Consider the following 40664-nt stretch of genomic DNA (forward strand, 5'->3'; position numbering starts at 1 on the left):
GCCGGCCCTCTCTCTCAAATCTCAAATCCCAAACCCCAAATCCCCGCCTCCACCCGCCAGACGCGCAAAAAACTCTCCCCTCTGCGCAAGCGCCTCGCCGAACGCCTGGTGCAAGCCCAGAACACCGCCGCGATGCTCACTACGTTCAACGAAGTGGACATGAGCGCCGTCATCGCCCTGCGCGCCAAATACCAAGACGACTTCGTCAAAAAGAACGGCGTCAAACTCGGCTTCATGTCCTTCTTCACCAAAGCCGTTGTCCACGCCCTCCAATCCGTCCCCGGCCTCAACGCCCAACTCGACGGCGACGATGTAGTGCAAAACAATTACTACGACATCGGCGTCGCTGTTTCCACCGACAAAGGCCTCATGGTCCCCGTCCTCCGCGACTGCGACACTGCCGGCATGGCCGACATCGAAAAATCGCTTGCCGACCTCGCCAAGAAAGCGCGCGACGGCAAAATCACCCTCCCCGATCTCGAAGGCGGCGTTTTCACCATCACCAATGGAGGAATCTTCGGCTCCATGCTTTCCACGCCCATCCTCAACGCCCCTCAAAGCGGCATCCTCGGCCTGCACGCCATCAACGAACGCCCCATTGCCGTCAACGGCCAGGTCGTCATCCGGCCCATGATGTATCTGGCCCTCAGCTACGACCACCGCCTCGTGGACGGACGCGAAGCCGTGACCTTCCTGATAAAAATCAAACAAGCCATCGAAGACCCCACCCGCCTCCTCCTCAATCTCTGAGAAAAGGAGTCAGGATGGGAGTAGTCAGGAGCCAGGAGCTAAAAGAATGTTGCGAGCACAGACCTGACCACTCCCTTTTTCTACCACTGCGCATCAACGCGCGCTGACACTCTCCCTTAACTCCTCCCATTCTTTCTCTCATGCAATACGACCTCATTGTCATCGGCGCCGGACCCGGCGGATATGTCTGCGCCTTTCGCGCCGCGCAACTCGGGCTCAACGTCGCCCTCGTCGAAAAACGCCTCACCCTCGGCGGCACCTGCCTCAACGTCGGCTGCATCCCCACAAAAGCCCTCCTGTCATCCTCCGAGCACTACACCTTTGCGCAAAAGCACGCCGCCGCCCACGGCATCAAACTCGGCTCTGTCGAACTCGACCTCCCCACCCTCCTCAAAAAGAAAAACGACACCGTCCTAAAACTCACCGCCGGCGTCGCCGCCCTCGCCAAAGCCCGCAAAGTCACCGTCCACACCGGCGCCGCCACCTTTTCCTCGCCCACGGAAATCTCCGTGCAGCCCGACGCCGGCGCCGCCACCACTCTCACCGCCAAAAACATCGTCATCGCCACCGGCTCCGCCCCCGCGGAGTTGTCCTTCCTCAAATTTGACGGCCACACCATCCTCTCCAGCGATCACGCCGTAGCCCTCGACACCGTCCCACGCACCCTTGCCGTCATCGGCGGCGGAGCCATCGGACTCGAACTCGGCAGCGTCTGGTCGCGCCTCGGCTCCGACGTCACCATTGTCGAAGCCCTCCCGAAAATCGCCGCCACCGCCGACGACGATATCGTCCGCCTCTACACCCGCCTCCTCGCCAAACAGGGACTCAAGATCGAAACCACCGCCACCGTCACCGGCTACGATCCCGCCACCGCCACGCTCACCGCCACCCGCGACGGCCAGCCCCTCGCCCCCATCCCCGCCGACAAAGTTCTCGTTGCCGTCGGACGCCGCCCCTACACCGATGGACTCGGCCTCGACAAAATCGGTGTCACCCTCGACGACCGCCGCCGCGTCGCCGTTGACGCCCAACTCCGCACCAACATCCCCGGCATCTGGGCCATTGGCGACGTTGTGGCCGGCCCCATGCTCGCGCACAAAGCCGAGGAAGACGGCGTGGCCGTCGCCGAATGGATCGCAGGCAAAGCCGGTCACACCGACTGGAACCTCGTCCCAGCCATCATCTACACCGACCCCGAACTCGCCACTGTCGGCCTCGGCGAAGACGCCGCCAAAGCCCGCGGCCTTGCCGTCAACATAGGCAAATTCCCCTTCTCCGCCAACGGCCGCGCCCTCGCCTCCGACGCCGCCGACGGCCTCGTCAAAATCATTGCCGACGCCACCACCGACAAACTCCTTGGCGCGCAAATCCTCGGACGCGGCGCCGGCGAACTCATCAGCGAAGTCGTCGCGCACATGGAGTACGGCGGCAGCGCCGAGGACCTGGCCCGCACCATCCACGCCCATCCCACGATGAGCGAAGCCGTGAAAGAAGCCGCCCTCGCCGTCAGCAAATCCGCCCTCCACGCGATTTGACAGTGAACAATGAGGCAGTGAACAGTGAACAGTGAACAGTGAAGCAGTGAAGCAGTGAGGCAGTGAACAATCCTTATCTGCCTTTTCCCCATTCATCGCTTCACGACCTACTGCTTCACTGTTTCACTGATCACTGCTTCACTGTTCACTGTTCACTGTAATGCCGCTTCTCACCGTCACTGATCTCCGCACCACCTTCCACACCCGCGCCGGCATCTTCCGCGCCGTGGACGGCGTGAGCTTCACCCTCCGGCGCGGTGAAATCCTTGGCATTGTCGGCGAATCCGGTTCCGGCAAATCCGTCACCTGCCACACCCTCCTCGGCCTCGTCCCCTGCCCCCCCGGACGCATCGAAAGCGGCTCCGCCCTCCTCGCCTCCCCCCCCCCCCCCCCGCGGCAATCACGCCCCCATCGACTTGCTCCGCGCTCCCCCCGCCACCCTGCGCGCCATCCGCGGCAAACGCATCAGCATGATCTTCCAGGACCCCATGACCTCGCTCAACCCCTACATGCGCATCGGCGAGCAAATAATAGAACCCCTCCTCATTCACGAAAACATCCGCCGCGCCGACGCCCTCCGCCGTGCCGAAGCCATGCTCGACGCCGTCGGCATCACCGACGCCCCCCGCCGCCTCTGCCAGTATCCGCACGAATTTTCGGGCGGCATGCGCCAGCGCGTCATGATCGCCATGTCCCTCATCACGCACCCCGACCTCCTCATCGCCGACGAACCCACCACCGCGCTCGACGTCACCGTGCAGGCGCAAATCCTTGAACTGATAAAACAACTCCAGGCGCGGATCGGCATGGCCGTCATCTTCGTCACGCACGACCTCAGCGTTGTATCCACTTTTTGCGAACGCGTGCTCGTCATGTACAACGGACGCATTGTTGAAGAGGCCCCCGTGCGCGACCTCTTCGCGTATCCGAAGCACCCCTACACCCGCGCCCTCCTCAATTCCATCCCCGCCCTCCAGCCCAAAGGCGCCCGCCTCCGCACCATCCACGACACCCTCGACCTCCCGCCCGCCGCCGATGGAACTGAAACCTCCCGAATCAACGTTTAACATCTAACATTTAACGCTTAACATTTAATATCCAACCCACCAATGCGCCGCGACCTCCGTCATTTAATGTTATGTGTTAAACGTTAAGTGTTAAATGTTCTCCGAAAAAACGCTCTGAAACTCATTCTCCGAACACCCGCCCGTGAGCCACAACCCGACCAACGCCACACCCATCCTCGAACTCCGTGACGTTCACACCTATTTCCCCATCACACGCGGCTTCATCTTCCGGCGCACCATTGGACAAACCCGAGCCGTTGACGGCGTCTCCCTCATCCTCCACCGCGGAGAAGTCCACGGCCTCGTCGGCGAGTCCGGCTGCGGCAAATCCACCCTTGCCCGCACCATCCTGCAACTCGTCCCCACGACCAGCGGCAGCGTCTGGCTCGACGGCCGCAACCTCACCACCTCCCCCCCCGCGGAAATCCGCCGCCGCCGCCGCGACCTCCAGATGGTTTTTCAGGACCCCTTCGCCTCGCTCAACCCGCGCATGACGGTTTACGCCACCCTCGCCGAACCCCTCCGCGTCCACCGCATTTGCCCCGTATCGGAAATCCCAGCACGCGTCGCCGCCCTCATGACCCGCGTCGGCCTCTCCCCGCGCCTCCAGAAAAAATACCCCCACGAATTTTCCGGAGGACAACGCCAGCGCATCGCCATTGCCCGCGCCCTGGCGATGGAACCCCGCGTCATCATCGCCGACGAACCCGTGTCCGCCCTCGACGTCTCCATTCAGGCGCAAATCCTCAACCTCCTTGCCGACCTCGTGCGCGACATGAACCTCAGCCTCATCTTCATCTCGCACGACCTCTCCGTCGTGAAACACATCTCCGACCGCGTATCCGTGATGTATCGCGGCAAAATCGTCGAGACCGGCCCCGCGCTCGACGTCATTGGAAACCCCCAACACCCCTACACCCGCACCCTCATCGCCGCCATCCCCCGCCCCCCAAGTGGCGCGGGCGTCTCGCCCGCAACCGGGTTCCCCGTAGCGCAGGCATCTTGCCTGCCATCAAGTCGATTGCGCGAAGCGCCGCCTCCCAAATAGCCGAACCAACAGAAAACAGAAAAAGTCACCGCGCTTCGCGCAACCTATGGATGGCAGGCAGGATGCCTGCCGCTACGCTGTGCCGCGGGCGTCCCGCCCCCCGTAGCAACTATCTTGGAGAGTGATTTTTTATGAGCTTGAGAAGTATGAGGGAGAGGCAAAGCAGTGGCATCGGAGGAAGGGGAGTCCACCGAGAGAGAAGAGCCTTGAACCGTCAATCAGGACGGGAGGGCAGCGGCGTAGGCCGGACGCAGCAGAGAGTTAAGGAAGATGAGGAGTTTTCTGGCGATGGCGACATAGGCTACGGTGGGAGGTTTGCCGCGAGCGCGCAGTTGTTGGTAGTGGAGACGGGAAGGCTCATGCCAGCGAGCGGCGACCATGGCGCACTGGTAGAGGACGCGGCGAGCGGGAGCGCGGCCACCTTGGATGATGCGAAGACCCTTGAGTTTGCCGGAGTCCCAGGGAAGGGGGGCAAGGCCGGCGAGCTTGGCGATCTGTCTGCGGTTCAGGGAGCCGAGTTCGGGCAGGTAGGCGATAAGGGAAAGGGCGCTGAGGATGCCCACACCCGGAGCGAAGCACAGGGTGTGGATACGCTCGAGCCAAGGCGCCGCCTGTTCGCTGTAGAGCCAAGCCTGCAGATCAAGTTCGAGAGCGAGGCGGTGGGAGCGCAGGGCGCGCACAACGCGCTTGAGTTGAAGAGCGCTCCGAGCACTGAGCAGGTTGTTGCGCATGTCGAAGGCGCTGATCTGTTCGACGATGGCATGGCGAGCCATGAGCAGGTCGCCCAGACGCCGCAGGGCGTCCGAGGGCACGGGCGAGGGCGCGGGGTGACCTTCGATGCCCAAACGCAAGAGAACACGAGCATCGATCGGATCGGTTTTTTCGAGTGTGCCGAGCGACTTGGCGAAGGCGCGGACTTGTGCCGGGTTCAGGCAGGTCAGGGCAATGGCGTTGAGGGCGCAGCGTTGTTGCAACAAACGGTGATGACGTCCGGTGGCCTCGCAGAGCAAATGGACGCCGGCTGGCAGGCCGGCCAGCCAGGAGTCCATCGCTTGCGGGCAATTGGGGACGTTGACGACTTTGGCAGCAAGAGTGCTGCAGACCGCGAGCGAGTCTTTGGCGACATCGACACCGACGTAATCAGTTGCGGGCAGAGGATACATGCTCATCCTTGTTTTGTCGGACTCGCCGGAGCAATTGCTTCGGTGGTCCATTCAACGGTTCGAGCGATTAACCAAAAGGTCGCCTGCGGTTCATGCTACCAGCGCTCTGATCCGAACGGATCAAGCAGGGGCGTCGACGAACTCGCAGGCGGCCGAGCCGTGAGGGCCTGCAGGCCCTCACGGCTCATCCGCCCGAGGCCTCCCCCCGTCGAACCAACTTGCGGGGGCAGTCCTCGACTGAACTCCCTCATCTTACCACATCTCCAAACAACAAGGGGCGTCGCTTGCGACGCCTGCGCACGCCATTCGATGCCACCTCCTGCAAACGCGGGCTTCGCAAGCGAAGCCCCTACGCGTGGCGCGGGCGTCCCGCCCGCTCCGGGTTCCCCGTAGCGCAGGCATCTTGCCTGCCATCGAGTCGATTGCGCGAAGCGCCGCCTCCCAAATAAGCCGAACCAACAGAAAACAGAAGAAGTCACCGCGCTTCGCGCAATCTATGGATGGCAGGCAAGATGCCTGCGCTACGCGGTGCCGCGCCCCTACCGCACCTCCGGCACAATCAACACGCGCAATATCCCCTCGCGCACGGGCTCTGCAAAATCGATTCCCACGCGAGTCCCCGCCGGAGCCTGCCCGGGCACGATTCCCATGATCGGCTCCTCGCGGACAACCAAACCCACGTGCCTCCCTCCCCCCCCTGCCTCCTCCGCCGCATACGAAATCACCACGCCCTCGCGTCCCTCGCGCACCACGAACCGCTGCGCCTGCACATCCACCGCCTCCCGCGCCTGTTTGCCGCGCAACACAATCGCCGAGCCAAACGACTGCGGAGCCGCCCCCGCCCGGAAACGCACCCGGTCCACAATCTCCAGACTCCCTCCCCCCTCGCGTCGAAACACAAACGTCCGCGTCAACCGCTCCAATTCCGGCACATCGTAGGCGCTCGTCAGATCGATTTCCCAGGCATCCTCCGTATCGGAAAAATCGTTACGCACCGTCACCGCCTTTGCCTTGGCTCCCGTGCGCTGCAACATGCCTGCCACGCGCGGCACGGGATGCCCGAAGGAATTGAGCACTCCACTCGTATAACGCTTTGAGCTAAACGTGTCCTTCACGTAAGTATCGCCACCCAGGTCGGTCAGCACACGCCGCCCATTGCACACGACCACAAACGAGCCGAGATCGTTATGATTATGCGGCTGACCGTTGTGCCCGCCCTTGAACGCCGCCGCCAGCCCGCGCTCCGCCACACTCCGCCGCACGACCAATGCCCCGCCATCAGGAAACCAGTCGCGCAACGGCAAAACACCCGCCACCTTCGCATTCCCCCTGCCTCCTGTTTTACCCGCCGCCGCCGCCAGGCGTTGCAGCGAGACGTCGAACGCCATCTGGTAAAGCGAACCACGTGCGACATCCGGCGTCCCTGCCGCCGTGCCCAGCCCGAAGCGAACCGCGATAAAATCCGCCAGCCAGCCCGCCGGCTTTGCCGAAAGCGCAACGTCACTAAAACCCGGATACACCCCGCCCGCGATTTGCCAGCGCGCCCCAAACTCCGCGATGCGGCGCACCTTGCCCTCCGCCAGCAGATTGACCCTGTCCCCCGTCGCCAGCCGCAACGCCTCCGCCCCCATGATATAGTGGCCGAAACCATAATTCCAGTAACCCAGCCCCTCATGACAAAACCCATCGTTGCCAAACCCAGCGATGAACCGGCGAGTCCCCGCCTCGAACGCCGCCGCGAACTCCGCCCGTTCCCGCGCATCGTCCACCAGCAGCAACGCCGCCCCGAGCACGCCCGCATTGCAAACCGCATTCCAGTTGTTGGTTGTGTCCAACCACCACCAACCACGCGCATCCCCTGCGCGCACTCGCTCCAGATACGGAGCCAGCACGCGCTCGCGGACCTCGCTCCGTATCCGTTCGCGCACGACAGCCGGAAGCCGTTCGCCGAGCAGCCAGTCCGCCGTTGCCAGAGACCACGCCCGCATCGACGCGCCCAGATCGACATGCGCCCGCGCGTCGGCGGCGCTGGCGAACTGCGCCGAGTGCGCCGTCATCGCCCAAGTCGGCTCGCTAAAGATCGCCGCCAGTTCCGCCTCGATCAACGGCAGGAACCCATTCGCTGCCGTGCCCGAATCCGCCAGTCCCTCGGCCAGCGTGAACGTTCGCAACCGCTCCATCCGCGCCTGATAAGGACGCTCGAACGGTTTGCGTTGCCCCGTCTTTTTGAAGTCATCGTAAAGCTCTGGCGTCAGCGCCGGTATGGGTTCGTCCGCCAGCTTTTTTGCGTTCCGAACGACGTTGTTCACATCGTTCGCGCTCACCCGCCCCCGCCAGTAATCGCGATCTGCAAACGCCGGCGTGAAACCGGCGCGTGGCGTCGCCGCGATCCACTCGGCAAGCTGCGTGACGCGTGCGGTGTCGGCCACGAAACCGACGCGCTCCGGTTGCGCCGCCGACGCGCCCGATGCGACAAATGCGGGACTGCACAAAATCAAACAGCCGAAGAACAATTTCATCGAAAGCGGGGGAAACAGTGAAATCACCATTCAGGCATCTTGCCAGTCCTCACCTGCCAGTCGATCCCGAACCTGCCAGCGACGGCGACAGAATCTCGCTCCACCACGCACTCACCCACGGCCAGCCTTTCACCATTTTCCAATTAACATCGTAGAACCTGCCGTGCGAAAAGCTGCGATATCCGTGCTTCAGCTTGAACAACAGATCCTCCGAGCCGACCGTCATGGCGGAACTCAGACCGTCATCCTTGCCCGGAGCCGGCCAAAGCCCGCGCGCATAAAGCGTCACCGCCGTGGCCATGTCGATCGTCCATCCCTCCCAAACATAGCGTGCGCAACTACGGAAATTGCTGCCCCGTTTTGCCCCCTGCGAAGTAAGAAACTCGTAACACATGCCGCGCCGCCCCTCCCACGGCGAAACCAGTGGCCTTCCCTCCGTATCCGTATCCAAAATACGTGTAAACTCCCCCTCTCGTCCCGACACCGGCAAGCTCGATTTCACCTCATGCGCGAACATTTTCCGGGCCAGCTTCGCGTAAATCGGCCAGGGTTGATCGACACGGTGTTGCCCATAAGTGAAAGGATTCCCGCGGACACCGCGACCGGTCCCTGCCTTCGGATTGTCCGCATAAAAAGGGCCACCCTCCATGAGCACGCGCCGCGTCTCCGGCGAATGCGTCCAGGCGGCGATGATGTTGGTGAAATTCGCGGCGCGCAGTTTTTCGACAAACGCGTCGAAATCGAATTTCTGGAAAAACGCATCAAGCGTGTCCTGAGTGTCATTAACATCAAAATACCAGCCAGCCGCCATGGCAGCGGCAACGTAGCCCTCGACGTGATTGGGATTGAAAGTCTTGGCCGTGTTGATGTCGCCATCGATCATGCAGCGGTAGTTGTTGTCGTCATCCACGTTGAAGTTCGCGGCCACGGCCAGCGCCTGCATCAGGAGATCTGCGCGCGCATGTTCGTCATCCGACAACAGGTTCCAGACAGAGGGCGTGTGCCGCGCGAGCGCGAGCGTCCAGGCGAAAGGTCCGTGCGTCCAGCCGCCGAGTCCCCCCTGGCATTCGGGCTCCGTGCCTCCTGCAATTATTTTTTGGATACGCGTGGCAACCGCTTCGTTCAGGTCGGGTGCGTTGGTTGCGGACGTTGCGGAGGGATTGGCATAGGCTGCGAGGGCGAGCGTGTGGAGCGCGCAGGTCTGGTCGATCTCGCGGTAACGCTTCTGGAATTTATAACGCCAGACGGGCGCGGGTTGCGCGAGTGCCTGCGCGATCACGTCGTCGGAAAACTTCACGACAGGACGGATGTTTCCGTCATTCGCCGTGAGAACCGCGGGGATGAAAACCGCCAGCATCGCGGAGGCGGCGGACGTTGCGAGAAGACGGCGAAGGTTGTTTTTGTAAATAATTGATGCATTCATTTTTGCATGAAACTCGGGGGGGGGGGGGAGAGAGAGAGAGAACATTCAAGGCGACGGCGGATTATTCCAATCCGCCCACAATTTGTTCCATTCGTCCTTGGTGCCATTGCCGACGTTCAGGCTTTTCACATGCCAGTCAAAAAAGAGGACGTTGCGGTAGCTGCCGTGTATCGGTTTTTCCGGGATTGTAGTGAAACTATTGATACCTTGGTCAATGTCCCACACGGCGCGCATGCGGGACGGCGTGGGCAGATGCTCCCACAAGCCAGGTGGTTTTTTAGGATTGTTGTCGGAGTCCACCCCGGCGTTTGCGTCTCCGAAACTGTATTTTGTCTGCCCGTCAACGGTGTAGGAACTGCTGATGCCAAAAAAACGGGTGTCACTGGATTGCCCGCTCTTTTTGAACCAGCCGGGACAGGCAAAAACCTCGGAGCGCCTGGACACACCAGCGGCAATGCGCGGCATTCCCATGTAGTGATAAATGTAAGAGCCAAGGTGCCCGTTGTCGCCGCTGCCTTTGTAGTAGCACGTCATGCTCGAGTAAAGCGGACCGGGCAGCATGCCCTTGTTTTCGGTGACAAACGCGGCAAGACCGATGCTCATTTGCCGCAGGTTGGAAACGCAAGTAACGCGCTTGGCGGCCACGCGCACCCGGGCTGTCACCGGGAGAATGATCGCAGCCAGAATGCCGATAATCACGATGACCGTGAGCAATTCGACTAGCGTAAATCCCTGATTAATACGGCGGTTAAATTTACCATGAGGAGAACGGGAGGGGGAAAGAAATGCGCGGGGAATCATAGCGGAAATGAAACAAGCGAGTTTATTCTGGTTTAGCGATCTCGCGCTTGTTATCTCAGGATAATGAAAACCGCCCAAAATTCGCTTCCCCGCGTCACGCACAAGGATATTGCCCGGAAAATGGGTGTTCACCGCACCACGGTTTCGATGGCATTGCGCGGGCATCCCGGCATCCCGCCAGAGACACGCGAGCGGGTTGAGAAGCTGGCCGCCGAGATGGGTTACGCGCCCGACCCGATGCTTTCGGCGCTTTCGGCATATCGCAGTTCGCGCCGCCCCGCCGCCTTCCAAGGCACGCTCGCCTGGATCGTCAACTCCTCCGGCAACCACTCCTTGCGCCAATGGAAAAGTTACCGCGATGGAGCCGAAGCCAGCGCGCGGCGGCACGGTTTTTCGATGGAGACGCTGGACATGAACACTCCCGATATGACACCCGCCAGACTGGCGAAGATGTTGCGCGCGCGTTCCATCTCGGGGCTTCTCCTATGCCCGCAGCCGCGCGCCCGCATCACGCTTGATTTTCCGTGGGAGGATTTTTCGGCGGTGACGTTTGGATACACGCTGGCGCAGCCCTGCCTGCACACCGTGGTGCCCGCCCAGTATCGCAACCTCACGCGCATCATGCGCGAACTCCTGCGCCGCGGCTACCGCCGCATCGGACTGGCGCTGCACGACAAACACAACGCCCGCACGGATCACAACTACCTCGGCGCCTGGTATGCCGAGAGCCACTTCCTGGCCTCGCGGATCGAACCCTTGCTCTTCGATACCTGGCCCGACTACCGCAAACAGCTCGAAGTCTGGTTGCGCAAGTGGCGTCCCGACGCCATTATTTCCGGCGCACCCCAGATCATGACCCACCTTGACAACATCGGCATGGCCGTGCCGGAGGACGTGGCCGTTGCCTGCACCACCCTTGGATTCTTCGAGGGCAACGATGATTCGGCGATCGCAGGGATTAACGAAGAGTCGGGTTACGTTGGCGAAGTCGCGGCCGATTTCCTCGTCGCCATGATGCAACGCGGCGAACGCGGCATCCCCGGCAATCCGCAACGCATCCACGTCGAGGGGACTTGGTTCGAAGGCAAAACCGTACGCCCGTTATCCTGAGATAATGGCAAGAAGATTGTGTGGGAGCCTTGGGGGAGATGTTTCTGTCTCAAGCAACCCGCACACCCATGAAAACACCCAAGTTCGCCAAAACAAAAACCCTGCCTGCAACGCTCGTGGCATTCGCCACCTTCCTCGCCCTCGGAAGTTCCCTTCACGCCGCCGATACGCCCGTCAATCTCGTCCAGTGGACGTTTGGTTCCAATCTCAACCCCTATTCGGTCTCGTCTGGAATCGTCGCCCCCAGCTTTTATGCGAGACCCAAAGGCAACATCGTCGGTGCAGGAACCAGCAACACCTGCGGGTTATCGGTTTTCGAGCGTGGAGCAACGGATTCAAATCTCAGGACATCCACCTCTGCCTGGGGTGGTGGTGGTTCCAACCCGACTTTTAGTCTGACAACGGCAACGGCCAGGGAAAATTACTTTGAATTTGTGATCACTCCGAAAGCGGATTACCAAGTCACGCTGGATTCCATTGATTTCAAGTCGATGGCAGTCATCGACCCTCAAGGAAGAGACACCGTAAAGCATCTCGGTTTCTGGTTGGTATCCTCAAGTGACGGTTTCGGCACCGATAGCGGCACCCTCCTTGCCTCCGGTTACTACAAAGACGGTGACACGGATAGCACGCTGCAACTGGGCTCGGCCAACTATGTCAATTATTCCATCACGTCTTTTGCCGGCACCGTTCTTACGCCCGGAGAATCCGTTACCTTCCGCTTCTACGTGCAGGCCTCCAGCACCTATTCTTACGTTTATTTCGACAATCTCGTCGTTACCGGATCGGTCGCACCGTGGGCAGCGCCTGCCGTCCCGGAACCCACCACCTGCGCCGTGCTCATCGGCATCCTCGCTCTCGCCATCGCGACCCTTCGTCGCCGCTAGAGCATTTTACTCAAAACTGTAGTCGTTGTCTTAACGGTAGGGAGGCCTCTCCGAGGCCTCCGAAACCACGTTCCAACTACCTATGAGTTTCGCTTCCTCACACTATGCTCACGGAGGCCTCGGAGAGGCCTCCCTACCAGTTAGGTAATGGCTACAGATTTATTTAAAATGCTCTAATTTAACGGAGGAGCGGCGGTTTCCAACCGCCGAAACTGGAGCAGATGCTGGCACCACCCGGCGGTTGGAAACCGCCGCTCCGCTCCCCCTCCCCCCCTCACCGATGCCCGCACCGCACACACCTCGCCTGCCGCCCGCAGCCGCCTCCGACGCCGCCGTTGCCGTTGCCGAATCCCCCGCCATCGCACCCGCGCCCGCCGAGCCGAAAAAAATCTGGCGCGTCGGCACCCTCACTTACACTACAGGCGGTCTGATCGTGCTGTTTTGCTGGCTGCTCTTTGGCGACTTCTCGTGGTCCATGCGCGACCGTTCAGTCGGGCCGATGGCCCACTGGTATCTGAATCACCTCAAGGTTCCCAATTATCTCTTCGCCCTGCTGCTCGGCTCGTTTCCCGCGCTTATCAGCGTCGTGCTCAGTCCCATTATCAGCGTAAAGTCGGACCGCTGCCGCAGCCGCTGGGGACGCCGCATCCCGTTCCTGCTCGTGACAACGCCAATCGCCGCCCTCGGCATGATCGGCGTCGCCATCACGCCCATCATCGCGCGCTGGACGCACACCAACCTCTTCCCCGAACAAAACGAAATGGTGGTCGCGGTCGTGTGCTTTGGTATCTTCTGGGCCGCCTTCGAATTTGCCACCATCGCCGGTCACTCGGTCTTTGGCGGACTCATCAACGATGTAGTTCCGCGTCCACTACTCGGGCGTTTTTACGGACTCTTCCGCGCCGTGAGCCTGATCGACGGCGTGATCTTCAACTACTGGATCATGGGCAAGGTGCCCGACCACTTCACACTCATCCTTACCATCATCGGCGTGTTCTACGGCACGGCCTTTCTCTGGGTTTGCTTCAAGGTGAAGGAAGGCACCTATCCCCCCCCTCCCCCCCCCGCGCCCGCCGCGAAGGCGGGACAAAAGGCCGGCGGCTTTTTTCGGGAGACAAAACGCTACTGCAAGGAATGCTTCACCAACCCGTATTATCTCGCGATCTTCCTGCTCCTGAAAATCGCGCTGATGTCCTTCGGCCCGATCAACATGTTTGCGATCCCCTACGCGCGCAGCCTCGGCGTGAGCATGGACACCTACGGGAAATGCGTCTCGCTCTCCTTCGTCATCTCGCTCTGCCTCACCTGGTTTCTCGGCTGGGCGGCGGACGTTTTTCATCCCCTGCGCATGGCCATCGGTTCGCTGGCGGCATACCTGCTCCTGATGATTCTGGGCGTGTGCTGCGTCAGCACCGCCAACGGCTTTTTGGCCGCGTGGGTGGCGCACAGCGTCATTTCCGGCTGCTACTACACGAGCGCGGCCTCACTCGCGCAACGCCTCTTCCCGCGCGGACGTTTCGCACAATTTTCCTCGGCGGTCGGCATCTTCACCGCCGCCGCCAGCATTACATTCAGCCCGCTCGTCGGCCTCCTGATTGATCGGACGGGCGGTGTCTATCGCTATACTTTCGTGGTCGCCGCCGTGGTGACCACGCTGGCGCTGGTGGCCGGCTTTTACGTCCACGGCAAATTCATGAAACTTGGCGGCCCGAAAAATTATGTGCCGCCCGAATAGACCCGCCGAAACGCACCTGTAAATCTAATGATCGCTGAACCTATCGTTGTTCCTCCTCCCTCCCCAGCCCGCGCTTGCGCGGCGCCGGCCCAATCACGAGTTCTTTTCGCCATCGTCCGGCGCGAGCAGGAGCTTTTCATTCCCGGTTTTTCCATTCCAGAAACGTTCGCTAACGCTGATTGTGTATTTCCTGAAACACTACCGACCAGGGCCGAACCCGCCGCATGGCGCGCCTTGCTCGAAGACGTCCGGCCCGAAGTGCTCGTATCCGCATGGCGCACACCGCCGCTCCCTGCCGACTGGATCAATGGCAGCAACGGCGATGGCGTTGACAACGAGGCCTGTCCGCTGCGCTACATTTGCCATCTTGCCGGCAGCGTCCGTCAAAAAGTGCCGCGCGCGTTTCTCGAACGCGGCGGACTCGTCACCAACTGGGGCGGTCAGGTCGCCGAGCAAGTTGCCGAACACGCCCTCCTGCTCGCCCTCTCCGCGCTGCGCCGCGCTCCCGCATGGATGGGGGAAGCGAGCGTGGCGTCCGCGAACAAGATGCGTATCACAAATTCGGATACAAGAACACTTTTCAGGCGTCGCATCGGCGTGCACGGCTGCGGCGGTGTGGCTCGCGCGCTGGCGTCCCTGCTGCGGCCCTTCACCGACGACATCGCCTGTTTTTCCACGGGCGTCCCCGCCGACGTCATCCGCGCGGCCGGGATGCACCCGGCCGCTTCGCTGTCCGAACTGTTTACCGGCAGGGACGTGCTCTTCGAATGCGAGGCCCTCACGCCCGCGAACACGCAATGCGTGGACGCCGCCATGCTGGCTCGACTTCCCGACGGTGCGCTTTTCGTGAACGTGGCCCGCGGCCATCTCGTGGACGAAACCGCCTTGTTGCGCGAAGTCCGTTCCGGGCGTCTCCAGGCGGCGCTTGATGTCCTGACCATCGAACCCGTGCCGGCGGATTCCCCCTGGCGCAAACAGCCCGGTGCGATTTATTCGCCGCACATTGCCGGCCCCACCAACGACATGATGCCGCGCATCGGCACCGTCGCCCTGCAAAACGTCGAGAACTACCTTGCCCGCCGCCCGCTGACCAACCTCGTGACACTCGAACAATACGACCGCGCCACCTGACATAAAATTCGACAGTCCCCCTCCCCTCCCCCCCCCCCCCCCAATCACGGAGAAATCAAAGACGGCAGTTCGGATGGGAGCACAAATTTGCAGCCGCGCTCCGCCAGATAATCCACGATGCGAACGAACTCCTCGAACTTGTCGTCATCCCAGCCGCCCGGATGCCCCTGAATGACAAAATAACGAGGCCGGGGCTCCTTGCGCATCTCCGACTCGAAGCCCTTCATCAACGCGGCGAGATTCGGTTTGTGAACGGGTTTTTCGATGTTCACGGAGCCCACCCGGCGCGCCACGAATTTGCCAGCGGTGTCCTTGCTATTTCCATACAACCAGACGCGGATGTCGGGGACCTCCGCCAACATGCGGGCGGTCGTGGCATCGGTCGCATTAAAAGGCGCTCCAAAGGCACCAAACGTGATCCCCAGCTTTTCCTTCGCGAGACGCTGCCCGCGGAGTAACGAGTCGAGCTGTTTCTCATAACTGCTCTGGGAAAACTCCGTGAACTTAACCTCACCCTCCATCCAACTCTTATGCGTGTAACCGTGGTTCCAAAATTCGACCAGACCGCTGGCGGCGATTTTTTTCAGGCCATCAAAATAATCCGGATTATCCGCAACGAGCGAATTGCAGATGATCCCGATGGAGAGCTTCACATTTCGTTCGACGGCGAAAGCCGCGATCCGTTGCCAACGAGGAGGCACCTTGCCCTCGTGCGCCTTCATGTCGTCCAGTTTAAGGACGATCAACGGCGCGTTCGCTCCGGCAGACGCCGGTTCTGATGGAGTCTCAGCCGCCACACCGTCACTGCCGGCGAACATGAGAAGCGCGGCAAGCAAGAGGCCAAAAAGGAAGGTGTTCAAATGATGCGCGGCGCGCACCAGAACCGAAACCAACCAGGCGTGAACAAATGGGAATGAAAAGAAACAGGGCGGCATAACGCCATGCAGGTTGAACACGACAAACCCTGTGGCGAATCCTAACTCATTCTCTCAGGCGAACAGGCGAGTTCACCCGGAGACAAAATCCAGCACGCCCCTCCCCCCCCTCCCCCCCCGCTCCGCATCGTCCGCGTCGGCACGCCCCATCCCTCCGCAATTCCAAATTAGAGCATTTTAAGTTGAGATGTAGCCGTTGTCTTAACGGTAGGGAGGCCTCTCCGAGGCCTCCGAAACCACGCTCCATCTACCTATGAATTTCGCATGCTCACACTACGCACGGCGGAGGCCTCGGACGGAGCGCAGCAGCGCGGAGATGGCATCGCCGAAGGCGATGGCCCGAAGGGCTGCCCTCGGCAGAGGGCACAAAGGCCTCCCTACCAGGTATCAAATGGCTACAGCTTAAATGAAATCTCTCTAATTTTTGCAGATCAAATATTTCTGGCCCCGGCTGCGCGCCAACGTTTCAACGCCTGGCCGGTGAGGCTGCGCGGCTCCTGCTCGATGCCGGGACGCGGGCCGGCGTAGATCAATTCGCCGCCCGCGGAGCCGCCACCGGGTCCAAGGTCGATGAGCCAGTCGGCTATATTGATGACGTCGAGATTGTGCTCGATCACGATCAACGTGTTGCCCGCGTCACGCAGTTTGAAGAGCAAGTCCATCAAGTGCTGGATGTCCACCCAGTGCAGGCCTGTCGTTGGTTCGTCGAGGATGTAGAGCGTGGCGCCTTGCTGACGTTTGCTCAGCTCAAGCGAAAGTTTTAACCGCTGCGCCTCGCCGCCGCTCAACGTCGTGGCGGACTGGCCGAGCGTGAGGTAACCAAGGCCGACGGCGTCGAGCGTGGCGAGCTTGTCCATCACGCGCGGGATGTTGCGAAAAAGGTCGATCGCGTCGCGCACGGTCATGGCGAGAACGTCGGCAATGGACTGGCCGTGGAAAAGGATTTCGAGCGTCTCGCGGTTGAAGCGGCGTCCCTCGCAACTGGGGCATGGCGCGTAGGCATCGGCCATGAATTGCATGTCGAGCTTGATGACGCCGTCGCCCTGGCAGCGTTCGCAACGTCCGCCGCGCACGTTGAACGAGAAACGGCTGGCCTTGTAACCGCGCACCTTGGCAAGCGGGACTTGCGCGAAAAGATCGCGCAACAAGTCGAGCAGTCCGGTGTAGGTGGCGGGATTGGAGCGCGGCGAACGGCCAATCGGCGACTGGTCCACTTGCACGAGTTTTTCGAAGAAATCGAGGTGCTCGATGGCGCGGTGGGGAGCGGGGTGGATTTTGGTCGCGCCGTTGAGCTTGCGCGCGGCGGCGGCGGCAAGGATGTCGTTGACGAGGGTGCTCTTGCCGGAGCCGGAGACGCCGGTAACGCAGGTGAGGAGGCCGGCGGGGAAGCGGGCGTCGATGCCGCGCAGGTTGTTGGCGCGGGCTTCGCGCACGGTGAGGAAAGCGCCGTCGGGCGGTTTGTTGCCAGCGTCGTTGGTGATGGAGATTTTGCGCGCGAGATAGGGGCCGGTGCGCGTCTGGCGGGCGGGGGCGGCGCTGAGCGCGGCGGGTGTACCTTGAAAGAGGATACGTCCGCCCTCGGTGCCGGCTTCGGGGCCGAGTTCGATGATTTCGTCGGCAATGCGCATCGTGTCCTCGTCGTGTTCGACAACGACGACAGTGTTGCCGCGGTCGCGGAGTTCGCGGAGGGTGTCGAGGAGTTTCCGGTTGTCGTGCGGATGGAGGCCGATGCTGGGTTCGTCGAGCACGTAGATGACACCCATGAGGCCCATGCCGAGTTGGGTGGCGAGGCGCACGCGCTGGGCTTCGCCGCCGCTGAGTGTGTCGTAGTCGCGGTCGAGCGTGAGGTAACCGAGGCCGGTTTCGAGGAGGAAGCGGAGGCGGTGTTCGATGCCGGTGACGATTTCACGCAGGGCTTCGTTGGCGGAAAGCGTGGCCGAAAGTTCGGTGGCGAGGGCGTGCGCCGCGGCTACGTCGAGTCGGAAAAAATCGGTGATGGCGAGGGGGGGGGGGAGTGGCGCGGGCGTCTCGCCCGCAGGTAGGGGCGTCGCTTGCGACGCCCGCGCACGCCATTTGATGCCGTCTTCTGCATACGCGGGCTTCGCAAGCGAAGCCCCTACGCGTGGCGCGGGCGTTTCGCCCGCGCCACTCGGACTCGGATGCGGGCGGGACGCCCGCGCCACGGTGACGGCACTGCTGCGGGCGTTCAATCGCACGCCGTGACATTCGGGACATTCGTCGCTGATCATGTAGGTCATGAGGCGAGCGCGGAAGCCGTCGCTGTCGGTCTCGCGGAAGCTCTCCTCCAAGTCCGCGATGACGCCCGCGAACGGCATGGCGCGAGGCTCACGCATCCGTTTCAATTTGAAGGCAAACAGACGCTCGCCCGCGCCGTGCAGGATCGTGTTGCGGGTGCTTTCGGGGAGGTCTTTCCAAGGGGTTTCGGGGTCGTAGGGGAGTTGTTCGGCGAGCTGTTTGAGGAGGGCGTTGTGTTTGATGATGAGATTTTTTCCCCCGATGCGCCACGGTTTGATCGCGCCCCCGCGGACCGACTTTTCCGGATCGGGCACGATGAACTCCGGCACGAAACGCAACTTGCGTCCGATCCCCCCGCACGTGGGACAAGCGCCCTCGGAGTGGTTGAAGGAAAAATGCCGCGGCGTGAGTTTCTCAAACACATCGCCGCAGACTTCGCACGCCAGCGACTGGCTCAGGTGGTGTTCAGTCCAGGGATCGGCGGCATTGCTTTGCGCGAGGAGGATGACGCGGTCGCGCCCCTCGCGGAAAGCCAGTTCGAGCGAATCGGCAAGGCGGCTGCGCTGGTCCTCGCTGGCCACAAGGCGGTCCACGATGAGGTCCACTTCAAGCTCGCGCGTGCCCGTCGGGATGAGGCGGGGGTCGTCGAGGGTTTTGATTTCGCCGTCGATGCGCACGCGCAGGAAGCCGCGCTGACGGAGCCGGGGCAGTTCTTCGCGGAGCACGCTGGGGCGGGCCTTGATGGCGGGAGCAAGCAGCATGATGCGCTGGCCGGGCACGTCGCGGAGGATGCGGGCAACGTTGTCATCGAGCGAGCGTTGCACGACACGGCCGCCGTCCTTGGGACAGCGTTGCTCGCCGTGGAGTGCCCAGAGGAGGCGGGCGTAGTCGGCGATTTCGGTGACGGTGGCGATGGTGCTGCGCGGGGAACCGCCGCCAGTGCGCTGCTCGATGGCGAGGACGGGCGAGAGGCCGTGGATGAAATCGACGTCGGGACGCTTGAGTTGTTCGAGGACCTGGCGGGCCTGCGTGGAGAGCGACTCCATGTATTTGCGGTATCCCTCGGCGTAGAGGGTGTCGAAGGCGAGCGACGACTTGCCGGAGCCGCTGGGGCCGGTGATGACCACGAGGCGTCCGCGGGGAATGCGCAACTCAAGGTTCTTCAAGTTGTGTTCCCGTGCGCCTTTGATGTGGATGTGTGTCGCGGCCTGTTGCATCGAATCGACAGGGAAAGCGAAATCGGGCGCGGCTAAACAAAAATCACGTCCTCCGTCGCTCGCTTCCTCCCCCCCCGTCGTCGCTGCGTTGTTACAGTTTGCGCAACTCCGCGCCCAGCGGAGGCAACACGCGGGCCAGGATGCGGCGGACTTCGGCCACGGTTGACCGCAGACGCGCGCCGTCGGGCGCAACGAGGCGCAGGCTCCAACATCCGGCCAGACGCAGGCGGCTCAGGCCCACCCATACGCCGGCGGCGCGATTGTGCAGCCGGGTGATTTGCGCGCACCAGTCCTCCCTCCCCCCCCCCCCCCTGGTGTCGCTGTCTTCGAGCGCGGGCGACACCAGCACGAGGTTGCCCAGACACACGCCGTTCCCCCCGCCGGCAAGCGCGGCGAGGCGGCGGAGATCAGGGCCGGTCTGGTCGAGGCGTTCGCGCAACACGAGGCGTCCGCCGACGCGCACGGTGAGGTCAAGAAGAAGGGAATCCCACGCCCACGCTTCGCCGCGCGCAATGCGGCCCGGCATCAGGAAATCGGCGAACAATGCCCCCCCCCCCCCCGCCACCTCCAGCTCCGTAAACTGTCGGAAACGGCTGTGCTGATGCGGCACCAGCGGTTCGGGCAAAAACTCCAGCCAGCCGCCCGACTCGACCGTGAATCGCTGGCGGCTCACGGCGGCGGCCCGGCCTTCGGGCATCGTGAATATGCGGGTGGCGCTTGGCGTCGTGACAAGCAGCGCCGCGCCTTCGCCAACCGTGATCGTGCTCCGCAATTCGTCGCCGGAAAGAATGCCGGCGGTCGGATTGACGACCTGCACCATCAGCACGCCCGTGCACTCGTCGCGGTAAGGTTTGCCGAGGTGAAACGGCGCTCGAAACGACTGACGCGCCAGCACCGTGCGTCCGGCATCCGCGGCATCAAGCCAGGCGTGGAGGTCAAGGTGTCCGCTAATCATGAACGAACAGCAGCAGCGGCGGCACCGTCGGCGGCAGCAGCAGCGGCAGCGGAAAAAAGCACCTCGCGCTCGATCCAGGCAATGACGGTTTCGAGGTTGTGCTCGCGTTTCAGGTCGCAAAACACGAACGGACGCACCCCGCCGCGCGCATCGGCGCGCTGGACGCCCGCGTCACGCGCCATCACATCGAGGTCCGCGCCGACGAGCGGGGCGAGGTCGATTTTGTTGATGATGAGCAGGTCGCTGTGGCGGATGGCCGGACCGCCCTTGCGAGGGATTTTGTCCCCCTCGGCGACGTCGATCACGTAGATGAAGGCATCGACCAGTTCGGGCGAAAACGTGGCGGAGAGGTTGTCGCCGCCGCTCTCCACGAGCACGAGTTGCAGGTCGGGGAATTTTTGTTCGAAGGCGCGGATGGCTTGCTCGTTCATCGTGGTGTCGTCGCGGATCGCGGTGTGCGGGCAGCCGCCTGTCTCCACTCCGGCAATACGCTCCGCGGGGAGCGCGGCCTGGCGTTGCAGAAATTGCGCGTCCTCCAGCGTGTAAATGTCGTTGGTGACGACCGCCATCGAGTAACGCTCGCGCATCCGCTGGCAGAGTTTGAGGCAGAGCATCGTCTTGCCTGAACCGACGGGACCACCCACGCCGATGCGCGGCGGCCGGCGGTGTTGGGGAGCGTGTGCGTGGGTGTGCATGTGTGGTTAGAAGAAAGGATCGGGTTCGGGGTCAGGAGATGAAGAGGCGGGCGGGGGATTGCTCGTGGCGGGCGGCGGCGGTGTCGAGCCAGGGGTTGAACCAGCCGATTGCGTCCGCAGGCACGCTCCGCGCCGCTTCGATTGTGCGGGGGGCATGGGTGAGCATTTCGGCGAGCAAGGTCTGGCATCCGTTCTGGCCGATGCGCAGGAGTTTCATCGCCGCCGCGAGCAGTCCGGCAATGGTCGAATAAAACACGGTCGCCAACGCCGCCTCCAGCGGTGCGCCCAGAATGCGCGCCTCCAGCGCCGCCGCCACCGCCGGCGAATGCGGCCAGCCGTGACGGGCCGCCCGCGCGCAAAATTCCGCGGCCAGCGACGCGCCGCCGCCGTGCAAGAGGGCCGCGAGTTCGGACCGCTGGCGTCCGATATTTTCTGCCGCGGAGCGCGCTTCGCTGGCGGTTTTGAGCGCGGCGGAGAGTTCGCACAATTCGCCCACGCGTTCCCAGTCCGGGCCGGGGGGGGGGGGGGGGAGCGCCCGCCATGCATGCGCGGTCAGTGGCAAGTCCGCCTGCCTCAAAGTCGGCAATACCGAATGCAACAAAAATTCCCGCAACGTCTCGCGGTCGCCCACCACGCCTTCCTGCGTCAATCCCTCCAATCCAAACGAGTGCGCGTAGGACCCGGTTGGATAAAACGAATCCGATGCCTGGAGCATCCCAGCCAGCCAAGGAATGGAAATAGTGGAGGGCGGGTCTCCCGACCCGCCGACGAGTCGAGCGTCCGCGAGGCTCGCCCATCCGAGATCGGAAGGCGCGGCTGCGCCGCGTCCGGCGGGTCGGGAGACCCGCCCTCCGTGGTTTGGCGTGTTGGTCATTGTCGTGGTCATTGTCCGCTCAATGTTTGTGGCCCGTCCCAAGTTCCTGAACGAACGACGCGGCTCCCCCACCCGCACCGCCACGCACGAAGCGCCCCGGACGAAATACAGCCCGCGTCGCGCGGAACGGCACGTTGATTCGCTCCAGCAACTGGCGCGTCGCCGGGTCGTCGGGAGTGAGCAGGCGCGTGGCCTCGGCGGATAATTCCATGTGCAGATTTCCGATCGCCCACCCAATGCCCGCCGCCGCCGAAGACGCGACATCGAGCGGGATTTCGAGCACCGCCTCCGGCTCCTGACGCACCACATAACGCACCACATAACCGTCCCCCCCCCCCCCGCAGTCACCCGGCGTGGCGGCGTTCGTCTGCCAGAGTGTGTCTCCATCGCGCAACGGCGCGGTCAGTTCGCAGCCGAATTCCGTGCCGTCCTCCGCCATTGCGCGCCAGAGGCGCCGGGCCAATCGCAACCGGTCAACACGCACCGGGATTTCCGGCAGCGTGAGGTCGGGCGTGGCAACGGGTTCGCTAATCAGATGCAACATGGATTTGCCGCTCTTCTAGCGGAAAACATGCCAACCGGAACAACAGCCTCTTTTGTTCCAGTCCCAAGTCCGCGCCTGGTTTTTCGAACGTGCCCGGAATGCCGTTGCCGGCGGTATTCCGGGCGGCATTAGTCAGCCTTCGTTGTCGAGCATGAGAGATGAGTGTTTTTGAAATGTCTTTTCGGAAGTGACTTCGGAGGTATCCGGCTTGATGCCCTTTTCATTGACGAAGATTTGGGGACGCTCGCCTCCGATGCGCTCGGCGAAGCACTCAAGGTGCTCATCGACTTGCGAGAAAACGGACGTCATGTCGTCATCATTTGAACATCCTCGATTTGAAAGAGCCTATCGACTCCGCTCAGGAATCAGCGTCACTCGCACCGGTTCGACCGCCTGTCTTGATGTGCTCGCTTCAGTTAAAATCAAACCAAGCTTGATATGTGCTGGAACTGTTCCCAGCCCGTTGCCTCCTGCGCGATGCGTTGGTCGGTTGCCAGCAAGGAGGCGACTGGTGCGATCAGGTCGGGAGACAACCAGTTCAATGCCTGTTTCCAGTCCGCTTTTCCGATCTCGACAACAGGTGTCTGTCCGGCATCCGGATCTGGCAAGGGAGGATTCGTTGCTCCTTGCCGGAGCAACATCCGGTAACATGCCCCGGCGGGTGACAATGTGGCGGCTCCTTCGTTTTTGAGGGTTCGCGAGAGGTTCCACGGTATCAGGATGCCGCTGCGGTCGATGTCTCCAAAATAAAAATAACGGATTCTTGGATGCGCGATCTGGTGCAGGAGAAAATGACTGATCTTCTGCGCTTCTTTGCCACGTCCATACACGACAAAACGGAATTGCAGGTGGTCACGGTTCCAACGGGCAATGGTGTCAAATGTGGCTTCGTTTTCGACGATGATGACGTCACCGGAGGCTTCGGGAAATGTCAGGTGAACGGGCACCAAGGGCACTATGTAGCAGCGCAGTTGATCGAGTGTCAGACGTCCGGGTTTTCCGAGTTGGCCGTCAAGGAGTGTTTCGAGGCGTTTTTCGTTTTTGAAGATTTCGTAAGAGCGTTCCTTGACGGGAACAAGGGGCCGGGTGGCGGCATCGGGGCGGCGGAAAAATTCATTGAGCGCAAGCAGCTCGGTAGCGTCCGGCGGGTTCCGGAACGAAGCGATAAAACTCATCGGCAGTGTCCACGGAAATGTGCGGTGATCGAAAGTGGGAGCGGTGTTTATCGCGGTGTTTGCGGACGGAAAACGGACGAAGCTAGGGAGGGGGGGGAGGGCGGTGCGATCGAAGCATGTTGAGGTTGCGGGCAATGTGATCTGTTGGGCGTCGGCAAGCGTTTTGAGCGCAAGGGCGAGTTGTTTGCGCGCAGTGATGTGGGTTTGCAGGTCTGGATTGGCACGAAAAAAACAGTCTTGGATTTGTGCCAGTTCGAGGGTGAGACGGCCGTCTGCGGCGCGCTTCATCCGAGTCAAAAAATCCTGCTCACGTTTTGTCATGTGTCGGTGTCAGTTATCCCTGTGTGTGTGGTCGGAGGGGGGGGGGACATGCTTTTTCCAAACGAAGCGACGCGCAGGGTGTTGGGGTCGTGTTGGTGTTCCTCGGTGCTGACGACTTCGACGATGTTGGCTCCGGTGTCGGGGTTGATGGAGGTGTTTCTCATGCGGATGATTTTGGGGAAGCCGGCGAGCGCGTTGAAGTCGTCGATGCCGGTGCCGCAGATGTATTGGACGCCCATGCGGGTGGCCATGTTGACTTGCAGGTCAACGAAGTCGGGGAGGTTGGCTTTGCCGAGCGGGTTGTCGAGGAGGAGGAAGCCGGAGTCTTCGAGCAGGCTGGTGGCGCGGGCACGGCGTTGGGCGCGGAGTTTTACGATGATACAGTAGAGAATGATGGCGGCGGTGACTTGTTCGCCGCCGGAAAAGTTTTTGAGTTTGAGGATGTCGTGATGGCCGAGGCGGAGGGTGTATTCGGGTTTCAGAATTTTGACGTCGATCTGGCCGCGTCCGGCAATGGCGATGAGGCAATGGTAGGCGAGCTTGGCTCCGGTGGGGATGGTTTTCGGGTTCTTGGGGTCGATCCATTCGGAGAGTGTTTTGTCGAGAAGAACGCGGCGTTCGGCGGTGTCATTTTTTTGGGGGATGTTGATGCGGAGGAAGTGTTGGCCGGCCCAGACGTCCATGTTTTCGGGCATGATGCTGCGGGCAACGGCAGCGCGGAGGACGGAGGCGGCCTGGCGTTCGCAGTCGTCCATGAGTTTGAGGACGTTCTGGCGGTTGCCTTCAAAGGAGGCGAGTTCGTCGTCGATGGAGGCGGCGTGGTCCCTGAGTTCTGTAATTAATTCTTCGATACGTGACTCGATTTCCGCACGGGGGATGATGCGAAATTGTTCAACGAGATTGATGGTGCGGCCAATGAGTTCGGGGTGGTTAAAGAGGGTGAGGTAATGGTCGGCGTAGATTTCCTTGGCTTTTTCCTGGGCTTTGCCGAGGTCGCTTTGACAGGTGTCATAATCGTTGGCGAGGGTTTTGGCGATTTCGTAATCAGCGACGTCGTCGTCGGAGAAATCGTTTGTGGGAGCTTCGGTTTCTTCGTTGTCCACGAGGCGTTCGAGAATGGGCGGAATTTGATCATAACGGCCTCGCTTACCTTTGAGGTCGTTGAGGATGGGGCGGATGCGGCCGAGGTTTGCATCGGCGTCCTGTTCGCTGGCTTCGGATTGTTGGGCTGCGTCCGCGCAATGTTGCGCGTTGGTTTTGGCTTGTTCGGAATTTTTGGGGTTTCCGAGTGTGGGGTGAAATTGTTCAGCGAGGGTTTGTGCGCGGGTAAGGGGGGGAGGAGCTTCTTTTTCCGCCGCGTTTTTTTCGTTTTCGCGAATGGCGGCAGTCCTGTCTGCGGTGGCAACTTGTTTGTTTTGGTTTTCAATGGCGCGGAGAAGGTCGGGTTCTTGCAGGGCAAGATTGATGTCGTCTTGCGGGGGCTTGACGGGGTCGCGTTCCTGCTCGGTTTTCAGGGTGTCGATCTTGTCCTGTTCGCCTTCGATTTTTCCGTCGTAGTAGTCGGCCTTGACGCGTTGTTCGTAACTTTGGCGGAGCGTGTTGAAGCGTTGATAGAGACTGTCGATGTCGTCGCCAGCATCGGGTTCGGGATCGAGGCCGATGTATTGCTCGGGGAGAGCGCGTTTTTGGCTGTCGATTTTTTGGAGGTCGGAATTTTTCTGAATGATTGCTTCGTCGATTTGGGGGACGCGGTCTTTGATTTTCTGAAGGCTGTGTCTGGTTTTTTCCTGGGCCTGCGCGAGTATCCGAAGTTTGGCTTCGAGTTGTGCCGCTTCTTCCCGTTTGGCGGGGATTTTTTGTTCGTAACTGGTGACAAAATTGCGGGCTTGTTGCTGTTGGTTGCGGAGGGTGCGGGCGGTGATGTCGTGGTGTGATTTTTGTTCGCGGAGTTTTCTGGTACCTTCGTCGAGCTTGGTGATCCCGTTGTCGAGGGTTTCAATGGCTTGCTGCTGGCGGGTTTCGAGGTCTTTGAGTTTTTGGTGTTCGATCCGTTTTTCGGATACAGCGGCAGCGGGGTGGTTTTTTATGAAATCCGCAAGGCGCGCGTGTGTGTCCGTGGTGGCGCGGTGGTCTTTGTACAGTTGTCGGATTTCCTCGTCGTTTTTTCCAGCGCGATTCCGGACTCGGCCTAGATTTATTTTGGCGGTTTCGGCGTTAAAAAATCCTTTTTCTTCGGGGAGAATAACGTGTCGGTGGGGATGGGGAGGGGGGGGGGAGGCAATGTCATCAGGGGTGGCAAGGAGGATGGGGAGGTCGGTGGCATCGGTGGCAACAAGGGATCGGGCGGCTTTGAGTTGGTCGGGGTTTTGGATGATGATGCCGGAGTAGAGGGCTGGGTGGTTGGCAAGGTGTTGGAGGGCGTCACTGATTTGGCAGTTTTGGCCGAGCCATTGGTAGGCGGGAAGTGCGGAGGTGACGTTTTCGGCACGGAGTTTTTTCAGGGTGTTCTCGACGCCGGAGGGAGGGGGAAAGGTGTCGCCGGGGTGGGTTTCGCAGTGGCCGATGATGCGGCGGTCGGCAGCTCCTTCGAGGTTTTTGGCGAGGAGGGCTTGGTGGTGTTCGTTGATTCGTGTCTGGAGGGTGGTGGCGAGTGCGGGGTTGTGGAGGGCTTGCAGGGTTTTGGCGGGGTCGGTGCTTGTGGGATCAAAGGTGGGGTCGCCAAGTTCGCGGATGATTTCAGGGTCCTTGCGTAGTTGGGTTGCCTGGTTGTCGATCTGAGCTAGCTGGGCACCGAGTTCGGAGAGTCGGGAAAGGGTGGTCTGGCGTTCGTCTTTTTTTGTATTCAGTTCTACACGACGTTCGCGAATGAGGGTTTCGTTTTTCTCGATGTCGGCGGCGCATTGGGCGGAGTGTTTTTCGTGGCCTTCGGCGACTTTGCCCCAGCGGGTGATGGCATCTGCTCCGGTTTCGGAGGGGGCTTGCAGGATGCCGTCGTTTTGCAGGCGTTGGCGTTCGGTTTCGAGGGTTTCGAAAAATTCCTCGTTGGCGTCGAGTTTGGTGCGGGCGGCGGATTCGTCGCTGGTTTGCTGGTTTTTTTGATTTTGGAGAGTGGTGTTTTCTTCGCCGAGGCGTTTTTTTTCCGCGCTTAGATCGGCGATGCTTTTTTCGATTTGGGAGATGCGGGTTTTGAGCAGGGTGAGGAGGCTGCGTCCGAGGCGTTCGAGGAGTTGGCGGTCAGGGGCGTGTTGTTGTTCGATCGTTTGTTTTTGGCTGAGGAATTGAGCAATTTGGGTTTCGCAGGTTTTGATTTGTTTTTGGCGGTGGGCGGCGGTGAGGGCGGCGTGCCAGGTTTTGGCTTCGGAGAGTTGTCGTCTGGCGTCGTGGAGGGCGGTTTCGGCTTCGGCGAGGGTGAGGAGTTTTTGGTGGCGTTCGTAGGTTTTTTGCCAGGTGCGGTTTTGTTGTTTTTCGGCGGTGGCGGTTCTTTTGGCGTTTTCGCTGATTTGCATTTCCGCTTCACGGGCGGTGATGTCGGTCTGGAGTCGGGTGATGTGTTCGGTGACGGCGTGGAGGAAACGGGTGGCGCGTTGGCGGTAGGCAAGGCGTTGGCGTTGGTGTTGGGCAACGATGTCGAGTTCGGTTTTGAAGGCGGTGAGGGCGGCGATGGCGGTTTTGCAGAAGGTGGCGGTGGCGTTGAGGTCGGGGCGGGCGTGGGAGCGTTGGCGGAAGGTGTCGATGGTCTGGCTGATGTCGTCGGCGGGTTGGGTTTCGTCGGCGAGGTTTTCGGGGGGGGGAGGGGTTTCGTAAGCCATGTCGAGGAGCTTTTCGACAAAGGTTTCGGGGGTTTTGAAGTCGAAGAATTTAAGGAGGCCTCCTTCGTCGGCGTTCATGAGGAGGTGGGTGCGGTAGATTTCGGGGTCGAGGCCGATGGATTCGAGGTGTTCGCGCCAGTCGGCTTGATGGGTGGTTTTGTAGAAGGCGATGGTGTCAGGTTTGGCGTTTTCGGAGAGGTTTTGGAGGTGCTGGAGGAAGTGGTCGAGGGAGGTGACGGGGTTGGGAGCGAGGCCGGTGAGGGGGATGGCGTCCCAAGCGAGGGGGCCGTCGGTGCGGAAGGTGAAAAAGATGCGGGTTTTGTCGCGGCTGGAGGATGAGTTGCGGCGTAGTGCTTGGCCAATGACACGGCGGGTGCCGAGGGTGGGGAAGTCGAATTCGAGGAGGATGTAGCCTGTCTGGCGTTCGCGGAGGTATTCGTAGATGTCGGTCTGGCGTCCGTTGTGGCGTCCGAGCCAGTCGTGGGCGTGGGGGAGGAGGGTGCTGTAGAGGAAGGATAGGAGGGTGGTTTTGCCGCCGCCGTTGCGGAGCCACATGACGGTGTGGGTGGGGGCTCCTGTGGCGTCGCGAAAGTCGAGGGTGACAGGGTTGAAGCGGGCGGAGTCGAGGCCGAGTCCCGTGAGGTGCAGGCGGTTGAGGCGGGCCATGTTGTTTGAGGGTGTTTGTGGTTGTCTGGAAGGGGGGGGGGGACGTCAGGGCGTGTCAGGGCGTGTGGTTTTGGGTGAGTTCCTGGGCTTGGTTGAAGGCGTTTTGAAGGTAGGTGCTGGCTTCGCGGACCATGGCGCGCACTTGGATGCGGTAGTGGGGTCGGGCAAAATAGATGTAGTCGCCGGGATGCAGGGGGTCGGGTTCGCGGCGGAAGATGCCTTCGTCGTGAAAATATTGAACGAGGGCTTTGGTCATGGCGTGGAGGTTTTTTTGTTCGCGGGTGTTGGCGGCGTTTTCGCGATAGGAGAGGAGGTGGTCGTAGCCGGGGCGAAGGTGGGCGCTTGCAGTGTCTTCGGTGGGGAGGGTGGCGCGGAGGTGTTCGCAGGTGGTTTTGGCGTATTCGACGAGTTCGGTGATGCGGACGCGGGCACCAAGGGAGGTGGCGTCGTCGGCAAGGGTTTGTTTGTTGGGATAGATGTAGGCGGCGATGACAAAGAAGAGGAGTCCGTAGGCAATGCGTTCGTCGGGGGAGCGGGTGGCGCGAAAGTCTTTGAGGGTGGGGGCGAAGTTGCTGCCGGGGTGAACTTGTATGATGAGGCCGTGGGCGTCGGCAGCTTCGTCAATGAGTTCGAGTTTGAGGCCGGAGGCGATTTGCGTGGCGGCTTCGCGGACGCCGGCAATGGTGCGGTATTCGTTGATGAGGGTTGCGTATTCGGGTTGGGCTGCAGGGCGGTTTTTGGGAGAGAGGGCGTAGGCGATGAGTTGCGCAGCGTGGTGGATTTCTTCGGATGTGCAGTTCATGTTTTGTCAACGGGGGGGGGGCGGTGAATGGCGAGGTTGTCTCCGTGGAAGATGGGGTCGTCGAGGTTGCGGTTGTTGAGGGCGTCGGGATTTGGGGTGGTGTCTTCGGGGATGTTGGTCACGCGAATGGGGGCGTCTTCGGCGAACCATTGGAGGATTTTGAGGCTGAGGTGATGGAGCGCGTTATCGGAGAGGCCTTGGCGGCGGCCTTCGGTGAGGAGGTTTTGGAGGGTGGTTGGGTGATTGTGCGGGAGGTTTTCAATGAGGGAGCGGGCGGCGGCAATGTCGTGTTTAGTGAAGCGTTCGCGAGCGGGTTGTTCTTCGATGCGTTCGGGGGCGGTGTCTTCGGGGGCAGGAGGGGAGGGGGGGGGATTGAGGAGGTGTTTGTTAACGAGATCGGCGTGGTCGGGTGGTTTGGGGATTTGGAGGGGGAGGAAGAGGTGGGTGTTGTTTTCAATCCATTCGTGGAGTGGGCCGATGGGGTGCTTGAGGGCGGGGATGAGGGCGTCGGTCTGGGGGTCGAAGATGGCTTGCGGGGAGCGCGGGCGGAATTTTTGGCGGGTTTGTTCGGTACGAAATTTTTCGTGCGCCCCCATGATTTCGCGAAAGAGGGTGATGTTGTGTTGTCGGGAGCTTTGGAAGATGCCGCGCATGTGGTGGAGGTGCGGGAGGTGCGAGGCGGCGGGGCCGGTAGTGGTTTCGAGGCGCTGGTCGATGTCAGTGATGTGGGCGATGTCGATCTCGAGGCGTTCGTTCATGTGCTGCCGGGCGTTTTTGATGATGGGCATGGTGTCGCGAACGTACTCGACTTCAAAGATGTTGCGTTCGATGGCGGTGAGGGCGCGGCGGATTTTCGTGTGATACTGAATGGTGAGTTTGCGGGATTCTTCGGCGACGAGGGCGGCGTCTTCAAAGCGGCCGCGTTTCATGTAGTGTTGGTAGGCGGCGTCGCGGGCGGCTTGGCTGGCTTCGAGTTCCACTTCGAGGCTGGAGAGGAAGAAGTTGATGGCTTGGTTGCTGGCGTCGTAGATGGTTTCGTTTTCCGGGCTTTCGTGCGGATCGATGATTTTGAAGCGGTGTTCGAGCCATTCCATCGTGCCGTCGTCTTTCTCGAACTGCCAGCGGACGGAGAAGTCGGTGCGTTGTTGTTCGTTGCAGAGGTGCTCAAGGACGAGGGTTGTCAGGATGTCCGCTTCATGGTCGGTGCAGTCTTGATTGGCGGCACGCAGGGTTGGCAGGGTGGCTTCGAGTAACTGGGTGTAAGTGGCACCTTTGGCAGGGCTGCCCATTTCGAGGATCACTTTGTCGAGAATGACCATCGCAATGCGGTGGAGGTCGTAGTGCTTTGTGGAGATTCCGGTTTTCGCAAGGCGTGTTGCCTTGAATGTTTCGAGCATGAAGAAGGGGTGCAATACCGTCAGATTCCGAGAACGACGGTTGAGGGATTCACGTCGGTACTGGTCATGCATGAGGACTGTTTTCTTCATGCATGAATGGCTGTTGTCAGCTTCAGAAATGCCAGATGAAAAAAATTTACCGAAACAAGGATAAACCACACATGAGCCCGTTGCCGCGACTGTCGGAGACAGCCGCTCGCTCCAAGCAACAAGATTTTCGCGTTTGAGCAGACGCGCTATGGCACTGCGCGAGGGCAGAGCTTGAACTGAGGCGGCAATTTTCGCGGTCCCAAAAACGGATACTGCGCACGCGGCCTGCTCAATGGCCTGCGGCGTCTGGTTGGCCCGCCGGGTGCGCTTGCGCGCGCACCCGACCAGAGCCTCGTAGCCGCCAGCCGCAAATTCTCGCACGCCATTTGTAGCCAGTTTTCTGGCTCGGTCCAAACCGACGGCACAGTTCGGAAAAATTACTCTCAGGTAGCAGACTCATGGCGATGAACTCGGTTCTGCGGGTGATTGGATCGGCGGTAGCCCATGTCTTTCCACCTGTCACCCCTTTAGCGAGACACCTGTCACCCCATATGCGGGACGACACCTCCCTACCGAATAGGATATAGCCTACGACTTTCTTGAAATTGCCCTAAAAAAAAACGCGCCCCGCCGGTGAAGGCGGGGCGCGGGAAATGGAGAGCGGATCGGCTGAGGTCAGGCTCAGACCTGAGCAGCCTTGCCCGTGATGTAGTCGATAACCTGACCGACGGTGCGGAGCTTTTCGGCATCAGACTCAGGGATCTCGCCCTTGATCTCGTCCTTGAACTCTTCCTCGAAGGCCATGATCAACTCGACTGTGTCGAGGGAGTCAGCGCCCAGATCATCCAGAAACGATGCCTGCGGGGTGATCTGCTCTTCGTTCACGTTGAGCTGGTTAACGATGATCTCTTTAACGCGTTGTTCGATGGTTTTTTGGTCGGCCATGTGTGTATGAAAACTAGAGGTTGAGAAGGCGTCACATCGCCATGCCGCCGTCAACGGTAAAAACTTGTCCGGTGATATAGTTGGCTTCTTCGGAGGCGAGGAAGGCCACGGCGTGGGCAATATCGGAGGCCTCGCCGAAGCGTTGCATGGGGATGAGCGCGGTGGCCCCTTTCTGCACCTCTTCGTTGAGGACAGCGGTCATGTCGGTCTTGATAAAACCGGGGGCAACGACGTTGGCGGTGACGCCGCGGCGGGCGAATTCCTTGGCAATCGACTTGGTGAAACCGACCATGCCCGCCTTGGCGGCGGCGTAATTGGCCTGGCCGGCGTTGCCGATCAAGCCGGAGACGGACGAGATGTTGACGATGCGGCCCCAGCGGTTGCGGCACATGGGCCAGCCGATGGCCTTGGTCCAGTGGAAACAGCTCGAAAGGTTGGTCTGGAGGACGGCGTTCCAGTCGTCCTCGCTCATGCGGGCGAGCAAACCGTCGCGGGTGATGCCGGCGTTGTTCACGAGGATGTCGATTTTGCCGAATTCCTTGAGCAGCGACTCGGCCGCCGCCGCCACCGCCGCGCCGTCCGAAACGTCCACCGCGCGGGCCACCGCCTTGCCACCAGTCCCGGCGGCGTTGATGGCCTGCGCAACCGCGCCGCAAGTCTCGGCGGACTTGGAAACACAAATAACGGTGACGCCCTTGGCGGCGAGTACCTCGGCGATGGCTTTGCCGATGCCGCGTCCGGCGCCGGTAATGAGTGCTGTGCGATGGGTGTAGGTCATGGGAATGGGTTTTGCGAGTGCGTGGAAACGGGTTGGTTGTGCGAAGCGGGCGGGACGTGGCGAGTCGAAACCGCCGCTCCTGGTTATTCCGCGATCACCGGATTTTCGAGGCGTCCGATTTTTTCGATTTCAACGACCACCTTGTCCCCCGCCCGGAGCCAGCGGGGCGGCTTGCGCGCCATGCCGACGCCGTGCGGCGTGCCAGTCAGGATGACGGTGCCGGGGAGCAGCGTGGTGCTGCCGCTGAGAAATTCGATCAACGCCGGCACGTCAAAAATCATGTCGCTCGTGGTCCAGTCCTGCAAAACCTCGCCGCTGACCGTGGTGCTGATTTTCAGCGCGTTGGGATTGGGGATCTCGTCCTTGGTCACGATGGCGGGGCCGAGCGGGGCAAACGTGTCGAACGTCTTGCCGCGGCACCACTGGCTGCCGCCGCGCTTCACCTGCCAGTCGCGCGCGCTTACGTCGTTGGCGCACGTGTAGCCGAGCACGTAGTCGAGCGCGTGGTCGCGGGTGACGTTTTTGCAAGTTCTGCCGATAACGACGGCCAGTTCGCACTCGTAATCCACTTCGTCACTACGCAGATGCGTCGGCAGCATGATCGGGTCGCCGGGGTTTTGGAGCGCGTTGACGCCTTTCATGAAGAGCACCGGGAACTCCGGAATCCGCGCGTGCGTTTCCTCGGCGTGACGCCGGTAGTTGAGACCGATGCAGAGGATGCCCGCGGGCACGAGCGGCGCGAGGAGTTTTGCCACATCGGCGCGTTCGCCGGTCGGTTTCAATGCGTTGGCGCCGGTGCCGAAGAGGTCGCCGGACAGTCGTTCGACGCCGCCGCTGCCGTCGGCATGGCCGGCATGATCGGCATGGAGCGCGCCGAAGTGAATTTGATGATCGTGGCGGTCGAGATAGCGGATGATTTTCATGTTACGCGGTTATGCTGGCTGGATTGTTACGCAAAAAACGCCCCGACCTTTGCGGCAAACCGCCCGGCATGGCGAGAGCACAAAACCCCGCCATTGACCACTCGCCCCCGCCCCCGTTGGCTGGCACGTTTCCATTTTCACCGTGCACGTCCAAGCACCCGCGCACGCACACACATTGACATGCTGACCATCGCCGACGTTTCCAAATCCTACGGCACCCGCGAATTATTTTCCGAGGTGTCGCTCTTCATTTCCCGTGACGACCGCCTCGGCCTCGTCGGCCCCAACGGCGCGGGCAAGTCCACCCTCTTCAACCTCATCCTCGGTGAAGAACGCCCCGACACCGGCACCATCGAATGGGAACGCGGCGCCGACTTCGGTTACCTCCCCCAGGAAAGCGCCCCCGCCAGCGACGAAACCATCCTCCACATCGCCACCAGCGGCAAAAAACTCGAACCCACCGAAGACGACTGGGACATCGACTACACCCTCGAACCCCGCGCCCGCAAAATCCTTGCCGGCCTCGGCTTCAAAGAAGGCGACGCCGAAAAACCCGCCAAAACCTTTTCCGGCGGCTGGGTCATGCGCGCCCACCTCGCCCGCCTCCTCGTTGCCGAACCCGCCCTCCTCCTCCTCGACGAACCCACCAACCACCTCGACCTCGAAGCCCTCCTCTGGTTTCAAGACTACCTCACCCGTTACCCCGGCGGCCTCGTCGTCATCTCCCACGACCGCGCCTTTCTGAACGCCCTCTGCACCGGCATGCTCGAACTCCGCGGCGGCACCCTCCACTACTACGACGGCAACTACGACAAATTCCTCGTCGAAAAAGAAGCCCGCAAAAACCAGCAAGCCGCCGCCTACAAAAACCAACAACGCGAAATCGCCCACCTCCAACGCTTCGTTGACCGCTTCGGCGCCAAAGCCTCCATGGCCACCCGCGCCAAATCCAAGGAAAAACAAATCGAACGCCTCCTCGAAGACGCCATCGACGAACCCGCCGAAGAACTCAAACGCATCCACTTCAAATTCCCCCAGCCCCCCCGCTCCGGCCTCAAAGTCATCGAACTACGCAACGTCCGCCAAGCCTACGGCGACCACATCGTGTATCGGGATCTCAACTTCACAGCCGAACGCGGCCAACGCATCGTCCTCGTCGGCCCCAACGGCGCCGGCAAATCCACCCTCCTCAAAATCCTCGCTGGCACCATCCCCATCCAAGGCGGCGAAATCGAACCCGGCAGCAACGTCACAGTCGGCTACTTCGCGCAAAACCGACTCGATAACCTCAACCCCACCGCCACCGTTTTCGAAAACGTGATGGAACTTCGCACCAACGAAAACCTCCTCACCGAACAACAAGCCCGCGCCATCCTCGGCGCCTTCCTCTTCCGCAAAGACGACGTCCACAAAAAAGTCTCCGTCCTCTCTGGCGGCGAAAAATCCCGCCTCGCCCTTGCCCGCCTCCTTGTCAAGCCGCCCAACCTCCTCCTCATGGACGAGCCCACCACGCACCTTGACATCGCCTCGATCGACGCCCTCGTCGGCGCGCTCAAAAACTACGAAGGCACCCTCATCTTCATCAGCCACGACGTTCACTTCATCCGCTCCCTCGCCGAAAACGTCCTCCACGTCCACTCCGGACGCCTCACACCCTACGCCGGCAACTACGACTACTACCTCGACAAATCCAAGGCCACCAACGAACGCGCCGCCCTCACCGCCGGTTTCACCGACGCCCGCCCCCTGCAAACCCAGCCCCCCGAGACCGGCATCCGGCGTCCGGAGTCCTCCCCCCCCCCCTCCCGCCTCACGCCCAACCAAATCAAAAAACTCCGCGACGAAGTCGAAAAACTGGAGCAACGCATCACCGAATTGGAAACCCAGCAAAACGAACTCACCGCCGCGCTCGAAGCCCCCGAAACCTACGCCGACCACGGCAAGGCGCTCCACCTCAACCGCGAACTCACCGCCGTCGTCGATCAACTCCAGGCCGCCACCCAAGAATGGGAACAGGCCGGCGAACGCCTCGCCGAAGCCGAAAATTTCCAATAGCCCCCCCCCCCGCGCGCGCCAAAATCTTCCCATGATTTTCCCATGAAATTCCGCTTCATCCTCAACCCTCGCTCTGGCGCGCATCGCTCCGGTGAGGATGTCACCCGGATCATCCACGACTTCATTGCGCGCCACGCCCTTGACGCCACGCTCGTCCTCACCGAACGCCCCCACCACGCCACCGAACTCGCGCGCCAGTCCCTGGCCGACGGCTGCGAACTCATCGTGGCCATCGGCGGCGACGGCACGCTTAACGAAATTGCCGCCGCCCTCATTGGCACGCCTGCCACGCTTGGCATCATCCCACGCGGCTCTGGCAACGGACTCGTCCGCCACCTCGGCCTCCCGCGCGCCCCGGATGCCGCCCTTGCCGGACTCCTGACCGGTCGCCCCCGCGCCATCGACACCGGCCTCGTCAACGGACGCCACCCCTTCCTCAACGTTGTTGGCCTCGGATTCGACGTGGAGATCAGCAGCCGCTTCAACCGCCTTACCCGCCGCGGACTCGCCGGTTACGTGCGCACCGTTTGCGGCGCTCTGCTTTCATATCGAAAGAAAAACTACCGCGTCACCGTTCATCCGGAGGGCACGGACAACTCCTCCCCCGTCACGCACGAACTTCCCGCCTTCATCATGGCCGCGGCCAACTCCTCGCAATACGGCAACGAGTTTCACATCGCCCCTGGCGCCGACGTTGACGACGGACTCCTCATGCTGACGGCCATCCGCCGCGTCCATCCCTTGAACGCCCTTCCCCTCGCCTTGCGCATGCGCTGCGGCACGCTGCGTGCCAGCCGCAACGTCCTGCAACTCACCGGTGCTCATTTCACGGTCGAATCGACTGATGGCGTCCCTCTCGTTTGCCACACCGACGGCGAAGTCTATGAAACCACCGGCCCCCGCCTCGACATCACCGTGCGTCCGCTCAGCCTGAAAATCATGGCCCCCGCCTCCTGACCGCGTCCGGCCCTCCCCCCCCCTCCCTCCTTCATTTCGCCATTCCGCACATCCCTGAAAATAGGTGTTTACTCTCTGCATCGGTTCGCCCAAAACCTCGGCCTCTTGTTTTGGGGCAGTAGCTCAGTTGATAGAGCGCATCGTTCGCAACGATGAGGTCGCCAGTTTGATCCTGGTCTGCTCCACCAAGTCGCCGCATAGCGGCTGAAATCCCCAAACCCTCAAGGCCGCATTTCCAGCGGATCGGCTCGCAAGTCAAACGACAACCAGCGCTGACCGCCCGCGAAAACCTCCTTGCGCGCCGCCGAACGCCGCCCATGCCACACACGGTCGCATTGGTGGGGCAAGGCCACCACCGACGGCATTGAGATGTCCGCCCATTCGCGTTCGCAACGCCACACCCGTCCCTCCGCCCACGCCAGCGTCATCACAGGCAAATCCAGCAACGACACCGCTTCCTCCGAACGTCTCCCCCCCCCCCCGGCCTGCGCACCAACAACGGCACCCGCACACTCTCCTCGTATGGCCAGCCCTTGCGAAACAACCCGTGCGCCCCGTGCATGTCGCCATGCACCGACGTGAACACGATCACCGGCCTCGCCCGCTCCTGCGCAACCGCCGTCGCATCGACCGCCGCGACCAACCGCGCCACCGCGCGATCCGTCGCCTCGATATGCGCATAATACCCCGCCAGTTCACGTCGCGCCTGCGCCTCCACCGCGCCACCGAGCGGCACATTGGCCGGCAGCACGATCCCCGCGCCATCCGCCCCAAACCTCCTCGCAACCCCCTCCGGCACCGCCGCCGCGTAAGGCGGATGCGGCGCCTCCAGACTCACCACGCAAAACCTCCCCTCCTCCCCCCCCCCCCCCTGCCCCCACCATTCCGCTGCCCGCCCGCACACCACATCCGCCTGATACCCGTGCACCTGCACTGGCTCCGGCAAACGCGTGCCATGCAACCACGGATCATTGAGTAAAAACCCCCCCTCAAACCCCTCCCAAAACTCAAACCCGCCCCGCCGCTCCACCGGCACGAACTGCCGCGCATGAACCTCCCCCACCAACGCCGCCCCCGGATCGCGCGGCGCCAAATGCCACTTGCCGAAGAACGCCGTCCCGTATCCCCGCTCCCGCAACTCGTGAGCCACCGTCCGCGCCTCCACCGGCAGCGGATCAAAATAATCGCGCACCCCATTTTCCGGCGACGGCACACCCGTCAACAACGCCGCCCGTGCGAACGGCCCGAACGGATGCGGCGTCACTGCCTGCGCATAGTTGACCGACACCGCCGCCAGAGCATCCAACCCCGGCGTCCGCGCATTCGGATCCCCCGCGTAACCACACGCCTGCGCCCGCCACTGCGTCGTCACGATCCAGATAATGTCAGGAGACTTGGTTTGCATGTAATTCATAAACGCGAAAACACCTCATTCATAGTCCCCTCAAACACCACTCCCCAACCAACGAACACACGCAACTGCCCCACATGCCAACAAGAGCGAAGCAAACGTGCCGATAATGACATATTCAGCAAAAGCCTGATCCTCCTCCATACGTTTAAACCGGGCCAATGCCTTGATCCCAACCACCGCCGTCACCGCCAAAAACTGACCATTCGACAACAGCACATAGACGAGAAGACGCTCCAGACAACCGATGATCCGTCCATTGTCCGTCCCCACCTGGATCACCCCCCCTCGACCCTGCTCCCCCCCCCTAATCCGCCCCATCAGCCATCGAATGCAAAAATTGTTCTCTTTAAGACAAACCAAAGCGCCCCCTAGCCAGACAACCGCGCCGAAAAACGCCCGCCCGCCATTCTGAAACCACGCCATGAAGTGCTCACCAGTAGTTATATTTCGGATACTCCACGACACTTCAAACGCTCCCCGCCACTCGCACCACGTGAACAAACAAGCCGTCCCCAACGCCACACCCAATAACAACACGCGCAACCCGGAACGCTCCCCCCGTAGTCCCCTACGACGCTCCAACAGCAACACCAACGGGGACAACATCGCCAACGCCCCCACGCACAATTGCCAGAATGGCATGCCCACGCCCATCCACAACACCCACCACGCCAACACCTGCAACCCCGCCAACCAAACAGCCCCCGCTTTTCGTATCGGGGCAACTTCGGGCAACAAACACCACCGGAACAAAAGAACCAGCACGGCAAAAACAATGAGTCTCGATTCGATCATACCCTGATTTCTCCTTTGTTTCCTGCCCCGCCTGTTTTTTCCATACGCTCAGCCAGTTCCCCTTCCAGACCGGCAATCACCCTCCGCCACGATTCCAAGCGACCACGGCGAATATTCTTATACACTGCGGATTCAGAAACACTCAACCTCTCAGCCATCTCCTTGATCTCCCTATCCTCCAGCAATCCGCACAAAATCTCCAACCTGTTGGGCAACCAATCATCCATTACCCCGGCCAGGATATCCACTAACGCGCTACGCAAATCGGAACCACCAGGCAACTCGCCAGCCAGCCCGACCCCACCACCCGACCTCTTCAGCAATTCCATCCCTTCCCTTGCCAGATGGAAAGCCGGACCATCCATTTCGAGCGCCTGCTTGCGATTAATCGCCGTCGTGATTTCTCCCCACGCAATTGAAAACCGGATACGCACCGGATGACACCGCGCCTTTATCCGAAACAACCCGGCGAACAATCCCTCCGCACGCTGATAGACCGCCTGAAACTCATCCCCCAAGGTTAACGTATGCGGAGATGCGAGTAATTTTTTGGATACACGCGCTTCCTCCTTCAGCACGCCTTTCAGACGTTCTTGAAACGTTCCGCGCGACTGGATCGCGCGCGACTGGATCACATCACCGATAACCACGATGTAAGACATGGGACTATTCCTTACCTACATCATCAAAACCAGATAGGTTCAATTTCTAATTTTGAACCATATTGGTTCATTTTCTCAAATTCAACCCATCCAGTTCAATTCACCCCATCAACCACCGGGCCAGCCACAACACGCCCATGCCAGTAACCAGCGTTGGCAACACCTGCCGCGTCCACGCCGCGACGAACACCGCCGCCAACGCCGCCGGCACCTTCGGGTGCGCCAGTTGCAACGCCCCCCAGCCACCACTCCCGCCACCCTCGCCTGTCAGCAGCACCTCCGGCACGACGATCGCCGTCAGAACCACCAACGGCACAAAATAGAGCCCCACCTTAAAACCCTCCGGCAACTCACGCCGCCCCAGCAGGCCGATGAACGAAAACCGCATCAGGAACGTCACCGCCCCCAAGCCTAAAAACAACGCGAGAATCTTCATGCGCCCACCACCTTTCCTCTGGACAACACCACCCCCGCGCCCACGCCCAGCACCGTCGCCACGATCAACGCCAATTTGAATGGCAACGTCGCAAACACCAGCGCCGCCACCCCGCTCACCGCCACCGCCGCCCAATCCGCGCGCGACTTCACCCGCGGCACCACGATCGCGATAAACGTCAGCGGAATCGCAAAATCCAGCCCCCACTCCGGCGGGATGCCCCGTCCCAGCAAAATCCCCGCCAACGTCGAAACCTGCCAGCACACCCACAACGCCACGCCTCCCCCCAGCAAATACCAATGCCGGAAATCCCTCCCCTCCCGTCCATCCGCGCTCACGCCTCCGCCAGCATTTTCCGTATCCGTTCTCAACATACGCCCGAGCGTCGTCGCGTAAGCCTCATCCGTCAAAAAATACGCCAACGACACCTTCCACCACCAAGGCAAGGACTTCAGCACTGGCGCCAACGACGCACTATAAAGCACATGGCGCAAATTGATGACACCCACCGTAAGAAAAATCACCACCAACGGCGCATTCCCCGCCAGCAACTGACACAACACAATCTGCGAACTCCCTGCGAACACCAGCGAACTCATCGCCTGCGCCTGCCACGGCGCCAGCCCGCACTCCACTGCCATCACGCCATAAATCATCCCAAACGGCGCAATCCCCACCCACAGCGGAGCCAGCCGCCGCACGCCCTCCCCGAACTCCTGCCCGCGCGACCACCCCGCCGTGCTCCCACCCACAACACGCCTCGACTGTTTATCATCACACATAGCACACATGAAGCCCACCACCGTTGCCTGCCACTTGCAGAAAAAACAGCCCCAAATTCACCCCATACGCTC

The 40664-nt window shown here is 61.2% G+C and carries 35 protein-coding genes, 1 tRNA gene and 1 pseudogene; 13 read left to right on the plus strand and 24 right to left on the minus strand.

Annotation, left to right across the window (positions count from 1 at the left end; genetic code table 11):
* From sucB to OBACDRAFT_RS03975, 5 genes and pseudogenes are all read left to right on the plus strand, one after another.
* Positions 1-750, plus strand: a 750-nt coding sequence (sucB, locus tag OBACDRAFT_RS03960) for a dihydrolipoyllysine-residue succinyltransferase (protein ID WP_112787760.1), incomplete at its 5' end; no start/stop codon positions are given.
* Positions 751-890: 140 nt separating this feature from the next.
* Entirely contained in the window at positions 891-2285 is a 1395-nt protein-coding gene (gene lpdA, locus OBACDRAFT_RS03965) for a dihydrolipoyl dehydrogenase (protein ID WP_043583003.1), read from the plus strand.
* A 160-nt stretch (positions 2286-2445) separates the two neighbouring features.
* Positions 2446-2586 (plus strand): annotated as a pseudogene (locus OBACDRAFT_RS30520) (ATP-binding cassette domain-containing protein); the annotation flags it as partial.
* Positions 2543-3352, plus strand: coding sequence for an ABC transporter ATP-binding protein (locus OBACDRAFT_RS30525; protein WP_425601733.1), 810 nt, complete (start codon positions 2543-2545; stop codon positions 3350-3352). The pseudogene OBACDRAFT_RS30520 and the gene OBACDRAFT_RS30525, both read left to right, overlap by 44 nt.
* Positions 3353-3494: 142 nt before the next feature.
* Positions 3495-4400 (plus strand): ABC transporter ATP-binding protein, encoded by a 906-nt coding sequence (locus OBACDRAFT_RS03975; protein WP_198529843.1) that lies wholly within the window; start codon positions 3495-3497, stop codon positions 4398-4400.
* Between the two features lie 218 nt (positions 4401-4618).
* Here OBACDRAFT_RS03975 and OBACDRAFT_RS03980 read toward each other — a convergent pair whose 3' ends face one another.
* The 4 genes from OBACDRAFT_RS03980 to OBACDRAFT_RS03995 all read right to left on the minus strand — a co-directional run bounded on the left by OBACDRAFT_RS03980 (position 4619) and on the right by OBACDRAFT_RS03995 (position 10306).
* Positions 4619-5569, minus strand: a complete 951-nt coding sequence (locus tag OBACDRAFT_RS03980; protein WP_157836912.1) for an IS110 family RNA-guided transposase — start codon at positions 5567-5569, stop codon at positions 4619-4621.
* A 533-nt stretch (positions 5570-6102) separates the two neighbouring features.
* The gene (locus tag OBACDRAFT_RS03985) at positions 6103-8082 is read right to left on the minus strand and encodes a heparinase II/III domain-containing protein (protein WP_043583005.1); all 1980 of its coding nucleotides are present in this window, start codon (positions 8080-8082) and stop codon (positions 6103-6105) included.
* 49 nt (positions 8083-8131) lie between these two features.
* Complete coding sequence (locus tag OBACDRAFT_RS03990; protein ID WP_232766620.1) at positions 8132-9505, minus strand: hypothetical protein; 1374 nt, start codon at positions 9503-9505, stop codon at positions 8132-8134.
* Positions 9506-9550: 45 nt separating this feature from the next.
* Positions 9551-10306, minus strand: coding sequence for a prepilin-type N-terminal cleavage/methylation domain-containing protein (locus OBACDRAFT_RS03995; RefSeq protein WP_043583007.1), 756 nt, complete (start codon positions 10304-10306; stop codon positions 9551-9553).
* A gap of 63 nt (positions 10307-10369) precedes the next feature.
* On the opposite strand from OBACDRAFT_RS03995, the gene OBACDRAFT_RS04000 reads away from it, so the two are divergent.
* From OBACDRAFT_RS04000 to OBACDRAFT_RS04015, 4 genes are all read left to right on the plus strand, one after another.
* Positions 10370-11416 (plus strand): LacI family DNA-binding transcriptional regulator, encoded by a 1047-nt coding sequence (locus OBACDRAFT_RS04000; RefSeq protein ID WP_043583009.1) that lies wholly within the window; start codon positions 10370-10372, stop codon positions 11414-11416.
* A 68-nt stretch (positions 11417-11484) separates the two neighbouring features.
* On the plus strand, positions 11485-12303 hold the full coding sequence (locus OBACDRAFT_RS04005; protein ID WP_043583010.1) for a hypothetical protein: 819 nt from the start codon (positions 11485-11487) through the stop codon (positions 12301-12303).
* Positions 12304-12583: 280 nt separating this feature from the next.
* Positions 12584-14038 carry an MFS transporter gene (locus OBACDRAFT_RS04010; RefSeq protein ID WP_081721800.1) on the plus strand — a complete coding sequence of 485 codons (1455 nt, stop codon included), beginning with the start codon at positions 12584-12586 and terminating at the stop codon, positions 14036-14038.
* 27 nt (positions 14039-14065) lie between these two features.
* On the plus strand, positions 14066-15169 hold the full coding sequence (locus OBACDRAFT_RS04015) for a hydroxyacid dehydrogenase (protein ID WP_043583011.1): 1104 nt from the start codon (positions 14066-14068) through the stop codon (positions 15167-15169).
* 44 nt (positions 15170-15213) lie between these two features.
* Here OBACDRAFT_RS04015 and OBACDRAFT_RS04020 read toward each other — a convergent pair whose 3' ends face one another.
* From OBACDRAFT_RS04020 to OBACDRAFT_RS04080, 14 genes are all read right to left on the minus strand, one after another.
* Complete coding sequence (locus OBACDRAFT_RS04020) at positions 15214-16029, minus strand: DUF2334 domain-containing protein (RefSeq protein WP_232766624.1); 816 nt, start codon at positions 16027-16029, stop codon at positions 15214-15216.
* Positions 16030-16535: 506 nt separating this feature from the next.
* Positions 16536-19577, minus strand: a complete 3042-nt coding sequence (locus tag OBACDRAFT_RS04025; RefSeq protein WP_043583012.1) for an excinuclease ABC subunit UvrA — start codon at positions 19575-19577, stop codon at positions 16536-16538.
* Positions 19578-19668: 91 nt separating this feature from the next.
* The gene (locus OBACDRAFT_RS04030) at positions 19669-20532 is read right to left on the minus strand and encodes an urease accessory protein UreD (protein WP_043583013.1); all 864 of its coding nucleotides are present in this window, start codon (positions 20530-20532) and stop codon (positions 19669-19671) included.
* Positions 20529-21227: an urease accessory protein UreG gene (gene ureG / locus OBACDRAFT_RS04035; protein WP_052361062.1), complete on the minus strand. Its 699-nt coding sequence runs from the start codon at positions 21225-21227 to the stop codon at positions 20529-20531. The genes OBACDRAFT_RS04030 and ureG overlap by 4 nt, the downstream gene beginning before the upstream one ends.
* Positions 21228-21258: 31 nt before the next feature.
* Positions 21259-22101: an urease accessory protein UreF gene (locus tag OBACDRAFT_RS04040; protein ID WP_081721801.1), complete on the minus strand. Its 843-nt coding sequence runs from the start codon at positions 22099-22101 to the stop codon at positions 21259-21261.
* Between the two features lie 19 nt (positions 22102-22120).
* Positions 22121-22645 carry an urease accessory protein UreE gene (locus OBACDRAFT_RS04045; protein WP_043583019.1) on the minus strand — a complete coding sequence of 175 codons (525 nt, stop codon included), beginning with the start codon at positions 22643-22645 and terminating at the stop codon, positions 22121-22123.
* A 132-nt stretch (positions 22646-22777) separates the two neighbouring features.
* The gene (locus OBACDRAFT_RS27890) at positions 22778-22954 is read right to left on the minus strand and encodes a hypothetical protein (RefSeq protein ID WP_157836913.1); all 177 of its coding nucleotides are present in this window, start codon (positions 22952-22954) and stop codon (positions 22778-22780) included.
* Positions 22955-23067: 113 nt separating this feature from the next.
* Complete coding sequence (locus OBACDRAFT_RS04050; RefSeq protein WP_081721798.1) at positions 23068-24141, minus strand: Wadjet anti-phage system protein JetD domain-containing protein; 1074 nt, start codon at positions 24139-24141, stop codon at positions 23068-23070.
* On the minus strand, positions 24138-28616 hold the full coding sequence (locus OBACDRAFT_RS04055) for a coiled-coil domain-containing protein (RefSeq protein ID WP_043583021.1): 4479 nt from the start codon (positions 28614-28616) through the stop codon (positions 24138-24140). Before OBACDRAFT_RS04055 ends, OBACDRAFT_RS04050 begins: the two co-directional genes overlap by 4 nt.
* A gap of 55 nt (positions 28617-28671) precedes the next feature.
* Positions 28672-29418, minus strand: a complete 747-nt coding sequence (locus OBACDRAFT_RS04060; protein ID WP_043583022.1) for a hypothetical protein — start codon at positions 29416-29418, stop codon at positions 28672-28674.
* Positions 29415-30905 carry a hypothetical protein gene (locus OBACDRAFT_RS04065; protein ID WP_043583023.1) on the minus strand — a complete coding sequence of 497 codons (1491 nt, stop codon included), beginning with the start codon at positions 30903-30905 and terminating at the stop codon, positions 29415-29417. Before OBACDRAFT_RS04065 ends, OBACDRAFT_RS04060 begins: the two co-directional genes overlap by 4 nt.
* A gap of 621 nt (positions 30906-31526) precedes the next feature.
* Entirely contained in the window at positions 31527-31790 is a 264-nt protein-coding gene (gene acpP / locus OBACDRAFT_RS04070) for an acyl carrier protein (RefSeq protein WP_043583024.1), read from the minus strand.
* A gap of 31 nt (positions 31791-31821) precedes the next feature.
* Positions 31822-32568 (minus strand): 3-oxoacyl-[acyl-carrier-protein] reductase, encoded by a 747-nt coding sequence (gene fabG / locus OBACDRAFT_RS04075; protein ID WP_052361064.1) that lies wholly within the window; start codon positions 32566-32568, stop codon positions 31822-31824.
* 83 nt (positions 32569-32651) lie between these two features.
* Positions 32652-33491 carry a fumarylacetoacetate hydrolase family protein gene (locus OBACDRAFT_RS04080; RefSeq protein WP_043583026.1) on the minus strand — a complete coding sequence of 280 codons (840 nt, stop codon included), beginning with the start codon at positions 33489-33491 and terminating at the stop codon, positions 32652-32654.
* Positions 33492-33671: 180 nt separating this feature from the next.
* Here OBACDRAFT_RS04080 and OBACDRAFT_RS04085 point away from each other — a divergent pair, with 180 nt between their 5' ends.
* The 3 genes from OBACDRAFT_RS04085 (at position 33672) to OBACDRAFT_RS04095 (ending at position 36691) form a co-directional block, all read left to right on the plus strand.
* Positions 33672-35546, plus strand: a complete 1875-nt coding sequence (locus OBACDRAFT_RS04085) for an ABC-F family ATP-binding cassette domain-containing protein (protein ID WP_043583027.1) — start codon at positions 33672-33674, stop codon at positions 35544-35546.
* 42 nt (positions 35547-35588) lie between these two features.
* A complete protein-coding gene (locus tag OBACDRAFT_RS04090) occupies positions 35589-36503 on the plus strand; it encodes a diacylglycerol/lipid kinase family protein (RefSeq protein ID WP_043583029.1) in 915 nt (304 codons plus the stop codon).
* Positions 36504-36615: 112 nt separating this feature from the next.
* Positions 36616-36691 (plus strand) — tRNA-Ala (locus OBACDRAFT_RS04095).
* A gap of 33 nt (positions 36692-36724) precedes the next feature.
* Here OBACDRAFT_RS04095 and OBACDRAFT_RS04100 read toward each other — a convergent pair.
* The 3 genes from OBACDRAFT_RS04100 to OBACDRAFT_RS27895 are packed head-to-tail and all read right to left on the minus strand — an operon-like array spanning position 36725 to position 38340.
* Positions 36725-36931 (minus strand): hypothetical protein, encoded by a 207-nt coding sequence (locus tag OBACDRAFT_RS04100; protein ID WP_043583030.1) that lies wholly within the window; start codon positions 36929-36931, stop codon positions 36725-36727.
* The gene (locus OBACDRAFT_RS04105; protein ID WP_157836914.1) at positions 36931-37908 is read right to left on the minus strand and encodes a sulfatase-like hydrolase/transferase; all 978 of its coding nucleotides are present in this window, start codon (positions 37906-37908) and stop codon (positions 36931-36933) included. The genes OBACDRAFT_RS04100 and OBACDRAFT_RS04105 overlap by 1 nt, the downstream gene beginning before the upstream one ends.
* Before the next feature lie 39 nt (positions 37909-37947).
* On the minus strand, positions 37948-38340 hold the full coding sequence (locus OBACDRAFT_RS27895; RefSeq protein ID WP_157836915.1) for a hypothetical protein: 393 nt from the start codon (positions 38338-38340) through the stop codon (positions 37948-37950).
* Here OBACDRAFT_RS27895 and OBACDRAFT_RS27900 point away from each other — a divergent pair.
* Positions 38339-38719: a hypothetical protein gene (locus OBACDRAFT_RS27900; protein ID WP_198529844.1), complete on the plus strand. Its 381-nt coding sequence runs from the start codon at positions 38339-38341 to the stop codon at positions 38717-38719. The genes OBACDRAFT_RS27895 and OBACDRAFT_RS27900 overlap by 2 nt on opposite strands.
* On the opposite strand, the gene OBACDRAFT_RS04115 is transcribed toward OBACDRAFT_RS27900, so the two are convergent.
* From OBACDRAFT_RS04115 to OBACDRAFT_RS04125, 3 genes are all read right to left on the minus strand, one after another.
* Positions 38709-39374 (minus strand): SatD family protein, encoded by a 666-nt coding sequence (locus OBACDRAFT_RS04115; protein WP_043583033.1) that lies wholly within the window; start codon positions 39372-39374, stop codon positions 38709-38711. The genes OBACDRAFT_RS27900 and OBACDRAFT_RS04115 overlap by 11 nt on opposite strands.
* A gap of 100 nt (positions 39375-39474) precedes the next feature.
* Positions 39475-39810: an AzlD domain-containing protein gene (locus OBACDRAFT_RS04120; RefSeq protein WP_043583036.1), complete on the minus strand. Its 336-nt coding sequence runs from the start codon at positions 39808-39810 to the stop codon at positions 39475-39477.
* Positions 39807-40511, minus strand: coding sequence for an AzlC family ABC transporter permease (locus OBACDRAFT_RS04125; protein WP_198529845.1), 705 nt, complete (start codon positions 40509-40511; stop codon positions 39807-39809). The genes OBACDRAFT_RS04120 and OBACDRAFT_RS04125 overlap by 4 nt, the downstream gene beginning before the upstream one ends.
* Positions 40512-40664: the final 153 nt, after the last annotated feature.

Origin of the sequence: Geminisphaera colitermitum TAV2, assembly GCF_000171235.2 — a bacterium.
Taxonomy (GTDB): domain Bacteria; phylum Verrucomicrobiota; class Verrucomicrobiia; order Opitutales; family Opitutaceae; genus Geminisphaera; species Geminisphaera colitermitum.

What these genes read in the sequence shown, in the direction of transcription:
- lpdA (WP_043583003.1), top strand. Translation starts at nt 891, where the DNA reads ATGCAATACGACCTCATTGTCATCGGCGCCGGACCCGGCGGATATGTC.
- OBACDRAFT_RS03980 (WP_157836912.1), bottom strand. Translation starts at nt 5,569, where the DNA reads ATGAGCATGTATCCTCTGCCCGCAACTGATTACGTCGGTGTCGATGTC.
- OBACDRAFT_RS03985 (WP_043583005.1), bottom strand. Translation starts at nt 8,082, where the DNA reads ATGAAATTGTTCTTCGGCTGTTTGATTTTGTGCAGTCCCGCATTTGTC.
- OBACDRAFT_RS03990 (WP_232766620.1), bottom strand. Translation starts at nt 9,505, where the DNA reads ATGAATGCATCAATTATTTACAAAAACAACCTTCGCCGTCTTCTCGCA.
- OBACDRAFT_RS03995 (WP_043583007.1), bottom strand. Translation starts at nt 10,306, where the DNA reads ATGATTCCCCGCGCATTTCTTTCCCCCTCCCGTTCTCCTCATGGTAAA.
- OBACDRAFT_RS04000 (WP_043583009.1), top strand. Translation starts at nt 10,370, where the DNA reads ATGAAAACCGCCCAAAATTCGCTTCCCCGCGTCACGCACAAGGATATT.
- OBACDRAFT_RS04005 (WP_043583010.1), top strand. Translation starts at nt 11,485, where the DNA reads ATGAAAACACCCAAGTTCGCCAAAACAAAAACCCTGCCTGCAACGCTC.
- OBACDRAFT_RS04010 (WP_081721800.1), top strand. Translation starts at nt 12,584, where the DNA reads ATGCCCGCACCGCACACACCTCGCCTGCCGCCCGCAGCCGCCTCCGAC.
- OBACDRAFT_RS04015 (WP_043583011.1), top strand. Translation starts at nt 14,066, where the DNA reads ATGATCGCTGAACCTATCGTTGTTCCTCCTCCCTCCCCAGCCCGCGCT.
- OBACDRAFT_RS04025 (WP_043583012.1), bottom strand. Translation starts at nt 19,577, where the DNA reads ATGCAACAGGCCGCGACACACATCCACATCAAAGGCGCACGGGAACAC.
- OBACDRAFT_RS04030 (WP_043583013.1), bottom strand. Translation starts at nt 20,532, where the DNA reads ATGATTAGCGGACACCTTGACCTCCACGCCTGGCTTGATGCCGCGGAT.
- ureG (WP_052361062.1), bottom strand. Translation starts at nt 21,227, where the DNA reads ATGCACACCCACGCACACGCTCCCCAACACCGCCGGCCGCCGCGCATC.
- OBACDRAFT_RS04040 (WP_081721801.1), bottom strand. Translation starts at nt 22,101, where the DNA reads ATGACCAACACGCCAAACCACGGAGGGCGGGTCTCCCGACCCGCCGGA.
- OBACDRAFT_RS04045 (WP_043583019.1), bottom strand. Translation starts at nt 22,645, where the DNA reads ATGTTGCATCTGATTAGCGAACCCGTTGCCACGCCCGACCTCACGCTG.
- OBACDRAFT_RS27890 (WP_157836913.1), bottom strand. Translation starts at nt 22,954, where the DNA reads ATGACGTCCGTTTTCTCGCAAGTCGATGAGCACCTTGAGTGCTTCGCC.
- OBACDRAFT_RS04050 (WP_081721798.1), bottom strand. Translation starts at nt 24,141, where the DNA reads ATGACAAAACGTGAGCAGGATTTTTTGACTCGGATGAAGCGCGCCGCA.
- OBACDRAFT_RS04055 (WP_043583021.1), bottom strand. Translation starts at nt 28,616, where the DNA reads ATGGCCCGCCTCAACCGCCTGCACCTCACGGGACTCGGCCTCGACTCC.
- OBACDRAFT_RS04060 (WP_043583022.1), bottom strand. Translation starts at nt 29,418, where the DNA reads ATGAACTGCACATCCGAAGAAATCCACCACGCTGCGCAACTCATCGCC.
- OBACDRAFT_RS04065 (WP_043583023.1), bottom strand. Translation starts at nt 30,905, where the DNA reads ATGAAGAAAACAGTCCTCATGCATGACCAGTACCGACGTGAATCCCTC.
- acpP (WP_043583024.1), bottom strand. Translation starts at nt 31,790, where the DNA reads ATGGCCGACCAAAAAACCATCGAACAACGCGTTAAAGAGATCATCGTT.
- fabG (WP_052361064.1), bottom strand. Translation starts at nt 32,568, where the DNA reads ATGACCTACACCCATCGCACAGCACTCATTACCGGCGCCGGACGCGGC.
- OBACDRAFT_RS04080 (WP_043583026.1), bottom strand. Translation starts at nt 33,491, where the DNA reads ATGAAAATCATCCGCTATCTCGACCGCCACGATCATCAAATTCACTTC.
- OBACDRAFT_RS04085 (WP_043583027.1), top strand. Translation starts at nt 33,672, where the DNA reads ATGCTGACCATCGCCGACGTTTCCAAATCCTACGGCACCCGCGAATTA.
- OBACDRAFT_RS04090 (WP_043583029.1), top strand. Translation starts at nt 35,589, where the DNA reads ATGAAATTCCGCTTCATCCTCAACCCTCGCTCTGGCGCGCATCGCTCC.
- OBACDRAFT_RS04100 (WP_043583030.1), bottom strand. Translation starts at nt 36,931, where the DNA reads ATGACGCTGGCGTGGGCGGAGGGACGGGTGTGGCGTTGCGAACGCGAA.
- OBACDRAFT_RS04105 (WP_157836914.1), bottom strand. Translation starts at nt 37,908, where the DNA reads ATGCAAACCAAGTCTCCTGACATTATCTGGATCGTGACGACGCAGTGG.
- OBACDRAFT_RS27900 (WP_198529844.1), top strand. Translation starts at nt 38,339, where the DNA reads ATGAAGTGCTCACCAGTAGTTATATTTCGGATACTCCACGACACTTCA.
- OBACDRAFT_RS27895 (WP_157836915.1), bottom strand. Translation starts at nt 38,340, where the DNA reads ATGGCGTGGTTTCAGAATGGCGGGCGGGCGTTTTTCGGCGCGGTTGTC.
- OBACDRAFT_RS04115 (WP_043583033.1), bottom strand. Translation starts at nt 39,374, where the DNA reads ATGTCTTACATCGTGGTTATCGGTGATGTGATCCAGTCGCGCGCGATC.
- OBACDRAFT_RS04120 (WP_043583036.1), bottom strand. Translation starts at nt 39,810, where the DNA reads ATGAAGATTCTCGCGTTGTTTTTAGGCTTGGGGGCGGTGACGTTCCTG.